Origin of the sequence: Pleurocapsa sp. CCALA 161, from assembly GCF_003003995.1 — a bacterium.
Classification (GTDB): Bacteria; Cyanobacteriota; Cyanobacteriia; order Cyanobacteriales; family Xenococcaceae; genus Waterburya.
On record NZ_PVWF01000022.1, the window covers coordinates 1 to 54,272 of the forward strand.

Below are 54,272 nucleotides of genomic sequence, written 5' to 3' on the forward strand. Positions count from 1 at the left end.
CGATCGCGCTTGAGCCAGTCATCTACGGCATCAAAGATGCCGCGCTGGGCTGGTGCGCGTCCTACTGCTATTGTCATATTTTTTTAATCCTCTTGCTTAGATATATATTGTTATGTTAGGCTGCAAGATTTGTCAAAACGTACTTTTCTATTATGCCTTTAAGTAGCTGTCTCAAAATATTGTCTTGAGAAGCACTTAGTTTTATAAAACTTTACCAGATTATCAGGTCGTATTTCCTGTCATCAGATGAAATTTTTCTTAAAATACGGTTACAAAATAAAATTAGTGACTGTATTCAAGTGATTATTCTAAAGTAGCACAAAACTCTTAGTAGGAGAGAAACAAAGGCTTATTTTCAGCAAATATTTTTAGCTCTCTTCTGGTTTATAGTGCATAAACAATTATTAGCAAAAAGTTTACAAAACGACATATTTCAGCTTTAGGTCGAGCCAAAATGTAAATTTAAGGAGGACCGCGCAAAGTCTTTAGATTGGTTATGTTTTTACTGAATCACCTGAGTGAGAAAATATAAGTAAAGTACTCGATTCCCTAACATAAAATTTAACCAAGATATTAATTTAATTTTAAGACAATCATGATGACCACAGACAAGACGCAACAACAAATTCTTCGCCAGGATATTCTTGGTTCTCGCAGATTTAGCAATTTACTGTGGGCAGCGATCGTTACTATCGGAGGAGTGGGATTTCTGCTGGCTGGTTTATCCAGCTATCTCAAAACTAACTTATTAATTGTTTCCGATACCAGTCAATTACAGTTTATTCCTCAAGGAATTGCTCTAACTTTTTATGGTGTTGCTGGTTCACTATTGGCTACATATCTCTGGCTATTGCTGGTTTGGAATGTTGGCGGAGGTTACAACGAATTTAATAAAGAGACAGGGAAAGTAACCATCGCTCGTCAAGGATATCCAGGTAAAAATCGCCAGGTAGAAGTTGAGTTTCCTATCTCCGAAGTACAGTCTGTAAGAGCCGAGATTAGAGAAGGATTAAGTCCTAAACGCGCTTTATATTTACGCTCGAAAAAAAGAAGGGATGTTCCTTTGACTCGCGTTGGCGAACCTATCGCACTTTCTACTCTAGAAAACCAAGGAGCAGAATTAGCTAGATTTTTACAAGTTCCCCTCGAAGGACTGTAATATTAAATACTTAAAATTTGCTACAGATGAAAAGTAGAGGAGGTAAAGGGGTAGAAGAGCAATTTGTAGCATTCATTTTTGGATTTCATATAAGCTGTAAAAGAAGCAATGTTTGACGATCGCTCTACAAGCGATCGCTTTTTTTTAGGCTACTATATTTGTAATGATTAGCCTTTGACGCATATTACTTGCTTAATTGTAGCGACAACTTCAACCAAATCTGATTGATTTGCCATCACTTGTTCAATCGGCTTATATGCACCAGGAATTTCATCAATAATCTTGCTATCTTTACGACATTCAACTCCTTGGGTTTGCTCAATCACATCTTCAACCGTAAACTCCTTTTTCGCTTTGGTACGAGACATTAGGCGTCCTGCGCCGTGAGAACAAGAGCAATAGCTATCATGGTTTCCTTTCCCTCTGACGATATAAGATTTAGTCCCCATTGAACCAGGAATAATGCCATAGTCTTCTTGCTGGGCGCGTACTGCCCCCTTACGAGTTACATAAACATCTTCGCCGAAGTGAATTTCTTTTTCGGCATAGTTATGATGGCAATTCACAGACAATAGAGGCTTAAGTTCTTTACCTCCTGTGACAAATTCTTCGACGATTCGTTTAAAACGCTCCATCATGACGTCTCGGTTAAAACGAGCATAATCTTGCGCCCACTGTAAATCTCGCCAATAAGCCTCGAATTCGGGGGTACCTGCGACAAAATAAGCCAAGTCAGGATCGGGCAAACTCAGATCGGCTAACTCTGCCAACTTTTTGCCTGTAGAAATATGACATTGAGCTAACTTGTTGCCAATATGTCGTGAACCAGAATGCAGCATCAACCAGACATAGTTTTCTGTATCTAAACAAAGCTCGATAAAGTGATTGCCACCACCTAAAGAACCCATTTGCTTTTGCGCCTTATTATCTAGATCCTGAACCCCTGGGTGTAATTCCTTAAAATCTCGCCATCCTTGCCAATTGGTAACTTTCTTCTCGATGCTCTTATTTTCCCATCTGCCAACGGGAATTGATCGCTCTATTTGATGACGAATATTTTTTAACTTTCCTTCCAGGCGATCTCCTGTCAAGGGCATTTTCAGCGCAGCCATCCCGCAACCAATATCTACCCCGACAGCAGCAGGAATAACCGCATCTTTCGTGGCAATAACGGAACCGACTAATGCCCCTTTGCCCAAATGAACATCAGGCATCAATGCCACATGTTTAAAAACAAAAGGAAGAGATGCGACATTCTTTGCCATCTGGGCTTCTCGACTATCAAGCTGATGATTAGCCCAAGACAAGACTGGTTTGTTACTTGATAAATCTAATTGTTCGTGTGGCATGACCTTATTAGTTAATTACGTATATAGTACAAAATTCGTAATAGTTTTGCCGAAAAACTTGTAAAGATATACTAATTGAACAGAAATTAAGCTACAACGGTCAATGTTATCAGCAGTAATTCAGTCAAAATTTTATAACATGACTCAAAAATCTAATGTGTGGTTAATCAAAATCTTTTCGTTACTGCTAATCAGCAGTTTGGTATTGGGAGGATGCACAACATCGGCGACGGATATTTCACAATCATCCTCATCATCTGATAATCTGACAACTAATCAATCACAAGTGGCGAACGCCGAAAACAGTAATAAAATGAGTAATAATTTGCCCCAGTTAGAAGGGATGGCAAAGGTAGAATTGCAGGTTAATGGTTCTCCTATCTTGATTGAAATCAATGGCACAGATGCCCCAACAACTGCGGGAAATTTTGTCGATCTAATCAATCAGGGTGTTTACGATGGACTAGTGTTTCACCGCGTGATTCCTGGATTTGTCGCTCAAGGTGGAGATCCGCAAGGAAAAGATCCTCAATTTAGTGGGCAATTAGGGACAGGTGGATTTACCGATCCAGAAACGGGCATGGAGCGTCGTATTCCCTTAGAGATTAAATTAGATGGCGATGATCAACCTACTTACAGTAAAGCCAAACTACCTGGTTCTGCTGTAGTTCTCAAGCACGATCGCGGTGTCATTGCCATGGCTCGTTCAGCAATGCCTGATTCCGCTTCTTCTCAGTTTTATATTGCCTTAGAAGACTTGCCTTCACTAGATGGAGACTATGCTGTCTTTGGTCAAGTCGTAGAAGGCATGGACATAGTTGATAAAATTAAGCAAGGCGATCGCATTACTACAGCTAAAGTAGTTGAAGGCTTAGAAAATCTAAAAAAACAGTAGTTATATTTTCAACTATAACTATCTAAATCTCATGCATAATTTGCTTATGCATGAGATTTTTTGTGATGTAATTACAAATCCCAATTCTTTGACAAAAAAACTCGATCATTTGCATTAATGATTCTCAAAATATTGGCAATTGTAGCTTTTTTTTAAGAGCAAGGTTATTATTGTTAATGATTAACTATATAACATGTCAAACTGCACTTAAAATGTCTTTAAAAGTTAAGTTATTAGAAGAAAGTTTTGAGAAAATAAAGCCTCAAGCTAATGAATTTGTCGATAGTTTTTACGAAAATCTTTTCACTGCTAGCCCTAAAGCAAAACCTTTATTTGCCAATACTAGTATGACAGCTCAAAAACAAAAACTCTTGGCTTCTCTTGTTCTAATTGTGGAAAATCTACAAACCCCAGACTTTCTTGATGATAGCTTAAAAGGATTAGGGGCAAGGCACGTTAAATATGGAGCATTGCCAGAACATTATCCTCTGGTTGGTGCTGCTCTTTTAGCAACATTTGAACAATATTTGAAAAGCGAATGGACTCCTGAAGTTAAAAAAGCTTGGGTGGATGCTTATGGTATTATTACAGAAATTATGTTAGATGGAGCAGATTACTCTAAAGAAGATATAATACTACAAACGCCAACTGATATTGAGGAAACATCACATCCTAAAACTAATTCTCTGTTTTTTTTGGGTGCCGGAGTGGTAAGTGTTGGCCTGATACTTTCTATTATGTTTAGCATTGCCCAATTAAGACCTGAATCGACAAAGGACAGGTCTGTTCCAGAATCTAAGATAGTAAACTAGCAAGTGAATTGAATCCTTTTATGCTGACGTTTTTTTCATTCTTTCTGGGTTATTTAACACTTCTTATAGATAAAAGCACGTGAGCTTCTAACCCAATCTTACTTTCTTTTTATGATTTTTTTGAAAATTGAAGAACTAGAACAGAAAAACATTCATCTCAAAGGAAAAACAAAAATCGTTTTTCAAAATAAATCGTATGAGATAAAAACTGCAATATCTAAGAAGTTTCAAAATCAAATAACTGAAATTGCTGAAAAATATAAACTTGATGGATTAGACATTATGATTGTAGAATATAAGTCATATTTTGCTATTTGGAGAGAAATAAATCCTTTGCAAGATACTAAAGAAGATCTTAATAACTTTATTAATCAAAAGCTAAAGGATCTCGGAATTTAAGACATATTTATAAATCATGTAATCATATTAATTTCTTCTATGTATTAGGAATATATGGAATCATAAATGTGAGATTTAAATAAATCAAGCCTCAAATTTATGGAGTGGAATATGCAGAACAATATATGCAGAATATTAGACATGACGTTGTTGTTACTGGGATAGGATTAAGTTCCTGTCTCGGTTCACTTCAAACAACCTGGTCAAGTATTTTACAAGACAAGTCAGGAATTAAGTTGCACCAGCTTTTTCCTCAGCTGCCTGCTTATCCTCTAGGAATGATTGATTCCCAGCCAAGTCTAATCGACGATTTAACTCAGAAAATTCTTAGTGATGCGCTACAGGACGCTAAGTTACAAGTTCCCCTAACTCAGACAGGTGTAGTGATTGGCTCAAGCCGTGGTTGTCAGGCGACTTGGGAACAAATAGCTAGCCAAATCCATAATCATCAATCAAATAATTTAAACTTTGACTGGTTACAAACTTTCCCTCATCAGCCAGCAATCATTACGGGTAATTATCTGCAAACTACTGCTCCAGTATTAGCGCCTATGGCTGCCTGCGCCACAGGGATTTGGGCATTGGCTAGAGGTTATCAATTAATCAGAACTGGTCGGTGTGCCAGGGTTATTGCGGGGGCGGTGGAAACTCCGATTAGTCCGCTGACTTTAGCTGCTTTTGAGCAAATGAATGCTTTAGCTAATAAGGGTTGTTATCCTTTTGATCGATTCCGAGAAGGTTTAGTCCTAGGAGAAGGTGGAGCAATGTTTGTCTTAGAAACAGCAGAATTAGCTGCTCGTCGACAGACAAAAATCTATGGCAAAATTAATGGCTTTGGTTTGACCTGTGATGCTCATCATGTCAGCGCTCCTCAAGTAGTCAACGGCAGTGCAGCAAGAGCAATTAAACAGTCATTAGAACGGAGTAATTTAGAACCTAGGGAGATTGATTATGTTCATGCCCATGGTACTAGTACAGTTTTAAACGATCGCCATGAAGCACAGTTAATCCAGCAGATATTTCCCCAAGTAGCGGTGAGTTCGTCTAAAGGAGCTACAGGGCATACTTTGGGAGCATCTGGGGCAATAAACACCGCCTTGACGCTGATGGCAATGAAGCACAATTGTCTGCCTCCTTGTGTTGGGTTAAAAAATTTAGAATTTGATTTAAATGTGGTGACTCAGCCAAGGTCAGCGCAAATCAACCATGCCATGTGTTTCAGCTTTGGCTTCGGGGGGCAAAATGCGGTAATTATTGTCAGCCAATGAACTGTTACAGCGCTAAAAATTTTGCATTTGAGGAATGAGCAAAGACTTAAGCTGATGCTTGATTATTTTTAGAACCCCATACCAAAAAAGCGGTGATCTTGAGCTTGAAAACTTAGAGCTATAAATCTGTTTGCAGGGATTTATGTTCAAAAATGGATAAAATTTGATAGCCTAAGTTAATAAGCTTTGGGAACGAATCAAGAGCGTGGAAATATCAATTGGTCGCGGAAAAAAGGCTCGTAGAGCCTATGGATTTGATGAAATCGCATTATCCCCTGGAGTACGTACTCTAGACCCTAGTCTAGCTGATACTACCTGGGAAATTGGCGGAATCAGCCGCGAAATACCGATCCTAGCTAGTGCAATGGATGGGGTGGTTGATGTAAAAATGGCAGTTTTACTTTCAAAGTTGGGGGCAATTGGGGTTTTAAACCTGGAAGGGATACAAACTCGGTATGAAAATCCTGAACCAATTTTGCAGAAGATTGAGTCTGTTGGGAAAGATGGGTTTGTGGGTTTAATGCAGCAGCTTTATGCCGAACCGATCAAACCAGAATTAATTACTCAAAGGATTCAAGAAATTAAGAGCCAAGGTGCGATCGCTGCTGTTAGCTTAACTCCCGCAGGAGCAAGTAAATATGGCAAAATTGTCGCCGAGGCAGGAGCAGATCTGGTCTTTATTCAGGCGACAGTAGTATCAACCGATCATTTATCCCCAGAAGCGATCGCTTCCCTAGATTTAGCCGCTTTTTGTCAGTCAATGCCCATGCCCGTAGTCTTGGGTAATTGTGTTACCTATGAAGTTGCGCTTAAGTTAATGAAGGCTGGTGCTGCGGGAGTTTTAGTGGGCATTGGCCCTGGGGCAGCTTGTACCTCTCGTGGTGTATTAGGGGTTGGTGTTCCTCAAGCCACAGCAACGGCTGACTGTGCGGCAGCGCGAGATGATTATTATGTACAAACAGGTAGATATGTACCAGTAATTTCTGATGGTGGTATCGTCACTGGAGGCGATATTTGTAAATGCCTCGCTTGTGGCGCGGATGCGGTTATGATCGGCTCTCCCATCGCGCGGGCGGAGGAAGCTCCTGGAGGCGATTTTCACTGGGGAATGGCAACTCCTAGCCCCGTATTACCTCGTGGAACTCGAATTAAGGTGGGAACGACAGGAACGATTAAAGAAATTATGGTAGGACCAGCTAAACTCGATGATGGTACGCACAATTTACTTGGGGCAATTAAAACCAGCATGGGGACTTTGGGTGCTAAAAACCTCAAGGAAATGCAGCAGGTAGATGTGGTTATTGCGCCGTCTCTTTTAACCGAAGGAAAAGTATACCAAAAAGCACAACAGCTTGGTATGGGTAAATAAACTGCTGGGGATTCAGGGAGATTAGGGAGATGGGGTTAGTAAACCAACTTTACTTTCCCTAAGTCTCCCAGTTCCGTAAGTTTCCCAAATCCAGTCAGCGCTTGTACTTACGCTTCTTCTTAAAGACTAAAAACTAAATAGAAGCTATTTAGAATGGCGTAACTGGTAATTTAAACTCATTAGCTTAAGCCAAAGAGCAGGATTATGCTTTTCTAACCAGGGCTGAGAGTGTTTTAATAAACCAGGAAACCAACTTGCCAACAGCAAGTTTCTTAAGGCATCAAGGTTGAAAGACCAATATGAACCGAGCCAGCGCAAGAGATCTTTGCTTCCAGCCATTTCCCAAATCCAAATTAACAGGGCAGGATTTTTGCGAGCAGCAATTAGGGCTAATCGAGTAAAAGTAACCCAGTCAGTACGATCCTTAATAAAGGTGTCGGCGACTTCGGGTGGTTCGTCTGCCAACAAGCCAAAGAAGGTATTTAACATCGAATTAATTCTTTGAGGAGGCAGAGTTTTACCTGTAGGCACCATCATACCTTTAGAAAATAGCCAGGTTACAGAAATGTTGCTTTGATAGGCTCTAATTTGGTTGAGATGTTTAGCACAGAGCAAATCGTGTTGCAAAGCAGTGTTAAGTAGGGTTGTTAAACGCTCTAGGTTACGCACCAAAGAACCAAAGCCAGTGAAGATTAAAGGAGACTGGAGAGAAGCTGCATCACCAATCCCTACTAAACGATCAAATGCCACGGTGCGATCGCGATCGCTAGTACTAAAATGTCCTGGGATATAGCCGAAAGTTGGCTTTTTCCAAACTAGTTTTTCCAGATCGCAACGACGATACTCTGGCAGGATAGTAAAAAAGTCTTCGTACATTTCCAGTAACGAACCAGGATTAGCTGGATGCACCTGATGATAATGGAAGAGATAAAAGGTTAATTCGCCCTTGCCAGCGGGAAATAATTCCCAAATCAACTGTCTACCCCTAGATATATCACCGTGGGAATTTAAAACATCTCCGTAATTTTTATCCCATACTTCAGGGGCAAAACCACTCTCAATTACTGCTCCTACTGTGGGACAGACACTATCAAATGCACGTCCGCCATTTAACTGCCAGGCGATTGGCGAGGCAGTACCCATGGCATCGATCAGTAGTCTAGCGCTTGCTTGTTGACTAGTTTTGGTAGGTAAATGGGTAAGTTTAACCGTTACCTCCGTATCCGAAACGTCGGCGCGAATAAATTCTGTCTCATCCCAGATTTGCCCCCCCGATTGACGCAGTTTATCTCCACAAAAGCGCAAAAGCTTTTCCGCATCGATCGCCACATTCAGCACTTTAGGAGTGTGTAAAACGGCTGCTTTAAGATGAGGTGGGTTATAAGCATCAAAAAACTTACTAAAACCGTCTATATATTCCGCAGCAATAACCGACTCAAATTCTTCAGGAGTAAACAAGCCTAAATTAATCAAACTTTGAAACTCATCACGAGAAATATTCCACTCTCGATTCATTCTGCCAAAGGGAAGTCTTTCTACCAGCAGCACTTTGTAGCCTTTGAGCGCCATTACCGCAGCGTGAATGACTCCTAGCGCTCCACCAATATAAATTAAATCAAAATTCTGCTCGCTTGAGCCTGCATCACCTTGAAAAATGACTTTCTGAGGTTGTTGAGGATGCTGCACACTTTCGCGCCAGCGTTTTTCCCACCAATAGACTCGATTGAGATCGTATTCCCCATGAGGCATTTTCCGAAAAAAATGGACTGTCTTGGGGTAGTCTGCCTCCAAAGCCTCAAAAATTGACTGTTGTGACAAATCGACTTCAGGTGGGACAGGATAATGTGGTGGATATGCTGCTTGAATTGCTTCTATTAGCTGCTGCTTAATTTGCTGTGCCTGATTGCCTTCTCCCCACTGAAATACCTTTAAATACGTTGTGCGCTGTAACTGCCAGACAAATATTGATGCTTCACTATTAGGCGCGTCAAATTTCACCCGAATTCCGTCAGGAGTCTTAACTTTATTGCCCGATAATGGTTGCCATGTGTCCTGTAACCAGTCTTTGACCCTGACGATATTAGAAGTGGGTATTTCCAAATAGGCTAACTCTTTCATATATAAATAATCTTAATATATCCTTAAAAAGTTGGAAACCGTAGGCAAATACAATAGCATTGAGTTAAGCTGGCGTGACTACTAATTTTACATCCTCTGCTTGAGGGCAAAATAGCAGAATCAATATATTTAGTTACTATAGTTAGTTGCCACCATTTTCTAAAATCTGCTAACTCCACTATGGATTATTCTATTCCCGCCAACATGGAAGAAATGCTGGCATTAAAAAATAGTGCTGTAAATGAAGAAGTTATCGCCACAGCGATCGCAGGCGTAGTTCAGATGGCTCGCCAGCAAGGACAGTCTATAGAGCAGTTAACCGAGAGCATACTACGGGATGATCGGGTTCTCGATCTAGAACGTCGCAAGTGGTTGAGTCAAATAATTATTCAAGCTTGGAATATATTACCCTTGCCCAAAAATGATAGCGCGTAATGTTCGCTCCAAAATATTTATTTTACTATTTTGATTCAGTAAAAACTTGAACTTTTCCATCAGGATTTAACAGAAGACGAATTATATCTGGTTGCGATTTGGTTAGAGGAGAAATAAATGCTTCACCGTTGACTGGAATATTAGTTTGATTTAAATAGAGTTGAGCAGCTTTGCCTAACGGTACTATCCGTATGATTGAACCGTTGCGATCTAGAACCAAGCGATATTCTAGACTTTGCTTTAGCTCTACGGGTGGTTGCCATTTATTCTCAAAATAAGCGGTAATTTGTTCTGCTTGACTTGGTTGATTGGATGAGCTTTTAACGGCTAAATCCTGAGCTGGTTTAACCAAGTTAGTTTTTGCTGGGGAAGAAGTTGTGACAGTGGGTATTTGCTCTACAACGTCAGTTTTTGGTGCTGTTTGAGGATTTATACTGGCTGATTTTGTCTCGCGATTATTAATGTTTTTATTCTTAACTGGGTTGTCTAATCCTGATTGACGGGCAACATCAGACAATGGGTAATCGGCAGGATCTGGTATGTTTGGCTTGGGTTTGGGGGTTTCTACTGCTGGAGGCGGAGGTAGTCTTGTGATCGAAGCAATGGGTTCTCTCAGTTTTGGTGTAGCAGTTTTTTGATGAGGATCTGGGAGAGAAGGTGGAGTAATTTCGTTTAGTTCGGGAATTTTAATCGAAGATTGAGGCTGAGTATTTGTCGCCCTCTCTGGCTGCATCTGGGGTTTTAAAACAGTAATTATGGCGATCGCTGTGAGCGTCACGGCAGCAATTCCTCCTCCAAAAGCAATAATTTTGGGTAAAGCTTGCGGTTTGCTCCCAGACACGATTGTTTCAGTTTGATATGCTGCTAATGCCGTAGCTAGATCGAATAGCTGTATTGTACTCAGTTTGAGACTATGAAGCTGGCTATCATGAGTTAATCTGCCAAAAAATAGTTCATGATGCATTAACCCTTGGGGTGTTAAATATGGCTTCCCGTTAATACCATCTCGTTTAGAAGTCGTCTTGATCCCTTTTGCTTGAAAAGAACTCTGTAGCTGCATTTGGACATAGCAATTAATTACTGTCTGAAGCTGGAGTAAATCTTGTCGATCTCCCTGAATTGTTATTTGTTTAAAGGTTGTTTGGCGTGGATCGTCAAATTTCAATTTAAACTGGCAATTGGGTAAGATATCTGAACTGAGCCAGCCCGATAAAGGTAATTTTTTTTCGGTAATTTCTAAAGTGCAAGTAGGTGGTGTGAAACGATGGATTATGGAGGACATGGTACTGAAGCTAGTTTAAATCTGATGATTATTTGGTAGCCCGACAATAATAGCAATCTTTAAATTAATTAAATTAAGGGCAATTAATCTGAGTCGCGTCAAAAATTGCTATCCAGAGTAAACGATGACCATTTTGACCACTATAGAACAACAGATCGCTTAATAATTTCCAGGCTAAATCAGATAAAGATTCTGCTGAGATCTTTTGAGGATGGGCAATTCTTTTCTGATAAGAATTGATAAATCGGTCTAAATAATTACTTAGTAAAGCAGTTTGATAAGGCGATTCATTCTGTTCTGTAACTTGTTCTAATAAACTCACTCCCCGACGAAGTAATTCTTGATGCTGGTTAGCCAAATGACAAATAATTAATACGAGCGATCGCGCTTCTTCAACGTCTAGTTTTTTTTCCTCTCCCGTAATTTTTAGTTTGGGGTGAGAAGATGTTAGTCCCCAGAGAGTCAGGCGATCGCCAATTACTGCGTCTAAGTGTAAATCTTGGGCTGCTTGAATGATCACTTCTGAATTAATATTGGCGATCGCTTCTAATGCCAACAGAACTAAATCTAAATGGCATTTTATCTCTTCTAATTCTTTATCCTGAACGACCCTCAAATTGGCTAATTCTTGCCCTTGAGGATGGTTGTATTCAGTTTCTGGATGGATTGCCATAATTACCAGTCGCAGATATGAAATCCAGCGAAATAATATATTTATTAATTTACATGATGCTTATCTATACATAAATATCAATGTAATTTAATCGAGTTCTTGAAAACTTCATTAAATATTTTTTAATCAATACCGTTTCTTGATAAAAATTAGCTCGGCATAATCAATAATATTAAGTATCTAACCTAAGAACGATTTAAAATTTAAGATGACATTTTATTTATTGGGAGCAGGTACATATTGCACTTTTTTATTATTGAGTAAATTCAAAGATCGAGAATGTTCTAAGACCGAACTCAAATCGTGGGGCGTAATTGCTATAGCATCCACATTATGGATAGTTGTCATACCAATTTGTCTAATCGAAATCAAAACTCAAGCTAATGCCAAACAGCACTCGAAAAACAAATCGGCAATTGCTAAAACAACTAATCAACTCAAAGAAATAACTAGTTCAATCCAATAAAATATTTTTAAACGTTGCTGATTTTATACTCAATCAAATCAATAAAACGGATTAAATAAATATTTAATTACAAAAGCCGAGCATAACTGTTAATTGCTTACAGATTTGTTTTAATATATCGTTTAACTTGCGCTGCTTTGTTTCAATTATCATTTAATCCGTCGAACTACAGGCGAACTGACCATTTGTAACTATTGAGGATTTGCCTCGACAGGAGATACCATGCCAGGAGACACCATGCCAGGAGTAATTTCTGCTGCTAAACAACTCTTCATTGCTTCTTCAGGAGATATTTTGGCTACAGTAGACAGATCTAGGGTGCATTCGGCATGCCGTTCTGGCAATAAACTACGACGACAGCTATCTAGAACTAGATCTGACTTTCCTTTTCCTGCTGCTAAATCGCTGCTGATGGTAGTGACACAGCTTGCCAATTCGTCAGTTCTACGAACGCGATAACAAGCCTGTAAAGCATCATCGCCTTTAATATCGGTCGCGGTAATATCGATGACGCAACTCGCCAAATCGCTAGGATCTAAAGCATCAGAACAGGCAGATGCTGCCGATAATTTAGCTACGCCACTAGAGATCATATCTTCAGCACAGATGCCAACGCTGCCAGCTAAGGCAGGAGAATTAGGGGTAGCTAATAAAAATAGGGGAAAAGAAACTAAACTAGTCCAACCAAACGCTTTTAGGAAAATTTGCATGGCAATTAAATTATATTTTTCACTCACAACCATACTAAAGCTAGCTCACCAAAATCGGAAGTAATAAAAACCTTAACAAGATCAAGGAGCGACAACAGTAATAAATTTATTAAGCTCTTCGGGCTTAAGTCAAAAGTAAGGTAAAGCCCGAAGTTATTAAGGCAGCTTTGATGTATACCATTTGCCCTAAAGGATTCTTTACGATCTCGAAGCTACATTGAGTTCAAGCCTTTGTCCTTTAGGACAAGGTCACAACGTGAATCTTCTTTAAGAAGAGAACTAATATTGGGGAATACTAGAATCAATTTCTTGACTCCAAGCAATTATTCCCCCTTTGACGTTAGTGCCTTCGATTCCAGCTTCTTTAAGAATATTTAAGGCTTTGGCAGAACGACCTCCTAACTTACAGTGAGCAATTAGGCGATGACCATTCACTAGTTCCTTAACTTTCTCAACTGCGCTACCGTCTTCTAATTCTGGTAAGGGAATTAAAACTGACCCGTCAATCTTGGCAATTTCGTATTCATTAGGGTTGCGGACGTCCAACAGTACAAAGTCATCTTTACCGCTGTCCATTAGCTGTTTAAGATCCTGAACAGTCATTTCGGCGATCGCCTTACTCGCTGCTTGTTCCGCCGCCGCAGCTTGAGGAATACCACAGAATTCTTGGTAATCAATCAATTTTTCAATTACTGGTCGTTCAGGGTTGGGACGGAGCTTCAGCTCACGAAACTTCATATCCCAGGCATTGTAAAGCAATAATCTACCGCTGAGGGTATTTTCTGCACCCAGAATGATCTTAATTGTTTCGGTTGCCTGAATTGTGCCAATAATCCCACACAGAACACCTAAAACTCCTCCTTCAGCACAAGAGGGAACCATTCCTGGTGGTGGTGGTTCAGGATAAAGATCGCGATAGTTGGGCCCTCCTTGATAGTTAAAGACCGTTGCTTGTCCTTCAAAGCGGAAGATCGAACCATAGACATTAGGTTTATCTAGTAAGACACAAGCATCGTTAGTCAAATAACGGGTGGGAAAATTATCCGTACCGTCAACTACCACGTCATAGGGTTCAAGAATTGACAAAGCGTTGGCTGAACTAATCGCCGTTTCGTATAAATCTACCTGGCAATGAGGATTGATACTGAGAATACGGTCTTTTGCTGACTGAATCTTTGGTTTACCTACCCAGGATTCACTGTGAATAATTTGACGCTGTAAATTAGAACTATCGACAATATCGAAGTCTACCAAGCCAATTCTGCCGATACCTGCTGCTGCTAAATAAAGTAATAGTGGCGAACCAAGACCACCGCTACCAATACAAAGAACGCTAGCTGCTTTAAGGCGTTTTTGACCGTCCAATCCCACCTCAGGCAGAATGATATGACGCGAATATCGCTGATATTCTTCTTGATTGAGTTCTATTGCTTCCAAGTTTGGATTAAGCATGATGATTTGCAAAAAACGCGATCGCAGACCCTGGGGTTGAGGTCAGCTTGTACTATTAAGCTTCTTATTATATAGAACCCCACGAGCATTAAACAATTTTTTTACTCCTAGCGGCATAGTGCAGCATAGAAACTAATCTTAGTTATTGTGTATTAACCAGAAACTTAAATATTGATTTTAGAGACTACTTGTGTTAGAAATTTATCAATTAGATTGAGTTAATAACTTTGCAAAAAAGCAGTAAGTGCTTCAACAAAAATACACACTTTACTTGCTCTTTTGCGATCTCAACTAGAAAATTAATAATCAATTTTGCACGACTATTCAAAACCTTTAGGTAACAATAACTCAATCTTAAATTTTCCTTTACCTAGGTAGTATATTCTTTAATCTTGAGAAAAACAACCTCAAAAAAACTCTAGATTAAATGACATTTAAAATTACTCGAAGATTCTGTTTGACAACAGTTTCCGCTTTATCTTTAACATTACTTGCCCAAAGTATCGATTTAACTAATAACTCACAATTCAATATTTCTACTGCTAATGCTCAGGATTCTGGTCTTGAAGCCAGCTTAACTGGTGCGGGGGCATCTTTTCCTGCACCTCTTTATCAACGTTGGTTTTCTGAATATAATAAGCAAAATCCTGGAGTTGAAATTAGCTATCAGTCTGTAGGTAGTGGTGCTGGCGTAGAGCAATATCTCCAAGGTACAGTAGACTTTGGAGCCTCGGATAAACCCTTGTCTGACGAAGAGCGGGCCACTTTTGAAGCAACTTATGGTAAAGCGCCAATTCAAGTCCCGATGACGGCTGGGAGTGTGGTCTTTGCCTATAACTTGCCAGGGGTAGATAGTCTGGAGTTGCCGCGTCAAACTTATTGTGGCATTGCTAACGGCGAAATTACCCAATGGAACGACCCGGCGATCGCTCAAGCGAATCCCAATGCCACTTTGCCAGATACTCCTATTTCTTGGATTCATCGTTCTGACGGTAGCGGTACAACTTTCTTGTTTACCAGTCACCTCCAAGCAGCCTGCCCTAATTGGCAAGGTGGTGCAGATAAAACGGTAGAATGGACTACTGGCGTTGGCGCTAAAGGTAACGAAGGAGTTGCTGCTCAAATAGCTCAAACTGAAGGCGGAATCGGTTATGTAGAGTATGCCTATGCTAAGGAAAATGGCATGACCGCTGCGGCAATCGAAAACAAAGCTGGGAACATAATCTTACCTTCCCCTGAATCAGCGTCATTAGTATTTGAAGGAGAAACAATTCCTGAAAATTTTGCGCTGACAGTTGCCGATCCTGCTAATCCTCAAGCTTATCCTATTGCTGGCATGACTTGGTTACTGCTATATCCAGAATACCAAGATCCTAATACTGCTCAGACATTACAAGGATTTATTGATTGGGCTTTGAATAGTGGCGATCAATATTCTACAGAGCTAGGTTACATTCCATTGCCTAAAGAATTAGAAGCGCGGGTCTTACAGACCGTTCAACAAGAAGTTGTGGCTGAAAAGTAATGTTAGCTGCTGGTTGATCTTCTTGAATGTGACTACACCGAGCAAGACTTTCCAGTTGTGCGATCGCTAAATCCTGAAAGAGGGAAATTTGCTGTGTTAGATAGTAAATCCAATTAAGCTTAGACTTACTATCTAAACAGGCAAAGATTAATTATTTGATCTCGTCGGGAAGAGTTCTTTCCGCCACATCTGGATAAAGTTTGCCCAAATCCTTTAATGCTTCTCCTGTTTCTTTTCCAATCTCCTTAGCTCTTTCTAGAGGAGCATCTTCGGTTCGGCGAGCTTCTTGTCTCCACTCGCGAGTTGTTGTCGGTCTTTCAGGATTACTGTCAACAACGTCGCTGCCAAGGAGGTCAGCAGCAGTCTTGCCTTTTGTGGCAGAACTGCTAACACCATTAGTTAATAAAATTGCTCCTAATAATACAGCAGTCAAAAGACTTTTGACTTGAATTTTTTTCAGAATAGAACTGATGCGATTTATGGCTTGCGAAATTAAACGGCTCATAGTTAGGTTAATGGATAAACATGTGTGTTTTTTATTGTCAATAGCTTAAAACCAAAGTAAATTTCTGCACAATTAATTCAATTCTGGTCAAATAAACTGAATAACAAATTTATTTAGCTACTTATCTAGACAAATTTAGATTAACTAACTTATAAACATTAATTCCTCCAACTAAAGTTAGAATTTATTGTGAATATGCCATGACTGAAAGACTGACGGATGATATAGCCTTTTTCTTACTTGCGAAGTACACATAGGCTGTGTTTAGGAAAAAGGAAAAATATCGAGTCGTGCTAAAGATATAATTTTAGGTGTAACATACAAGTTAAAAACAGATTAATTTTAAATGATGTTCACTAAAACCAGGGAAGTTTTATTTTTGTTGGAGATAAAAATTATAGCGATCGCGCAACTGTTCTGAAGTAAGATTTTTTGTCCAATATTCGACTAGAGCATGACCAAAAGCCCAGGCGCTGTTGTTGCCTACCTGATTATTTTCTAAGAGTAATGACCAGATTGAGCGCAAATTGAAATTGCTGATACTAGAGTTGGGATTGAGCAAGGTGTATAGATCATAAGCCATCTGGAGTTTGCCCATGACTAGAGGAGCTTGTTCGACGGGGATTTGTTCGGCTAAGACGTAGGCGAGGGTTGGATTTCCTGTAGTCATGGTGGCAATAAATTTCAGGATCGGGCTTTTCAACAATGAAGTTAAACCTTGAGTAGTAGCCATCTGACGAGTATAGCGATCAATAATCTTTGCCGTTGCATTGCTGCGGGCTTCGAGATTTCTCAAGAAGCGCGCCAGACGTAACTGTTTACTAGGAGCGATCGCTTGAACTAACTCTAACGATAATGCTTCTATATTCCATGCAGCCCGATTACTACCCAGATCTTCAGTAACAATTGGCAGAATCAGATTGCAGATATCTCCTAGTTGTTCTACACGATAGCTAGTGGCTTCGCGAATAGACTTTTCTTTAGGCTGTGTACCTTCTTGCCAATCATAGGGGGGATTCCACTCGCGAATTGGGCGCAAGCGATCTACTTGAGTCACAATGCCGATCGCGCTTAAGTCTGGCAGATCTTGTTTGAGCGTCTGCAAAAAATCTAAATCCATTTGAAGAGCGGGATCTAAAGCAGGAGTAACTAGTAATAATAAGTCGGCGGTGGCTGCATAGTCTAATACTTGCGATCGCAATTCGGGGCGGTTTACCTGTTCGTAACCAGGAGTATCTAATAAGTTCAAAACTTCATTAGTTGGCGTTTTCCAGGTATAATTTTTGATTTGATCGGTACTGGGTAAAACATCAACCTCAGCTAAATCGGTTTGGAAAAGGGTATTAATCAGACTACTTTTTCCTGCCCCAGTACGCCCTACTAGAATTATATTCACAGGTTTTTGAGCAACTGCTGCCTCAGGTTCAACTGATTCCAAAATAGCCTTAAGGGTTTTGGTTTGGGCTTTTGGTAAAGCAGGATCGGGAGTAACGTTAGGGATAGGAATAGTAATAGCTTCATCCCCGTAGAGAGCGATCGCCTGTTGGGCTAGATTTCTTAAGGCTACTTCTCGCATTAATTGACCAAGATTAACCAATAACTCTTGATTCGCCTGATTATTAAATTTCCTGGTAGCCTGTTTAGCGACAGCGGCAGACGGATTAATTAACCATTGTGACCAATTAAATACCTGACCTAATTTGCGTGCTGATGGTTCTAGCTTTCGATAAACCTCAAATGCTTCTACTGCCTGTCCAATCGAAACCCGATTTAAAACAGGAGATAGCTTTTGCATGGCGCGATCCGTATCGTCTACTGTACCGCGAATTAAACCATAAGCTTGGGGCAGATAAATATTAAGTAAAGGGCGTTTTACTTCAGGATGATAAGTTTGAGCGATCGCACTAACCAATTCTAGACATCGTTGCCAGAAAGTCTGCCAATCTAACCAGATTGGCTCATCTGTCTTGGTTTTGGCGATTACCTGTTGCAGAGCAATATTAATCTGCTGTTCTTGATTTGCTGATACATTTAGCTTCGAATCTGCCGATAACTCCTCTTGAATTTCGGCGATCGCCTCTTCCATTTCTGCCAAGGGTGATTTTGCCCACTTAACCAATAACCACCGCCACAGGGTGAAAATTACTACCACCACTCCCCAAATCCAGTTCAAACCCCAGTCGTGAATTTGCGAACCTGCTGCCACCAATAAAAAAATAACGATTGTTGCGATCGGCAACACTAGAACTACTATTTGCCAGGGTTTGATACTTACCATGATGAATTTGCTTTTGCACTACTTTTATCCTAGCGATATTTGACTACTGCAACATCAAAGCTACTTGTTTGGCAAAATAAGTCAAAATCAAATCTGCCCCTGCCCGTTTCATACTGGTCAGAGTTTCTAAAATTACTTGCTTCTCATCAATCCAGCCTTGCTGTGCGGCAGCTTTAATCATGGCATATTCCCCACTCACGTTATAAGCAGCAACGGGTAAGTTGGTATATTCTTTAAGGCGATAAATTATATCTAAATAAGCTAAGGCTGGTTTGACCATTACCATGTCTGCACCTTCAGCAATATCCAAAGCTACTTCTTTAATTGCCTCTCGGCTATTAGCAGGATTCATTTGATAGGTTTGTTTGTCGCCAAATTGGGGGGCAGATTCTAAAGCATCGCGAAAAGGGCCATAATAGGCTGAGGCGTATTTAGCCGAATAAGCTAGAATGCCCACATCAAAGTAACCAGCAGCATCTAAACCCTGGCGAATTGCTCCTACTCTACCATCCATCATATCGGAAGGGGCGACCAGATCTGCACCTGCTTCTGCTTGAGAGACTGCTTGTTTAACCAGTACTTCTACCGTGTCATCGTTAAGGATTTTGCCGTCTTTGACGATGCCATCATGACCATAGGTAGAAAAAGGGTCGAGTGCCACATCGGTAATAACGGTAATTTGAGGAATTTCTTGTTTAATTGCCCTTACAGTACGTTGAACTAAACCATCAGGATTATAGCTTTCTGTACCTTGGTTATCTTTTTTGTCTGTAGCGATTAGAGGAAATAAAGCGATCGCATTTATTCCCAAATTAGCAGCATCAGCTATTTCTTTGAGGAGTAAATCGAGAGAATAGCGATAAATTCCAGGCATCGAAGGGATTTCTGCTTGTTGGCTTTCTCCTTCGGTGACAAAGACGGGATAAATCAAATCGTTAACCGTTAACTGGTTTTCCTGTACCATACGGCGCAAAGATTCGGTACGACGGAGGCGACGAGGGCGGTGGAGTAAAGAGAGATGTTTAGCGTTTTGCTGGTTAGAAGTCATAAAGCCTCATTACTATCTGGCTAATTAGAATGATAATCATTATTATATAGAGGCATGGATAATCATTATCATTATTTTTAGCGAGTGAAATTACCCAACTATATAGACATAGCGATTATTGGGGCAGGAGTTCAGGCACTTACTTTAACGACTCACTTGTTACAAAAAAGCGCGAAGCACTATTGTAAATTCCTGGTTTTCGATCCCAGTCAAACTTGGATGAGTCAATGGCAAGAGCAATTTGCAGCCCAACAGATTTCTTATCTTCGTTCTCCTGCCGTCCATCATCCCGATCCCAATCCTTATGAATTAAGAAGATTTGCCGAACATAGAGATCGGGAATTGTTTCCACCTTACGACAGACCAGGAACAGAATTATTTAACGATTTTTGTAGTGAAGTAATTCGTCGCTGGAAGTTATCAGATAAGGTTTATCGAGCAAAAGTCAGTCAGATTCTACCAATTAAACACGCTTCCCGTTCTCGTTTTCAATTAGTTCTAAATACGGGAGAAACTATAATTGCCCGTAGAGTGATACTGGCTACAGGAAGTGGTGAAATTCAACTTCCCGATTGGGTAGATAGAATTGCATCAGATTATCCCTTGGATAAATTATGTCATTCCCAACAGGTAAATTTACAACGGCTTAATTTAACAGGGGAACGTATTTTAATTATTGGTGGTGGCTTAACTAGCGGACATTTAGCTAAAGGTGCGATAAATCTGGGTGCAACTGTTACCTTGATGACCAGAAAGCAATTACAATCGAAAATCTTTGATGCCGATCCTGGTTGGTTAGGTCCTAAATATCTTAAAGACTTTCACGCCGAAAGCGATTGGTATGAGCGTTATCAGCGAATTCAACAAGCCCGTAATGGAGGTTCAATGACTCCTGAGATGATGTTGCAATTAAGCTTATCTGCTAATGAAGGCAAAATTATGATTGATGAATGCTGTCAAGTCAGCGACGCACATTGGCAAGATAATCTTTGGCAGGTTCGTTGTCATGATGGTAACAAACATCAATTCAACCGTATCTGGTTGGCGACTGGTACGAGATTTAATGTTATGGAGCATCCCTTGTTACAAGACGTACTAGAAACTTATCCCACAGAAATAGTTAACGGCTTACCCGTACTAGATGATTATTTGCGTCTACCCAAGTCGAATTTTTTTATTATGGGTGGTTTAGCTGCCTTACAAATTGGCCCTGTAGCCAGAAATATCGGTGGTGGGAAAATGGCTTGCGATCGCATTGTACCAGCAATTGTTAAACCTAGTTTGGCGATCGGGTGATTTTTTCGTTGTACATTTTGTTTTTTCGGCTAAAAGCTTATTGACACTTAGGAAATATGTCTCTAATAATTGATTTGGCGTATTGTGAAGTCAACTAAAACTTAATGCACATTGAACCCACCTACACTTCAGTCGGTAGTCTTTTCCAGTATAGACCCATGTTTTTTATTCCTAAATATCAAAGGGCATACGCATGGGATTCTGAATCTCTCTCAGATTTTATAAAAGATTTAAAAAACTGTTTTGATAAAAGACAATCGGATTCACCTATTAATCACTTTTTTGGTGGTGTTCTCAGCGTAAAACATTATGTATCTGGTGCAGTTAACCAACATGAGTATGAAATCATAGATGGTCAACAAAGAATTGCTACTTTTATTTTATTAGTTAATCGTATTATCAAAAATTATGAAGACCTATTATCGTATGTTCAAGATTCAGGTAATTCAGAGAATACATCAATAATTGAAGGAAGGATCAAATTATTAAAGCCAAGATTTATTGTATTTGATTTAATTTGCAATAGTGAATCAAATTAGTTCAATCACCTTTTCGATAGTGATAGCGAGCTTGCAGAAAATAAACGCGATCGCCTTTCACTTTATAAACTAAGTAATGTTCCAAGTCGATACGACGCGACCAAGTCTCAGAAGCTGTATATTCCAAAGGCGATGTTGGTAAGATTTATTCTCGATCGCATAATATTTCGTGATGCAAGATCCCACAGATAAGCGAAGTAACTCGTATCTTGTACCATTGAACTAAATAAAATAGAATAACCAGCTACTCTCTCCACTAATAACTATGACTACAGCAACCAATCAAACTCAACTCAACTCTAGTATTGGCGGAACAAAGAATGTTTACCACTGGAATTTTTTAGACAAACAATATCAAGTCGTCTATGAAACTATCGGACAGGGAAACCCTGTTTTGTTACTTCCTGCATTTAGTACGGTTTCCAGTCGCACAGAAATGAAAGGTATTGCTAGTATACTGGCTACACAATATGAAGTGACGGTTTTAGATTGGTTGGGGTTTGGCGAGTCTCAATGTCCACCTGTGGATTATAATCCCGTATTATTTCAGCAGTTGTTGGGAGATTTTAGTAAATCAGTTTTTAATAGCCCAATTATCTTTATTGCTGCGGGTCATGCTGCTGGATACGCCTTAAAATTTGCACAGGATAACCTAGATATAGTTTCTAAACTAATTTTAATTGCTCCCACTTGGCAAGGGCCTTTAAGAGTTATGGGTTTACCAGATAGCATGAGAAATGGCGTTAAAAACCTGGTGCGATCGCCTGTTATCGGACAAGGGTTATACTATCTCAACACTACCCCTTCCTTTCTCCGCTTCATGTACAAACGTCACGTCTATGTGGATGAAAGTAAACTAACCCCTGAGTTTATCGCCCAAAAACACCAAATAACTTCCAAAGAGGGTGCGAGATATGCCCCTGCTGCCTTTGTTACTGGTGCGATCGATCCTGTGAATAATAGAGAGGAGTTTTTGCAGCTTCTAGAATCTGTATCAACACCCGTATCAATCATTCTTGCAGAAAATGCACCACCCAAATCGAAAGCCGAAATGTTAGCAATGGCAGAATTAGAACAAGTGCAAACAGTCAGATTACCTGGAACTTTAGGTATTTATGAAGAGTATCCTCAAGCGGTAACAGAAGCGATTCATAAGTTTCTTTAAGCGATTGCCTTTTATCCCCCTGCTGTTATTGATAGAGTATATTTATTAATCATTTAGATCATGAGCGATTGATTATCATTAAAGCAGAGCCATGAAACTTTCTGAAATTGATGTTAACAACTTATCACCAAGTCAAATAACTCAAATATTATTTGGCTTTGTTGAAGATGATAAAAAACAAGGAGATTGTATTTTTACATTGGGTGGAAGAGGTATTGAAAGAGTACATAAAGCTGTAGAATTATTCAATTTAAAACGTGCAGATTATATTCTATTTTCTGGTGGTTCGGGATATGGTAAATACACTTACCCTTTGTCATGGACAATGCGAGATAATGCTGTAAAGCTTAACGTTCCAGAAGACAAAATTTTAGTTGAAGATCGTTCAAATCATTCCAAAGATGGCGTGATCGCATCTTTATTTACATTAGAAGATAAATTTGGGATTCATCGGATTAAAAATATTTTGGTTATTAGCACTCCTTGGAACTACAGAAGAGCAATGTTGACTCTCAAGACATATTATCCTAAATGGATAAAATATACCTGGTGTCCAGCCAACTATAAACAACATCAACCTGATAATTGGTGGAAATATCCTGAAGCTCACGGCTATGTAATGAAAGAGATAACCAATCTAGTAAAATATGTTCGTGAGGGACAGTTGATGGATGTCGAAGTTGAAATTTAATTATCGCAAAAAATTTATTACGAGACTTTATAAATCATTTGAATACAGCAATATTTTATGTTTGGTAATTATTGATTACACTTAATTGACAATAGTTTTCTAGATAAAATTTGTGTTAAAAGTTCATACCCCTGTTCGTTAAAATGTACACCATCTCTTGTTTTGAGAAACCTGGAGTAATCTAAATCTGCTCGCATTAAGGACCACAAATTACAAAAATGGCAACTTGTCAAATATGCAACATTGGTGGCAACTTGAACATATTTTTCTAGTTTTTCCATTGTCACAAAATTAGAATTAGGAAAAACTTTTTTACGTGCTGACAAAAGAGCTTGATTAATTGGTGGTGAACTAATAAGCAGTGTTTTTTCAGGTGTAATTTGCTTGATAATTGAAGACAAGTTATGTTCGTATTCTTTAATGTCAATTCCTTTGTTCTCACTAGCATCAGCCGTACCAAGCAGTACTGTAACTAAATCTGGAGAATAATCCAAAACATCACTTCTTAGTCTACCTAGTGCGCCTCTAGTATTATCTCCTGGAACACCTGAATTAATAATAGTCCAATTGGGTAAAGCTTGTTTTAGTCTGGGAACGAGTTTCAATATTCCATTAGGATCTTTTTCTTTGGCTGTAATGCTGTCTCCTAGACAAATAAGCTTGGGCATCGTTAATAAACTCGTACAACTAACTACATAGTAATAAATTTTAAAGCCATAACTATTTTTAACCAATGAGATCGATTATCATTATCTAAAAGAGCTTAGGAATTACATTATGGTAGCGACAACCAACAACACCGTACCCGTCACTGTACTAACTGGATATCTAGGTGCAGGAAAAACGACTCTCCTCAATCGCATACTGACTCATGAACACGGTAAGAAAGTAGCAGTAATCGTTAACGAGTTTGGAGAAGTGGGCATTGATAATCAACTGGTAATTGATGCCGATGAAGAAATCTTTGAGATGAATAATGGCTGTATTTGCTGTACAGTGCGTGGAGATTTAATTCGGATTATCAGTAACTTAATGAAACGTCGTCATAAGTTCGATCATTTGGTCATCGAAACGACTGGTTTAGCCGATCCTGCCCCTGTAATTCAAACCTTTTTTGTCGATGAGGATATGAAAGATAAGATTGCTTTAGATGCAGTGGTTACGGTAGTTGATGCCAAACATATCCAACAACATTGGGATGCCGATGAAGCCCAAGAACAAATTGCCTTTGCCGATGTGATTCTCCTCAATAAAACCGATCTGGTTAGTCCTGAAGAATTAGCAGATTTAGAAAGCAAAATTCAAGGGATGAATAAGATGGCAAAAATCTATCGGACTCAAAATTCTGAATTATCGATGGATGCCTTATTAGGAGTACAAGCATTCGATCTAGATCGCGCTTTGGAAATCGATCCTGAATTTTTAAACGAAGATGCCCACGAACACGATGAGACAGTAAAATCTTTTGCCATAGTGGAATCTGGAGAACTAGACGGACAAAAACTAAATAATTGGTTGAGTAACCTACTACAAACTAAAGGGGTAGATATCTTTCGCATGAAAGGCATTTTAAATATTGCTGGAGAAGATGAGCGATTTGTATTCCAGGGAGTACATATGCTACTTGATGGGAAACCAGACCGCCCTTGGAAAAAAGGTGAAACCCGTAAGAATGAATTAGTATTTATCGGTCGCAATCTAGATGAGGCACAACTGCGAGAGGACTTTAAGCAATGTTTGGTGTAGGCACAAAGGGGAAAGTCTTATTTCAACAGCAGTGGCAGGGTAGTCTCTCAGAATATGTTACAGCAGTAGCCTGGTCGCCTGATGGTCTATTAGCTGCTAGTTCGGCTGCGGGAGAAGTAGTTTTATGGCAAGATGGCAACCTGCTTAATTTATTACCTGCGGGATTAGCATCAATCGACTGCCTGGCTTTTTCCGCCGATGGCAAGTTTCTCGCTGCTGGTGGACAAAATGGTCAAGTTAGAGTCTGGGAGGTGTTATCTAATAATCTTGTAGAAGATCGAGCAAATTTAATCGTCACATTAGATAATGCAGCGAAATGGATAGATAAACTAAGTTGGCATCCTACTTGTAATCAATTAGCTTTTAGTTTAGGGCGTTACGTACAAATATGGGATGCGAATATACAAACAGTAATTACAACTCTACCGTTTGCCAATTCCTCTGTCTTAGATTTAGCTTGGCAACCGAATGGAACAAATATTGCGATCGCCGGTGACGGTGGAATCAAAGTATGGTCTACTCAAGATTGGGATGATGATCCCTATTTAATTGAAATGCCATCGGCTAGCATTGTTACTGCTTGGTCTGGGGATAGTAAATATATTGCTTCTGGTAATTTAGACAATACCATCACTGTTTTAGAATACGGTAGTTCTCATCCTTGGGTGATGCGGGGTTTTCCTGGTAAGATTTCCAATTTAACTTGGTCGCAACCATTGTTAAATAACACGCCTTTACTAGCAGCATCAAGTGTAGAGGGAATTGCTGTCTGGAAAAAAGCAGTGAAGGATGAGGATGGCTGGAATGCCAATATTTTAACTGTACACGACGGTAGAATTAAGGCTTTAGAGTTTCACCCTCGTAGTTTATTACTCGCTTCAGCTGCTGATGATGGCTGGTTGGTTTTGTGGACAACAGCTAAACAAGTAGGGCAAATATTAGAAGGTGCTAGGGATGGTTTTGCTTGTCTGGCTTGGGATCAAGAGGGGAAGCAGTTAGCTGCTGGCGGACAGGATGGGGAGTTGATTATTTGGTCGGAGTCTAAGCGCGGTAAAGGTTTTGGATGATTTGAATTAGAGATTTGCGATCGCGGAGGATGGACGGAGTCCAATCGCCTTATAACAAAACAATTAGCCATACAATAATTGATTATTAATTTCTTCAACTGTCAACGCACTGACTAAAATACCGAGCGTTGGTAAATGAAGGTATGATAAATAAGAAGCGATTAGGCTGCGCCTACCCTGCGGATCGCTCTTTAAGGAAAATTATTTTCTACATAAGTAACATAATGGTTCGGACATTTTTAATTACATTCAGAATGTAAGGCATTCTCAACTTACCATGTAAATTTAGTATTAGTATGATGTTGAACTGTGACAAATGCATATTCTGGAAACTTCTCGACTAACATTGCGGTATATTACTTCCCGTGACGCCGAAGCTTTAATGACAATCTTAGGGGATGCAGAAGTAATGCGATTTTCGATTATTGGCATCCATAGTTCCAAACAAATTAAACAGTTTATTGAACAGAGATTAATATCTTACTTAGAATATGGTTTTGGTTTATATGCCTTGGTACATAAACAAAATCAAGAACTAATCGGCTACTGTGGTTTTTTTATTCAATCTATTGAGCAGCAAAAAGAAGTTGAAGTAGGCTATCGTTTAGCTAAAAAATATTGGGGACAGGGACTGGCAACCGAAGCAGCTAAGGCGGTTGTGGAGTATGGACAGCAGAGATTTAACTTTCGGCGTTTTGTTTGTTTGATTGAAATAAAAAATAATCGTTCAATTCGTGTTGCTCAAAAACTAGGTATGAAACTAGAGAAAAAGATCATTTATCATGGCTTAAATGTCGCAATGTATAGCTTGGATTGTTAATCAGAGCGATCGCCTTTAGTTTAAGCAACGTTCTGATGTTTATTTAACCATAAGGATTGAATCTTAGATTCTTCAGCATTTTTATCAATTGCCTGTAACAAGAGATAATTTAAAATCGTCCGCAGAGCAATGATTGCCGCTAGTTGACCAAGCTCGTTCCAAGATGGTGTAATCGTTGTCTTTAAGATACTTCCTCCTAGTAAGAAACTTAAGCCCAGAGAAAAACCATAACCTAATTCTAGGCGACTTCCTTGAAAGGCGATCGCTGAACTATAACTAGTAAAAATATGTTTGCTATAAATAATTAAAGCTTTAGCTATGCCAATAACGATGACAAATAGTGCTAACAACTGACACAAACTAACTACCCAGTCATTAAGAGTGCTGACGATCTGGACAAACATTGATTTTACCTTGCTACAAATCTTACCAATCTAAACTAAATTGCGATCTGTGAGAATTTCATAGCCCTCTTTGGTGACTAAAACTGTATGTTCAAACTGTGCCGAGAGGTTATTATCTACCGTAACTACCGTCCAGCGATCGCGTAACACTCTGGTATGCTTAGAACCTGCGTTGAGTATGGGTTCAATTGCTAGGGTCATTCCTTCTTGTAGCTTGACGTTGGGTATCCATTTCGTACGGTGGTTAAATACTGAAGGTGCTTCATGGAGATTCTTACCCACACCATGACCAGTATACTGTTCTACTACACTGTAACCATGAGCTTTTACGTGGTCTTCTACTGCTCCAGCGATATCTAATAGATGATTACCTGCTTTTACCTGTTCAATCCCTTTATATAATGCTTCTTCAGCAACCTTAATTAATTTGGCAGCATCTGATGCTACTTTATCCCCAACGGCAATAGTAATACAAGAATCACCATGAAAGCCATCGCAATAAGCACCCGTGTCTACTTTTAATACATCCCCACGACGAAGTACTTTCTTAGCATTAGGAATACCATGTACTACCTCATTATTGACGCTAGCACAGATGGAAGCAGGAAAACCGTAATATCCTTTGAAACTGGGTGTTGCGCCCATTTCTCGTATCCGCCGCTCGGCATATTCGTCTAGATCTGCGGTGGTCATGCCTGGCTTGGTTAGTGCCTCAATCTCTTTTAATACTGTGGCAACAATTTTGCCAGAGCGACGCATCTTCTCTATTTCAGGTGCAGATTTAGTCTTGATGCCGCGAGGCTTGCGATTGAGTGAGGGCAGTCCATTTGCTGTGTCGGAGTCTGATTTATTTTTTGACTTGGGAAAGAGAAGATTGGTAAGTATGTTCATTAAAGATGTTTAATCTGACTGAGATTGCTGTTAAATTTCTTGCACGATCAAAGGTTGAATGCCTTTATAATTATAGCCTTGTGCTACACCACCAGAGTGTTGAGGAAATTCGCTGCCAACCGTTGTTGAGCAAAGTTTTAGCCAGCAAGGATTTGCAGTATTCATCTTTCTTCATTTACCAAGACAGCTACTTCCTGATTCAGGCGCTCCCCTACTTCATCATTAGCTACATCTAAATCGTAATCCATTTGTAATCCCAGCCAAAATCGTGGCGACATATTAAAATAACGTGCTAGGCGAAGAGCTGTATCTGCTGTAACTCGCCGCTTAGCGTGAACGATTTCGTTAATACGCCGTGCTGGAACTCGTAGAGCTAGAGCGATTTGATTTTGACTAAGATTCATTGGTTTTAGAAATTCTTCTAAAAGAATCTCACCAGGATGAACTGGCATTAGCTTGTTTTTATTCATTCTTCTACCTCAATGATAATCAACGATCTCTACGTCTGAAGCTTCGCCGTCTTGCCATTTAAAGCAAATCCGCCATCGATCGTTAACTCGAATACTGTATTGGCCTTTTTTTTGAATTCACTTACGCTCATTATAAGCAGCGTAGACCCCTTGGACGTTATACCAGTTAAGAAAGATCCTCGCTACTTGTTCGGCTAATTGAGGTTTACCTTGTTTAATTAACCAGCTTAATACTGGTTGTAAAGTACGTTCATTGAGCGTACCACCGATAGATAATATACCCCAAAGAAGACGATGTAAAACTGTCATTTGGATCATCATTTTGACATCAAGGGTGGGATGTTTGTTGTAGAAGATTACTCCCATTTTTCCTCTTTGGATTTCTTGGTCGATCATCTTGGGAATCTGCTCTAAACTAAAGGCAGGATGCCAATGATATCCAACCGCTTGGGGACATTTAATTAGTTTTAAATCGAGTTTTTTTAGCCGTACTCCTAACTCTAAATCTTCCCAGCCATAAAGTTGAAAACCTGTATCAAATAATCCTACTTGTTCTAACCATTTACGTGAGATAGCAACATTACCAGTCGCAAAGTAAGCTGCGGAAAAATCTGTGATTTTATAAGGCTCAGAAGTTGGATTGTCGAAGTTATTGGTATTAATTACTGCCCCATAAGTAAACAGGCGATCGCTGTTTAAATCTTGTTTTCCTTGAAGCAAAGCATCGGCATGAGATTGCAGAAAAGTTGCGGTAACCACTAAATCGCTATCGATAAAAATTATGGTATCACCAACGGCATTTTCTACCCCTAAATTTCTGGCTGCAGCAGCACCTTGATGATTCTGTTCAATAACTTTTACATGAGGCAAATTAGCCTGGTTTTCTGCTACCCAAATGACTGTGCGATCGCTTGAACCATCATCCACCAAAATGACTTCATAACCTTTAATTTTACTATCAGTTAATTCCTGTTTTTCTAGAGCAACAAGACATTTTTGCAGTATTGGTAACCGATTGTAGGTAGGAATGATGACACTAATATACATTTGAACAAAAGCTAAAAGCAAAAGACAGTATAACCATAGATGCTCTGCTTTTAATCAGCAATGACAATTCCTTAAACACGATTCATTTTTTCCAGCAAAACCTCAATTATTGGCGCGTCGTCACTACTAGGATTAAGTTTAAGATAGTATTCTAGGTCAAGAATTGCTTCAGACCAACGATTGAGTTGATAATATAGTAAACCGCGATCGCGAATTTCGGCTGTCTTTTCGGGATTTATTTTGAGAATGGCGCTCATCGTTGATAAAGCCTTGTCTATTTCTCGGCGATGAAGATAGATCAATTTGAGATTATTGAGCATTCTCGCTAAGATCTCTTTATTACTAACAGGCGCTAACCAAGCAGGATCGAGCTTAAACTTTTGGGGATAAGCTTCATTTAATCTTTGCTGACAGTCGGCTTCAAACAGAATTTCACCACGATTATAAGGATCGACAAAAATGCCCGCATGTTCAAATTCGGGGCGAATTAAAAAGTGTCCTGGTAAACCTACTCCCTGCATGGGAAAGTTTAAACGTTCAGCGATCGCTAAATAAACTATCGATAGGCTAATGGGAATTCCTAGTTTACGGTCGAGTACTAGATGCAAGAAGCTATTATCAGGATCGTAATAGTTTTTTTGATTTCCTTTTAAGCCCAAGGTATCGAATAAATATCGACTAATCGTTTGAATGACTTTTAAAGGATAACGTTCAATGGGAAGCCGTGCTTCAATTTCGGCAGCAATAGTATCTAAAGCTGCTAAATATACTTGAGGCTCTAAATCAGGGTATTCTGCTTGAGCCAAATATAGAGACGCTTTAGCTAAATCTATCTCTGGCTGGTTTAATTCCTGATAGAAATTATGCCATTGTAATTGGTTATCCATCGGGGTAATAAATAGTTTCTATATTCCGCTCTAGTCATCATAGTATTTTTTCCGTAAATATACCGAGTAGCAATTAACAATTATTGCCTCACAAAAATGTCCAGCAGGATATCCGAAGAGGTATACTTTAGCGCAATGTGACTTTCCCGTAGCGTTACTAGGCTTGCTTAATCGACAAACCAACCCGCTTTAATTTCTCATTGACTTCTAATACTCTAACTTTAATCACCTGACCAACTTTTACTACTTCATTGGGATCGCTAACAAAGCGATCGCACAGTTGAGAAATATGTACCAAACCATCTTGATGTACTCCCACATCAACAAATGCTCCAAAGTTAACTACATTGGTCACAACGCCTTCTAACACCATTCCTACCCGTAAATCACTAATTTCGGCAATATCTGCTTGAAAAGTGGCGTATTGAAATTGCTCTCTGGGATCTCGTCCTGGCTTTTTCAATTCGGCGATCGCATCTCGTAGAGTAGGCAAACCCACACTGTCCGTAACAAATTCTTGGAGATCGAGGCTGTTTAGGCGATCGCTAGCTTGGGTAAGACGATCTAAAGATACCCCCAGGGTATCGGCTATTTGCTCAATTACAGGATAACTTTCAGGATGGACGGCTGTATTATCCAAGGGATTATTACCGTTACGAATGCGGAGAAAGCCCGCAGCTTGTTCATAAGTTTTTTTGCCCAATTTGGTTACTTTCAGCAGTTCCTGACGATTATTAAAAGCTCCATTATGATTACGATATTCGACAATATTGTTAGCAATCGTTCGGGAAATTCCTGATACAAAAGTCAGCAATTCTTTGGATGCTGTATTGAGATCTACCCCTACATAATTCACGCAGCTTTCTACAGTTGCTTCTAACTTTTGTTTGAGCAGCTTTTGATCTACATCATGTTGATACTGCCCCACTCCAATAGATTTGGGATCTATTTTGACTAATTCAGCTAAGGGATCTTGTAATCTTCGACCAATACTAACTGCACCCCTGACAGTTAGATCGAGATCGGGAAATTCTTCTCTTGCCACATCACTAGCAGAATAGATCGATGCGCCAGATTCATTAACAATTACTTTGATTGGTTGTGATTTGATTTCCCGCAAAACTTCCCCAACAAACTGATCTGTTTCTCGCGAGGCTGTACCGTTGCCGATCGCAATTAATTCAATCTGATATTGACTAATTAAATCCTTAATCGTTTGCGCCGCCTGTTTTCTTTTACCTTCTCCCGTATGGGGAAAAATGGCTTGATATTGCAAAAACTTACCTGTATCTGACAACACCACCACCTTACACCCTGTACGAAAGCCTGGGTCGATCGCCAGAGTCGGTTTTCTGCCCGCAGGAGATGTTAACAGCAGGTTACGGAGATTAGCTTCAAAGGTTTGAATTGATTCTAAGTCGGCATACTTTTGGCGATCGCTTCTTACTTCTCGAATTAACGAAGGTTTTAACAAACGATTAAATGCATCTTTGAGCATTGTTTGGTAAAATCTTTTTATACTCGGACTTTGTGTGCAAATTTCTTTTCTTTCTAAATAAGACAGCACCTCAGCCTCATCAAAGGTAATATCGACAGTCAAAATCCCTTCAGATTCACCCCGATACAGAGCCAAGACATTATGAGGGGGAATCTTGCTGACGCCATAGCTATAGTTGCGATACATTTCATATTTGGTAGTCCCTTCAGGATAATCGCCTTTAATTTGCGAGGTAAATAGCCCCTTTTGAAAGAGATATTCGCGCAAATAAGCTCGAAAATCCGCATGATCGGCTACCTGCTCGGCTAAGATATCTGCTGCTCCTGCTAAAACCTGTTCTGCTGTCTCTAATTCTTGTTCTGCCGATATATACTTGCTTGCTTCGGCATCTAAAGATATTTGGGATACTTGAGGCTTATTATTGAGAGCAATCCAGTCTGCCAGAGGTTCTAATCCTCTTTCCTTAGCAATAGTAGCCCTGGTGCGTCGCTTAGGCTTATAGGGCAGATACAGATCCTCTAATTCCGTGCGATTGAAACATACTGCTATTTTTGCCTTGAGTTCGATGGTTAATTTGCCTTGAGACTCAATCTCCTCAATTACTTTTACTTTACGCTTAATTAGCTCATCCAGATAGGTATATCGTTCAAAAATATTCCTTAGCTCTACTTCGTCCAGTGAACCAGTTTGTTCCTTACGATAGCGGGCAATAAATGGTACTGTCCCCCCTTCAAGCCAGAGGTCTAGAGCATTATTAATGTTGCGGGGAGATAAAGCAAACTCTTGAGCGATCAGTTGTCGAATGTCAGTCATAAAAGATTAGAATACATCGCACGAAACAAGTTTGATTATATATATTTCTCCTCTAAGAGTGGGGAATATCTGGAAGTCAGAAGTAACATTGCGCTAAAGTATACACCTTCGGACGGATATCCTGCTGGACAAGAAGAGCATAATACAAGACCAAAGTTTAGGTAAGGTAGGCATTGCCTACTCTACCTAAAAAGCAACTATAGTCATTTTAATTAATTTCCCTATGGTTACTTTGTATTAATGATGATGGTGAATTTTACTTGTTACTTGTTACTTGCTACTTCGTTATAAGATCCACTGGTTGCTATTTGAAATGACTATATATTATATCCAAGGGAAAAACGATGTCGAGCGAGAATGTCACTGAGTGAGGTGATGACCAGATTAGACCTAAGTATTAAACGTGAATTATAAAACTGCTCGTTTTAAATAAGGCTGAAGCACATCAGGAACTTTAACAGTACCATCTGCCTGCTGGTAGTTCTCCAAAACTGCTGCCATAGTCCGACCAATCGCTAATCCCGAACCGTTTAAAGTATGAACATATTGTGTCCCTTTTTGTCCTGCCTGTTTAAAGCGAATATTTGCTCGACGCGCCTGAAAATCGCGAAAGTTAGAACAGCTAGAAATCTCTCGATACATTCCCGCAGCAGGTAACCAAACTTCTAGGTCATAGCATTTTGCAGCCCCAAAACCAATATCTCCAGTACATAGTTCTAAAACACGATAGGGGAGTTTTAAAGCTTGCAGGATTGCTTCAGCGTTGGCGACTAAAGCCTGATGTTCGGCATCGGAGGTTTCAGGCGCAACTATTTTCACCAATTCCACTTTATTAAACTGGTGTAGTCTAATTAAGCCTCTACTATCTCTGCCTGCACTACCCGCTTCTCTTCTAAAACAAGGAGTATAAGCACAGTGGCGGATTGGTAATTCTGTCTCTTCAATAATTTCATCTCGATATAGATTAGTTACAGGTACTTCAGCCGTGGGGGTTAGCCACAAATCATCGTTGCTGCATAGAAAACTATCTTCCGCAAACTTGGGTAGCTGACTCGTACCCTGAAGAGAAACGCTGTTAACCAAGACAGGAGGCATTACCTCCAGATATCCCGCTGCGATTTGTGTATCTAGCATAAAGCTAATCAAGGCTCGTTCTAAAGCTGCCCCCGCACCGACTAAATTAACAAAGCGACTTTGAGCTACTTTTACCGCGCGTTTAAAATCGAGGATGCCAAGTTGTTCGCCAATTTCCCAATGAGGCAATACCTTCTGGTTACCAGTAATATATTCATCTCCCCAACGTTTGATTTCTACGTTTTCTTCCTCTCCTTTTCCTAGTGGAGTAGACTCATCAGGTAGGTTAGGTAATTCTAAAAGCAGCGCTTCAATCTTGGCTTTTAATTCCTTTTCTTGGGGTTCTAATTCACCCAATTTTGTTTTAATCTCATTTCCTTCTGTCTTAAGCTGGGCAATCTCTTCTCCCTGGGGGTTGCCACCCTGAGCAATTTTTTGACCAATCAGTTTGCCGATTTCGTTGCCTCTGGCGCTGAGTTGACTACGGCTGGTTTCCAATTCCCGTGAAGCTTGGTCTAATGAGACAATGGGTTGAATATCATAATTACCGTGGCGACGATTAATCAATTCTTGAACTTGCTTGGGATTGTTTCTGATTAGTTTGAGGTCTAACACCGCTTTAATTTCTAATTCGTTGGCTTCTTTTTCTTTATGTTAGGATATCTCGTTTCCGTTTTTTTTGGCTGATTAATAGGAATTGCTGCCTACCCAATCAAGAAATATCAATGTTTAATGATAGATGATAAATATTTTCACCCCATAGACTCAGATTATGTCCGCAGGGTCATTCAAACAAGATGGTTTAAACTGGCGCATCAATTTAATTAAGCAAAGGTTTGGTGAATGGATGGAATATCAAACCTCTCAATTAAATCCTAATTGGGACTTAGAATCTTTTCAATCGACGCTACTATGGCAAATTATCAAATTTTGCCTCTGGTCAATGATCGCCGTCTTGCTGGTTTGGATTACGTGGCAACTGTGGTTATTATTGCGTGTCTATTGGAAGCGCTGGCAAAAAACAAACGATCGCCATCCAGTAATTATCCCGACTCATACAACTCAACTATCCGCAGCAGATTGGGTAGAGCGATCGCAATCTGCCAGAATAGACGGCAACTATCGTCAGGCAATCTTTTGTCTTTATCAGGCAATGTTAGAGCGATTGAACGAACGGGGAATAGTTCCCACTCAGTTAAGTCTCACGGATGAAGAATATCGGCGATCGCTCTTGAAAATTCCTGTTGCTCCTTTGAATCCCTACGAATTATTATTATCAACTCACCAAAGACTCTGTTTTAGCCAAGCAGAAGCAGATCGCGCTTTATTTGAAGAGTGTCAGCAAGCTTACCAACAAATTGAGAATTAGTAGTCAAACAGTCATGCCAAATTTTCGTCAACGCAAATGGTTATGGATAGGAATTGCGATCGCGGTAATTATTATTTTAACTTTAGTTGCTGCACCTAATAGTAGTGGTCGCAAAAACGACAGTGGTTCGACTTATGGGAGGGGTCCTGATGGTTATGGCGCTTGGTATGAATATATGACCAAAAAAGAAATTCCCATTGAGCGTTGGCGTAAACCTTTTGCGCAGTTAATTGAAGAGAATGTTCAAGATGCTACCTATCTCAAGATTTTGAGCAAGAGCGATTATTTATTAGGTTTTATCGACGTATCTTCAATGGAATTAGACTGGATCAGTCAAGGGAATACTCTAGTCGTGATCGGTAAGTATGAAGCGGTTACGGCTGCACCCTTTATCAGTTCAATTCCCTATCGCCAGGAAACTTTATCGAATAATCAAATTAAAATAGCCACTACTCGTCGTTTCCAACAGGGGAATCAAGACCAAAGTATTCTCCAAGATCGTTATGGTGCAGTAGTTTGGCAAGAAACAATCGGCAAAGGAAAAATTATTTACTGTACGACTCCCTATTTAGCTGCTAACGCTTATCAAGACAATCTCGACAATTATCAATTTTTGGCAGATTTAGTTGATGATCATCAAGCTATCTGGGTAGATGAATATATTCATGGTTATAAAGACAAAGAAACCATTGCTGAAGAACAACAGACTGATATTCTCAGTTATTTGGCTCAAACTCCTTGGTTTTTCTTTTTGATTCAAACAGTCTTGATCGGCATAGTTGCTGCTATAAGTGCCTTTCGCCGTTTTGGACTGCCCAATAACTCTAAAATGGCGATCGCCGATAATAGTACTGCCTATATTGATGCTTTAGCAGGAGTCTTAGAGAAAGCCAATAGTACTGATTTTGTCGTAGAAGCGATCACCAAAGATGAACAGCGCAAGTTGCAACAAGCTTTAGGGTTGGGTAAGTCTTTAGTAGACGAGGAAACTTTACTAGCAGCCTATAAACAGCAGCGAGGAGAAACAGAAGTAGATTTAAGTCAGTTATTACGGGTTAGTGATGCTAGTAAAAAAATTAGTGATGCTCAATTGATTACCTGGATTCAAAAGTGGCAGAAATTAAATCAAAGTAATTAAGCTTTAAGCTTGCTGCCATAGCGCACGTATCTCATTATCAGCAATACATTTTGCCACATTCTCTATTTGCTCAGGAGATATTTCGTCTTTGGTTGCCCTAAATACTCTTTTAGGCTAAAACTATTTAGCAGCAAAAAACTCGTCTGAAAGTCATACTTATAGATATTTGAGCGCCATACCACATATATCATTCTGGCTCTAACTTCTGATAGATCTAGAAAGCGATCGCATTTTGTCTCACCCTAAGATACGGAGAAATTTTTGGTTAGAGAATAGAGCGATCGTCATACGTTAATTTTTAAGAAAATATTTATGTTTTTCCCTTTGCAGCACATAATCTAAATGCTATTTTCATTTTCAGTACATTTTTGTACTGCAATATAGTTGACATTGCAATTTAAATTCTATATTATTTACTCATATCAAACTGCAATAGTAAAATACTAATCAAACTAGTAAGATTGCAAACGCCTTCACAAACTAGAGGCATTTGGTATTGGACTCAATTTAATTTCTAGACTAAATAAATTTTATGCTTCAATCATTATCTAGCATTGAAACTAACAACAACGGTAAGAGAGCTATTACCAATATTGTACTGATGGAAACTCAGCAAGAAGCATTAACTCAATCTTATGCAGATGCTTCAACCTCTGGAGCGCGTGTGTTTTTATGTCATATTTATGAGCAAGGAGGAAGAAACCATTTAGTATTTTCGTTACCTTGTAATCTGCTTTTAGAGTTAGGTAAATTACAAAGCGCTGAAACAAAAAAAAATAAATCTAATGCGGAAGAAAAGATTAACCGCCCTTTGATGATTCCTCATGTAAATGAGATTGCCAAGTATTTAATTAATACAGAAAATTATGTACTTCCCCCTTTTATATTTAATTGCAGCACTCCCGTTAAAGTTTTTGCCTATGGCACAGGGGCAGTAAAGTTTGGTTATGCAGTTATTTCTAATGATGTAGAGCTTTATGTTACTGATGGACAGCACAGATTAAAAGCAATTGAAAAGGCGATCAAAGAAAGACCACTATTAAAGAATGATAGTGTTACTGTACTAATCATTGAAGAAGATGATATCGATCAAATTCATCAAGACTTTGCTGACTGTGCCAAAACTAAACCTATACCTCCAGCGTTATTAGCTGCATTTGATGTTAGTAATATTTTATCGAAATTAACTCGTCAAGTCTCCAAAGAATTAGTTGTCTTTGACAGACGTATTGATAAAATTTCTCGAACAGTAGGGAAAGATCCTAACTACATGTTTACAATGAGTCAGCTTCGTATTGGTGTGGCAGAGTTTTTATTTGGCTCATCACGTAAACAAGTTATTGAATCTCGCTCTAATCAAGAAGATTGCGACTGGAATGGTTTATTAAATGATACAAAAGTTTTTTATCGTCTCTTTTCAGAAAATAATCAAACTTGGCAGCAATTGCTTCAACCTGCTTCCCAAACAGTTAATCTAGATTTATACAGCTTAAGACAAGAAAGGGTTGATTTTAGCAGTGTTGGTTTTCAAGTAATCAATCGCGTTGGACATCATATTTTCTTTGGCAAAGATTTTACCGAGTCGGAAATAAGTAATTTAGTAAAAGCTCTTGCAAGTCTTGATTATAGGCGCGATGCTCAACTTTGGGAAAATAATCTTGTTATCGATGATGGCAAAGGAGGAAAAAAGATTATTGCTCAGATGGCAGCCATCAATAAAGGATTTGAAGTTGCTGTAAGGGAAGTGCAGAATCTCACTAATATTTCACTTGGCTGCTTAAAAGAGTAACATCTTACCTTGATATAGCGGGAGCTAACGAATTAGCTCCCGCCTTGAGAAAATATGAATTCGATAGAGATCGAGCAATAACACGTTAAAATTCTTTCGCTGGCTATTGCTAACTACTCAAAAGCAAATTGTTGTAATAATGACACAAACTCAGGAAGATTCAATATCAACTTCTTCACAACTTACTATTACTGAATTAATAAAGGAGGTAGATAAACTAACTCTTGAAATTCAAGAATTATATTCTCAAGATGAGATTCCCTGGATTATAGGAATATCTTGGGGAAAAGATAGTAGTTGTGTCTTACAACTAATTTGGAATGCCATCGCAGCACTATCAGTAGAAAAAAGAAAAAAATTAGTTTATGTAATTACTACAGATACTTTAGTTGAAAATCCTATAGTTGCTGCTTGGGTAAAAACCTGTATTAGTCAACTTCAGATAGCAGCTAAAAATCAGCAAATGCCTTTTAAGCCAAATTTGCTTCAGCCCTTAGATAAACAAACTTTTTGGGTTTGTTTAATGGGAAAAGGCTATCCCTCACCAAGACGAGGATTTCGTTGGTGTACAGATCGAATGAAAATTCAACCCGTTAATAATTTTATTCGTAACAAAATAAGAGTTAAAGGTGAAGCTGTTGTTGTTTTAGGCACTCGTAAAGCTGAAAGCTCTGCAAGAGCAGCTACTATGAAAAGACATGAAGTAGGAAGATTTCGCGATCGCCTTAGCCCTCATGCTAACTTTCCTAACTCTTTCGTTTATACTCCTATTGAAGACTGGACTACTAATGAAGTTTGGATATATTTGATGCAGTGGGATAATCCTTGGGGAGGAAATAATCAAGATTTATTTACTATGTATCGTGGGGCAACTGAAGATAACGAATGTCCTTTAGTAGTCGATACTACTACTTCTAGCTGTGGCGATTCTCGCTTTGGCTGTTGGGTATGCACTATGGTAAGTAAAGATAAATCAATGGAGGCAATGATCCAAAATGATGAAGAGAAAGAATGGTTGCAGCCTCTATTAGATATCCGTAACGATCTAGAAGTTAAAAGCGATCGCAATCGGCGAGATTTTCGTCGTCTCCATGGTAATGTACAGTTGTTTGAACGTAACAAGGATGGCGAAACTTCCATTGAACCTATCCCTGGGCCTTATACTAAGAAGTGGCGCGAGACTTGGTTAAGGCGGGTATTATCGGCGCAAGTTGAAGTTAGGCAAAATGCCCCAGAAGAGTTTAAGGATATTAGTTTAATTACTCCTGAAGAATTGAGCGAAATTCGTCGTATTTGGTTGGAAGAAAAGCACGAGTTTGATGATAGTTTGCCCCGCATATATCAAGAAGTAACGAAAGAAGTATTTAAAGATATTAGAATTGGTGCTGATGAGAAGTTATTAGGTAATGATGAATGGGAAACTTTAGCAGAAATATGTGATGATGAAATGCAGTTGGAATTGATGTCGAAGCTGTTAGATACTGAGCGACAATTTTATACTAAAAACCGTCGTTTAGGCATCTATGATAGTTTAGCTAAATGTTTTGATACTAGTTCGAGAAGTAAGGAAGAAGCGATCGCAACTGCACATCAAAAATACGATTTAAAAAGTGCTGCTGAACAAGGTAATATTGCAGCAGTGAAAGAACAAGTGGAACAGTTGCATCAGCCAAATGATCTAGAAGAAGATCAGGCTGGTTGGGCGAATATAAAGTTTGCTCCTAAATCTTGATAGTTAATTGCTCGTTTAGATAAAATAACAAATGATTTTTACCGAGTTAGTTATTGAGAATTTTGGGGCGTATGCAGGTAAGCATACTATTAACTTACGTCCAGAAGCGGACGGGCGCGGCCCTGGGGGTCTCCCCCATGAGCGACCCGTTCAAGAAAGTAAAGGTATTATTCAGCCGATTATTTTATTAGGAGGAATGAATGGTGGTGGAAAAACCACCCTGATGGATGCAATTCGTTTGGCTTTGTATGGGCAAAGAGCAAGGTGTTCAACCAGGGGAAATTTAGGCTATGGAGATTTTTTAACTCAGTCGGTAAATAGTCAAGCAAAGCAAGTAGATTTGACTCAGATACAGTTATCTTTTGAACATATTTTTGAGGGACATTGGCAACAGTTTAAAATTATTCGTGCTTGGCAAAAAAATCCTCAAGATGGTAAAGATAGTCTGAGTATTGAGAGGGAATCACGGTTTGATAGTAATTTAGAACAGTATTGGGATGAATATGTCGAAAATATTCTTCCGTTGGGTATTTCTAATTTATTTTTATTTGATGGTGAACAGGTTAAAGAGTTAGCTGAATTAGATACTCCCCCCGCTGCGGTAGTGGAGGCGATTAATAATTTGTTGGGTTTAGAGTTAGCGGAAAAATTATCTTTAGATCTCGAAGTATTGGTTAATCGTAAACGAAAAGCATTAGCCAATAAAACTCAGTTGTTAACAATAGAAGAAACTGAGAATAAACTAGCAGCTAAACAAGCAGAAAAAACTAAGATAAATGATAAATTAACTGAATTACAGCTTCAATTAGAGCAAGCTAATAAAAAATGCGATCGCGCTCGGCATAAGTTTAATCAGCAAGGGGGAAAAATTGCCAGTAAACGAGAACAAGTTGAAGCTAAACTAAAAGATTTTAATTCTCAGTTAGAAGCTAAGAGACAAGAGTTAATTACCCTAGCTAGTGGGTATTTACCTTTGAAGCTAATCACACCTTTATTATCCGCAGCAGTTAATCAAGCTAAGGAAGAGCTGAAAATTCAGCAGTTCAAACAGGCTCAAGGTGTTTTAGCAGCTAGAGATCGCAAATTATTAAATTATTTAACTAGTATTAGTTTGCCCGATGAATCTATTAGTAAGGTAGAATTTTTTATCGATCAAGAAAATAAGCAGATCGCTAACTCAATAGAAAATGAAGCAGCTAGTTTTTTGCATTTAACAGAACTAGAATTACAGCAGCTAATTATCAAGACTCAAGACATTCTACCTCTACAAACTAAATCTACTGAGAATGTTATTCAGCAATTACAACAATTAGAAGCGGAAAAAGAACGTACAGAAAGTCAACTAGCGATCGCTGCCTCTCCAGAAGACTATCAACAGCTACTGCAAGCCGTGGAAAATACTCAACAAGAGGTAAGTAACTGTAAAGCCTTATATCAAATTGAGCAAGAAAAATCGGCACAATTAGACAGAGAAATAGAACGTATTCAACAAGAATTAAATCGTAAACTAAAAAACTATAGTGACGAGGCGATTGATAATATTAACGATGAACATATTATTAAAACCTCAGCTAAAGTTCAAAAAACTCTGAAACTATTTAAAGAAAAATTAACCCTAAAAAAACTCAATAAATTAGAAACAGAAGTTAAAGATTGTTTTCTCTATCTGCTACACAAATCAAACCTAATTAATCGCGTTACCATTGATAGCGATCGCTTTAAATTAGAACTATACGATCATCAAGGTCAACTATTCCCCAAACAGCGTCTATCCGCAGGAGAAAAACAACTACTGGCGATCGCATTTCTCTGGGGACTTGCTAGAGTATCAGGACGTAACTTACCCATTGCGATCGATACTCCTTTAGGTAGATTAGATTCATCCCATCGACATAATTTAGTTGAGCGATATTTCCCCAGCGCATCCCATCAGGTAATTCTACTTTCTACTGATACAGAAATAGGAGAAAAGGAAGTAAAACTATTAAGAGAACAAGATGCGATCGCTCATGAATATCTACTTAAATATAATCCAGAAAAACGTCAGACAACTGTAGAAAAGGGATATTTTTGGTAAGTAAAAAAAGTCCTTCTTTTATAAGTTATAGCTATACATAAAAACGTTAGGATATTTTTGAAATATTACTTTCTACTCCCTACTACCTACTACCTACTACCCACTACCTACTACCCACTACCTACTACCTACTACCTACTACCTACTACCTACTACCTTCGAGCCGATCACCCTAATTGTTCTAATCTAACTTTGTACGGCTATATAACATCCATTGAAGATTATTAGGCTGAGCAATAAATCCTAGCTGGTGATAAAAATCCGTAACATGGGGACTGGCAAGCAAGATAATATCTGTAATCTGTGCTGCATGAAGTTGTTTAGTTAGAGTTTTAACTAGGGTTTTACCCACGCCTCTACCTTGAAAGTTTGGATGTACCATGATGTCGAGTAAAGTTGCCTGATATACACCATCAGAAACGGCTCTAGCAAAGCCAATTAGCTGCTGTTGTTCTTGATCGACGTGCCATGCTGCAACATGCCTAAAACTACCCTGTATAGCTTTTTCCAGCTTACTTAAAGTACGACTTGACCAACCCACAGCTTGACATAAATCATTTAATTGATCAGGAGAAATTTGACCATTGCTTTGCAGTAAAACACGACCTGAAATTGATTTAACCTGATTTGCTTGGGGATTTGTGGCAGGCTGTTTTAACAATAAACTATCTGTATTGTGTTTAAGCTGTTGCTGATTAACTGCGATCGCCTGCTCTAATGTACCTTGTTGTTTTAATAATTGAGATAAGGATTGTAAAACATCAATATTAGTCGGTTGAATTTCTAGTACCAGATAGTGAACCACGATCGCGGCATAAGTCTGATGTTGCTTAAGCAAATTATTGGCAAGATCGATTAATCTTTGGGGTTGGTTATGCAATAACTCAAAAATTGAATTTGGCGCTGGAGTCTGTATTAACTGACGATAATCTTGAATCGTTTGAGCCAGATCTCCCTTTTGCTTAAAGACAATTCCTAACTTTTGACAAGCAAGCTGATGTTCGGGTTGCAAATAGATTCCCTGAAGATAACTAGCGATCGCCCGATCCCACTGCTGAAGCCGACTGAAAACATCGCCTAAATTGTGCCAAGACCAAAAAAACTGCGGGTCAAGTTTGACCGCCTCACTATAAGCCTGGGCTGCTGACTGCCAATGCTGAAGCTTACTCAAAACATCGCCTAAATTGTGCCAAGACCAAAAAAACTGTGGGTCAAGTTTGACCGCCTCACTATAAGCCTGGGCTGCTGCTTGCCATTGCTGGAGTTTGCTAAAAACATCACCTAAATGATGATGTGACCAGAAAAAATTAGGTCTTAGCTCAATTGCCTGCTGTAAGGCGATCGCGGCTGATTGCCATTGCTCCTGCTGGCGGTAAGTGTTAGCCAAATCATAAATCTCCGACCAATCCTGCCCTTGAGCGATCGCTTTTAATTCTGATGCCATTTATAAGTCTGATAGAAAAATATTTTCCCAAATCTTAAACCAGAAAATTCGCGATCGCATAGCGGAGGCTTCGCTTCATCGCCATTTAATCCCTTAACGCACTTTAAGTAAATTTTTCGCTAAATAAGCCCAAAACAGGAACTTATTGTCCTTAAATCAACTCGATGTAGATAGCAATATTCTAATATTCCTAATTATTATTGATGATGTTAAAAGTTAATTTCACTTCACCTAAATTAAATCAACTATATATTCGTCTGATCGGCAGCAGCATTTTAGCCTCTCTCGGCATTATGCTGGGTTTGATTCCACAAATATCCCTAAAGTCTGCTGAGATAGACCCTCTCATGACCATTTCCCTGTCTGCTAATGCCTATGGACAGCAATTTACCCCCGCAGAAACCGAAAGCTATGCTAAAGCAGGTTATGAATTAGAGCTACTCAGAAGAGAAGTCTACCAAGAAATTAAAAACTTGATTGACGAGCCTCTACCAAATATTGCCTGCGATCAACGCTCAACCTTAGATAATCTCAAGCCCGAAGTAAAAAATATTGCTAATCGCTACTGCACCGAGTCACGACAAATCGTCCAGCGACATAATTTGAGCATTAATCGTTTTAACCAGCTAAAAACCCAATACGATCGCCAAGATCGCTTTTATCAACAGGTACAACAAGTCTTACTCAAATTACAAAATTAATCATATTGTTAAAGAGCTCAAAATGGAAAGCAAGAACATAGAGATCCCAATAAATCAGAATATTCGACCTGTCACACTTAATGACATACCTGCTGTAAAAAAAGTGATTGACGCTAATGGCTTGTTTCCATCAGATATGCTAGACGATATGATATCTGACTACTTTGAGCATAATAACTCTAGTGATTTCTGGCTTACCTATGCAGACCATGAGCCAGTGGCGATCGCTTACTGCGCTCCCGAAAAAATGACTGAAGGAACTTGGAACTTATACCTGATTGCTGTTCATCCTGACTGTCAAGGAAAAGGACTCGGTACTTCTATGGTGCGCTATATCGAACAAATGTTGACAAAGCGACGAGAAAGATTGCTGCTGGTGGAAACTTCAGGTCTGGCAGAATTCGAGCGTACACGAGCATTTTATCGTCAGTGTGGTTATGACGAAGAAGCGCGAATTCGTGAATTCTACCAAGCAGGGGAAGACAAAATTGTGTTTCGTAAATCTCTGACAGATAAAAATATAACCAATTGAACAACATTAAACACTATGGTTCAAGAATTAATCGATCTTAGGCAAAGTATTGAGGAAAATAATATTTACTCTATTCTAGAGTGTTAGCGATCGCTCAATAATAGCTTGGTTTTTTTAAAAAATATTTTAAAAAGATAATTCTTGTTAATTCTCTATGTTTCTGAATCTGAGGCAGAAGTGTTCATAAAAGAAGGAGACAAGAAGGCAACCACTGCACCCAGCATAAACCCGATAATATTGCGGAACAAAGGTAGAAACTCAGGAGTGCGAATCACCACAGGACCCATGCCAAAAGCAATAAACAAGATTCCCCACAAGGGAGACATAATTAGACCCCACTGCCAAGCAATCACCTGATCTTTATTACGCGGAATCACCGCCACTCCTAAGATAACTCCGCCAACAATCGAACTAATTAAGGTTAAAATCCACTGCTCTTGGGGTAAGCCTGGTACAGCATTGCAGCCGTTTTTGAGTAAACATCCTTTAACTGACTCTAAAGCCTCAACGATCGCGTTATTTTCGCCATGCTCGCGAATATAATACATATTGCCAAAACGAGTTTGCAGCTCAATCCAGAAGTTACGCGGCAGTAATTCATACACATCGTCACCAATGCTAAAAGCCAGTAAATTACCACCTCTACTATCAGCCACTAGCAAAATACTTTTATCGTCCAAACCCCAAAATTTCTTGACTGCACGACCAGGAGAGCGATCGTATTGAGTTAGAACACGCATTTTCCAGCCAGTTTCCGCCTCAAACTCTTCTAGGTTCTCAATTAAAGATTTCTCCTGCAACTCTGGCAATAAGTTAGCTAAATCAACTACTGGAGTAACTTCACTAGGCAATAATTCTGGATTGTTAACTGCTAAAGCGGAGGGAGTTAAGCAAGTGAATAAAACCAGTAAACAAGCTCCTAAGATTAGTAAGGAACGCTGTATAAACCTATTGGTCATGATTGTTTGATTAAAAAGATTGTTAGTATACAAGTTCGTATTTATAAAAATGCTCTTATTTTTTGTTACATTTATTTACCTTACTTTAAGATTATCAGCTATTAGTAGGGGTAGACGCAATAAAACCGAAAAATGTTAAACAATACTTTTTTTATCTAAGCTAGTCAATTTGGCGATCGCGATTTGACTTCAATTCTTCTGCGGAGTAATTTTTTGGTGGAGAATAATTCAAAATATCCGCTCTGGGAGCGCGCCAAACTTTCCAGGCAGCTTTTGCGCCAGCAACCAGACCGAAACTGCTTTGCTGTACCTGCTGTACTTGCTGTTTCGCTATTACCAGTCCTCGATCCACCTGCTGCACTACTCCTGTAGCGTTACTGATACCTTGATTAAGATCGTCGGTTAATTCACCAACTTCTTTTCCTGTCAGACGAATTGCTTCGAGGGTGGGAGGAAATTCTCGATTGAGGGTATCAAAGAGTTTTTCGGCGCTACGAGCAGCTCTGCCAACCTCTTGGAGAGTCGGGATAGTTACTAGTAAAACAGCAAACAGGCTAAAAGAAACCAAAAGCAAAGAAAGTCCTAGCCAAAATAAAGGATCTATCATAAAAGTTGAGCAGTCAGCATCCTTTTATTTTAGAGGCGATCGGTCACGGTCGAGTTTAAATCTCGATTTGTATCTAATTTAGTAGCTCTGGTAGTTGCTCGACTGGTTTCGATTCCTGTGGCGATCGCTAATTTTAATCGTTCTAAAGTGTCTTCCCAATTTTCCCAGGTACTCTCTGAAAGCCGATCTGCCTGTAGCTGAATGCTAGTAGTTAAATCTTCAGCTAATTCTGGTAAAGCATTAGCCGATTTTTTGATTACTTTTCTAGTTTCCTTCCCCGTACGTGGTGCAACCAATAATCCTACTACCGTACCGATCGCTCCACCAATCATCAAACCACTGAAAAACGCTCCTGGTGAACTTTTCTTGGACATATTATTATCTACATTTTAATTTGATTAAATTTAAGCATATCAAGAGAGATTTCCTTTATGTTAAGTTAATCTGTCTTCCTCAAAGCTCTTCAGCTTGGATAATAGTTTTAGCTGGTTGGCTTTTGAGAAGATACAGAACATTTGATGTTTAATTAAATAAAGCTACTCACAACAATATTCTTCATTTTAGCAATCAATAATGCCTCAAACAGTTTGGATCGCCAGACATGGCAATCGTCTCGATTTTATTAATCCTGAATGGTTCAATACTGCCACCAGGCGTTACGATCCTCCTTTGTCAGAGGATGGTTTCATCCAGGCAGCAGAGTTGGGGCAAAGACTTAAATCAGAGAAGATTAAGCATCTTTTTGTTTCCCCTTTTTTGCGTACCATTCAAACTGCTAATGAGGTAGCTCAAATTATGAATCTAGAGATGAAGCTAGAAGCAGGATTGAGTGAATGGCATAATAGCCAATGGATGACTCAATCACCTGAAATTCATCCTCAAGAATTTCTGGCAACAGCATATCCAGCGATAGATTGGAGTTATCAATCTCAGATTTATCCTCAATATCCTGAAACAAAAGCTGATGTTAATCGACGTACAGCAGCAACTATCAAGCAGCTATTATCTCAATACGATGAAGATATTCTCATTGTGGGACATGGCGCATCTGTGTTTGGTGTAACTCAAGGTTTAGTGGCAAATATTCCCGATGCGAAAATTGCTTTGTGTTCCCTAACTAAGGTGGTGGGAAATGTTGACAATTGGAATTTAGAGTTTTACGCTGACACTTCTCATTTAAGTCAGACTGAATCTCAAGTTAGGCTAAATTAATTGTTCTTTTAGGCAGTGATTATAATTAATTATGTTATTGAGTTCAGTTGAATTAGCGTTTTAATGCAGCATTTCTTCACGATTATTGGCTTTAATATATGCAGAACCTTCAGCAAAGCCTCGACGGTAATATAGTAAAATATTAAATACTGAATGCTCGATTGGATCGAGATTTTGATGTATGGCATTTTGCCAGCCTAAACGGTAAAACCTATAGCCTACATGACCAATGCGTTTAGTATTCATTCGAAACCTCCATATTCTAAGTAATCTTAAGTATTGAGTTAATTGACGGATTAGGCTATGTTGAGCGATCTCACTTGAGCAAGGCGATCGCCTGAACTAAATTAGTTGGTTACAAATTGGAACATATCTATTGGTAGATGCACTTTTAAATATCAAGCTGTTTGAGAAACAGATACTAGACACTTACGCCTCAGACAAGTGTATCAGCTCAACAGTGATCACTACAGGACAATGCGATCGCCATTCAACCTATCTATTTTAGTTAGCTTTTTAACTGTCTTTATCTTTAATCTTAAAAAATAACTTAATCAAATACATCTGAAAAAAGTCTCAAGTTTAAATTGATTTAAATAAACTTTTGGGTTACTATTTTAGTCATTATTTAAACACGTATGTATTGTACATAAAACATAAAAAATACCCTGGTTGACAGCTGGTGTAAAATATGATGGTGCGATCGCCAATATTTTTTGATTTTTGATATTTAAACTTAAAGCTCTGATTAAACAAGTCATAACCCTCAAGCTTTACAATAGAAATTGAACTAATTAAATAAATTTTTAAGAGAGCAATACTTTCAGTCATTATGCAAACTCTGGATAATCTTAACCTGAGCAACAAGACAGCTTTTGATACCACCATCCATAGACGGAAAACGCGAGGGGTAAAAGTTGGGGATATCACTATTGGTGGGGGAAATCCAGTGGTGGTGCAGTCAATGATTAACGAAGATACTTTAGATATTGAGGGCTCAGTTGCCGCAATCCGCCGTCTTCATGAAATTGGCTGCGAAATTGTCAGAGTAACCGTCCCCAGCATGGCTCATGCCAAAGCCTTGGGGGTCATTAAGGAAAAATTAGCCCAGACTTATCAGCCAGTTCCCCTCGTTGCAGATGTTCACCACAACGGCATGAAAATTGCCTTAGAAGTAGCCAAGCATGTGGACAAGGTACGGATTAATCCAGGTTTATATGTCTTCGAAAAACCCAAAAGCGATCGCACTGAATATACCTCTACGGAATTTAAGGAAATTGGTGACAAAATTCGCGCAACTTTAGAACCCTTAGTTGTCTCACTGCGAGATCAAGGTAAAGCAATGCGCATTGGGGTTAATCATGGTTCTTTGTCGGAAAGAATGCTCTTTACCTATGGCGATACTCCTGAAGGGATGGTAGAGTCGGCGCTAGAGTTTATTAAAATCTGCGAATCACTAGAGTTTTACAATATTATCCTGTCTCTCAAAGCTTCCCGTGTTCCTGTAATGTTGGCAGCCTATCGCTTAATGGTACAGCGGATGAATGAGTTAGGAATGGAATACCCTTTGCATTTGGGGGTTACAGAAGCAGGTGATGGCGAGTACGGCAGAATTAAATCTACTGCGGGTATTGGTACTCTTTTGGCTCAAGGCATCGGTGATACAATTCGGGTATCCTTAACCGAAGCGCCAGAAAAAGAAATCCCTGTTTGCTATAGTATCCTGCAAGCTTTGGGACTAAGAAAAACCATGGTAGAGTATGTTGCTTGTCCTTCCTGTGGTCGAACTCTATTTAACCTCGAAGAGGTGCTGCATAAAGTACGCGAAGCAACCAAACATCTGACAGGTTTAGATATTGCCGTAATGGGCTGTATTGTTAATGGGCCAGGGGAAATGGCCGATGCCGATTATGGCTATGTTGGTAAACAGCCTGGCTATATCTCTCTCTATCGTGGCCGAGATGAAATTAAAAAAGTTCCTGAAGACCAAGGGGTAGCGGAATTAATTAATTTAATCAAGTCTGATGATCGTTGGGTTGAGCCAGATTAAACCGCTTCGCGTTTAGCCTTAAGTTTATCCGCAGGTGTCCCTCAAGGGATATGTTATGCCCTTATCCTCAAAGACTAAGCCAAGCTCATAGCTACCAACGAAGTTTGTTAAATTGAAGACTGGCAATGCTTTGATAATTAAATTCAAGGCTTTTTAAGAAATAATGCTTTGAATGAAGAAATAATATTTCGGTTCTCAGCAGAAATTGAAACGAGTAAATAGTGTTAGAATTCCCATGTAGCTAGGGGTGCCTAAAGATTGGCTGAGATATACCCTAAGAACCTGAGACTGGTTAGCACCAGCGGAGGGAAGCTGTTTATTAAGGGAAATAAATATGAGAAGCGAATGGATTGCCAAGCGTAGAGGACAGGGCAATGTGTCTCAGATGCATTATGCACGTCAGGGAATTATTACTGAAGAGATGCATTACATTGCTAAGAGAGAGCGGTTGCCAGCAGACTTAATTCGGGATGAAGTGGCTAGGGGCAGAATGATTATTCCTGCCAATATTAATCACCCAAACCTAGAGCCAATGTGTATTGGAATTGCTTCTAGCTGTAAAGTGAATGCTAATATCGGTGCTTCTCCTAATTCTTCTGATATCAATGAAGAAGTAGATAAGCTCAAGCTGGCGGTCAAGTACGGTGCTGATACTCTGATGGATCTGTCCACAGGTGGCGGTAACTTAGATGAAATTCGCACTGCCATTATTAATGCTTCGCCAATTCCCATTGGGACAGTGCCAATTTATCAGGCACTAGAAAGCGTTCACGGCGATATCGAAAAACTTTGTGCTGATGACTTTCTCCGCATTATTGAAAAACATGCCCAGCAGGGTGTGGACTACATGACTATTCATGCAGGGATCTTAATTGAGCATCTGCCTTTAGTTAAAAACCGTTTAACAGGAATTGTCTCTCGTGGTGGGGGAATTATTGCTCGTTGGATGCTCCACCATCACAAACAAAATCCTCTCTATACTCATTTCGATCAGATCATCGAGATTTTTAAAAAATATGATGTTTCCTTTAGTCTAGGGGATTCATTACGCCCTGGATGCGCCCATGATGCTAGTGATGCAGCTCAGTTAGCAGAATTAAAAACTCTGGGGCAACTAACTCGTCGTGCTTGGGAACATGATGTTCAGGTGATGGTTGAAGGCCCTGGTCATGTGCCAATGGATCAGATTGAGTTTAACGTTAAAAAGCAAATGGAAGAGTGTAGCGAAGCGCCTTTCTATGTTTTAGGCCCATTAGTCACAGATATTGCTCCTGGTTATGACCATATCACTAGTGCGATCGGTGCTGCTATGGCAGGCTGGTACGGTACAGCAATGCTCTGTTATGTAACACCTAAAGAACACTTGGGCTTACCCAACGCTGAAGATGTGCGCAATGGTTTAATTGCCTACAAAATTGCGGCTCATGCTGCGGATATTGCCCGTCATCGTCCAGGTGCAAGAGATCGAGATGATGAACTTTCTAAAGCGCGTTACAATTTTGACTGGGAGAAACAGTTTGAACTGTCTCTAGATCCAGATAGAGCTAGAGAATATCATGATGAAACTCTTCCCGCAGATATTTATAAAACTGCTGAGTTTTGTTCCATGTGTGGGCCTAAATTCTGTCCTATGCAGACTAAAGTTGATGCGGAGGCGTTAACTGAGTTAGAAAAATTTTTGGCATTGGAAGAAGAGCAAAAAGCTGTCGCTCAAAGCTAACTAAACAAGTTAAATAAAAGTTTAATTACAAAGAGATGGATCTCGTAATTCTTAGGGGTAAGCTAACTATGGCTTGCTCCTTTTTTGTCGATTGATTACCTTATATTTACCTACTGTTAAATCTTCTTTTGTGTTTGTAGGATAAGTAAAGCGAATTTTAATTGAACCATTTCTAACTGATAGGCTGATGCGCCCAATTTTAACTTTTCTCTCTTCGTTGTTGATATACATCGTGTTTCACCCATCAGGTGCTAACACACGATTTAAAAAGAAAACAGAAAAAATAGCTTTATTTGACCAGCCAAATTGAAGCTGTAGCTACAGTCTTTAAATAAATCCACGATAGCTACAAGTCTTGACATCATTTGTTTTCAAAACATTTATCAAAAAACGCAAATCAATGATATGATTAATGATTGTGAAAACGGGGCGTAGCGCAGCTTGGTAGCGTACCACTTTGGGGTAGTGGGGGTCATGGGTTCAAATCCCGTCGCTCCGATACATATACAGTAAGGGTTTCGGTTATTTCTTGAAAAGGGATTAATTGGATTATTTCTATAATATCCCCAATTAATCCCCACTTTGAATGATTTACGAAACCTTCACCTAATTGAAAACATTAGGCTACAGTCTTGTTAGGCAAGATTCTTGCCTCCTTCCATCTTCTACCATTTTTAATACTGCTGATAGTTTCTCTCGAAATATCAAACTGATACCATAGGACGTTTATTTTGCCTTCCTTCTACTCCCCTACCGACTTGAGATAAGGCTAAGACTGGAACTGACAATTCTCCAGCTAGTTGATATAGTCCTCGACCCACATCACCCAATTCATAACTGCGATTTCCACCATTGTCTAATGCCATCATTTGCAAATAATCGACAATTACCAAGCCTAGTTTGCCTTCTCTTGCTTTGAGCCGACGGGCTTCCGAAGCAATTCCCGCTACACTAATTCCTCTATTCTCATTCATGTTTCGCTATGGGTTTAGATTGATTTTTTAGTTGGTCGATTCTTTTAATTTGGTTGTCAGGATTATCCAGTAGCCGATTGAATTCTGATGTGAATACTTCAGCTTCATTACCAGTTTTTGTATGATCTATTTTTTCTTGGTTTAACTGCTTCTGATGGTTAGCGATCGCTCTTTGTTTTGCTGAATCAGGAACTGAGGTTGAATCAGAGTTAGGTTTACGAACTTTATTTTCTTTCTGGTATTCCAGGTAATAAACTTCCCAGCGATTTTGCCCAGCTTTAGTTTGACTGGCTAACCAAGCTTCTAAATCTTGTACTGGTTGTTGGAAGTTTTTAATTGCCTCTTTGACAAACCCAAAAAAATTAGGTCAATAAATAATTTGACCCAGGGTAAGTTTGGTAAAATTTTTGAGCCTTCAGTTACTCAGTCAACAGTAGCTCGTTGGGAAAAAGGCGAGCAGAATCCTGATAGAATACATTTTCCAAAAATCGCCTCATTGCTTAATTTATCTTTTGAAGAATTTATTGAATTTATTGAGCAACCGATATCTAAAATCGAAGATTTAAATATAGAAAATAAAACGCTCACATACAACGAACGGCATTTATCAATGCTAAAAAAAGGAGCTAGAGCTTGGAATAGTTGGCGAAAGAAGAATCCAGATGTTATTCCTCAGTTATCTGGTATTTATTTGAAAAATGGAGACTTTGATAATTTAGATGGGTATAATTTAGACTATGCTAATTTAGCTGGTTTTAGGGGGGTATTTATATCAATACAACATGCGAGCCTTATTGAAGCCAACATGGAAAAAGCAGAGCTTACAGGAGGTTCTTGTATTGGCTCAAATTTTTCAAGAGCTAATTTAAAGAAGATTAATATTCAATCTACTCGTTTTAATCGAGCAATTTTTAGAGAAACCAATTTATATAAAGCTTGCATTTTAGATTCAGATTTCAAAGAAGTAAGTTTTGAAAAAGCTTGCATGGAGCAAATTGTATTTGATCGAGTTGATCTTTCTGGAGCTAATTTAAAGCAAGTAGATTTAGAATCTGCAAAATTTACTAAAGTACAATTGAGAGAAGCCAATTTAAACCAAGCCTCTTTGAAAAAAGCTTTTCTTGATACCTGTTCTGTTTATGGCTCTACTTTTTTAGAAACTAATTTAGAAGACATAATAACTGAAAAAGTATTTATTTCACCTCAAGGATTTGAAGGAATTACCGTACAAGATCTCGCCTTGGCACAATTTACTTGTTTAAAACTTTATCATCCTCTTTTGACACAAAAGTTTGTTAATTCTTATAATATTGAGCATGATTTTGTAAAATATGCTCAACTTTTAGCAAATAGATATGGAAGATATAAGTACAAGAAAAAGAGTGGTTCTTTTGCTTTTTTCAAATACAATAAAATCAACTTTATTGATATATTTGTCGACATAGAAAAAATTGACAATAATTTGTATAAAATTTATATTTTAAAAATTCTGTTTTAGCTTTTCTAGAACCTTTGCTAGCTCTTCAAGTTTTTGATGCTTATCATCTGAAATTTTTAAATGTAACGAACTCATGCTAAATAATCTTCTTTGGTTGCTTAATCTGTAATTAGGGGAACTTTAACCGCAATGTATGCGGAAAATAAAGTGTAACTGATTAAATGCTTGAACTTTCTTGTCAAACATAATTCTAATAATTTTCTGTTGGCACTACCCTCTTGTTCTATTTCATTATTCAAGCTAGTCGGCGAAGCGAATCGGGCATGGGAAGAGATCTAGAATTTCAACATTCCCTGAGCGAGCCATCGTAGCCCGACGA

General features: G+C 39.1%; 50 protein-coding genes, 1 tRNA gene, 3 pseudogenes and 1 riboswitch. Of the genes and pseudogenes, 28 read left to right on the plus strand and 26 right to left on the minus strand.

The window, feature by feature from the left end:
- The first annotated feature begins 598 nt into the window (after window positions 1–598).
- Window positions 599–1,159, plus strand: coding sequence for a photosystem I assembly protein Ycf4 (locus tag C7B62_RS07325; protein ID WP_106234169.1), 561 nt, complete (start codon window positions 599–601; stop codon window positions 1,157–1,159).
- Between the two features lie 167 nt (window positions 1,160–1,326).
- On the opposite strand, the gene C7B62_RS07330 is transcribed toward C7B62_RS07325, so the two are convergent.
- A complete protein-coding gene (locus tag C7B62_RS07330) occupies window positions 1,327–2,508 on the minus strand; it encodes an RtcB family protein (protein ID WP_106234172.1) in 1,182 nt (393 codons plus the stop codon).
- Window positions 2,509–2,647: 139 nt separating this feature from the next.
- Between C7B62_RS07330 and C7B62_RS07335 the strand changes: the two genes are divergently transcribed.
- The 5 genes from C7B62_RS07335 to C7B62_RS07355 all read left to right on the plus strand — a co-directional run bounded on the left by C7B62_RS07335 (window position 2,648) and on the right by C7B62_RS07355 (window position 7,251).
- Window positions 2,648–3,403, plus strand: a complete 756-nt coding sequence (locus tag C7B62_RS07335) for a peptidylprolyl isomerase (RefSeq protein ID WP_106234291.1) — start codon at window positions 2,648–2,650, stop codon at window positions 3,401–3,403.
- Window positions 3,404–3,615: 212 nt separating this feature from the next.
- Complete coding sequence (locus tag C7B62_RS07340) at window positions 3,616–4,215, plus strand: globin family protein (protein WP_106234175.1); 600 nt, start codon at window positions 3,616–3,618, stop codon at window positions 4,213–4,215.
- 120 nt (window positions 4,216–4,335) lie between these two features.
- Window positions 4,336–4,614, plus strand: coding sequence for a hypothetical protein (locus C7B62_RS07345; protein WP_146132062.1), 279 nt, complete (start codon window positions 4,336–4,338; stop codon window positions 4,612–4,614).
- Window positions 4,615–4,739: 125 nt separating this feature from the next.
- Entirely contained in the window at window positions 4,740–5,882 is a 1,143-nt protein-coding gene (locus C7B62_RS07350; protein ID WP_106234294.1) for a beta-ketoacyl-ACP synthase, read from the plus strand.
- A gap of 205 nt (window positions 5,883–6,087) precedes the next feature.
- Complete coding sequence (locus C7B62_RS07355; RefSeq protein WP_106234179.1) at window positions 6,088–7,251, plus strand: GuaB3 family IMP dehydrogenase-related protein; 1,164 nt, start codon at window positions 6,088–6,090, stop codon at window positions 7,249–7,251.
- 144 nt (window positions 7,252–7,395) lie between these two features.
- Here C7B62_RS07355 and C7B62_RS07360 read toward each other — a convergent pair whose 3' ends face one another.
- Complete coding sequence (locus C7B62_RS07360; RefSeq protein ID WP_106234181.1) at window positions 7,396–9,369, minus strand: NAD(P)/FAD-dependent oxidoreductase; 1,974 nt, start codon at window positions 9,367–9,369, stop codon at window positions 7,396–7,398.
- A 180-nt stretch (window positions 9,370–9,549) separates the two neighbouring features.
- Between C7B62_RS07360 and C7B62_RS07365 the strand changes: the two genes are divergently transcribed.
- Window positions 9,550–9,804 (plus strand): hypothetical protein, encoded by a 255-nt coding sequence (locus tag C7B62_RS07365; RefSeq protein WP_106234184.1) that lies wholly within the window; start codon window positions 9,550–9,552, stop codon window positions 9,802–9,804.
- 25 nt (window positions 9,805–9,829) lie between these two features.
- On the opposite strand, the gene C7B62_RS07370 is transcribed toward C7B62_RS07365, so the two are convergent.
- Window positions 9,830–11,086, minus strand: coding sequence for a DUF4335 domain-containing protein (locus C7B62_RS07370; protein ID WP_106234186.1), 1,257 nt, complete (start codon window positions 11,084–11,086; stop codon window positions 9,830–9,832).
- A 73-nt stretch (window positions 11,087–11,159) separates the two neighbouring features.
- Window positions 11,160–11,759, minus strand: a complete 600-nt coding sequence (locus C7B62_RS07375) for a DUF3038 domain-containing protein (RefSeq protein WP_106234189.1) — start codon at window positions 11,757–11,759, stop codon at window positions 11,160–11,162.
- A 208-nt stretch (window positions 11,760–11,967) separates the two neighbouring features.
- Between C7B62_RS07375 and C7B62_RS07380 the strand changes: the two genes are divergently transcribed.
- Entirely contained in the window at window positions 11,968–12,225 is a 258-nt protein-coding gene (locus C7B62_RS07380) for a hypothetical protein (protein WP_106234191.1), read from the plus strand.
- A gap of 191 nt (window positions 12,226–12,416) precedes the next feature.
- Here the strand turns inward: C7B62_RS07380 and C7B62_RS07385 are convergent, their stop codons facing one another.
- Window positions 12,417–12,935: a hypothetical protein gene (locus tag C7B62_RS07385; RefSeq protein ID WP_146132063.1), complete on the minus strand. Its 519-nt coding sequence runs from the start codon at window positions 12,933–12,935 to the stop codon at window positions 12,417–12,419.
- A 279-nt stretch (window positions 12,936–13,214) separates the two neighbouring features.
- On the minus strand, window positions 13,215–14,387 hold the full coding sequence (gene moeB / locus C7B62_RS07390; protein ID WP_106234196.1) for a molybdopterin-synthase adenylyltransferase MoeB: 1,173 nt from the start codon (window positions 14,385–14,387) through the stop codon (window positions 13,215–13,217).
- A 457-nt stretch (window positions 14,388–14,844) separates the two neighbouring features.
- On the opposite strand from moeB, the gene pstS reads away from it, so the two are divergent.
- Complete coding sequence (gene pstS / locus C7B62_RS07395; protein WP_233219856.1) at window positions 14,845–15,912, plus strand: phosphate ABC transporter substrate-binding protein PstS; 1,068 nt, start codon at window positions 14,845–14,847, stop codon at window positions 15,910–15,912.
- Window positions 15,913–16,063: 151 nt separating this feature from the next.
- On the opposite strand, the gene C7B62_RS07400 is transcribed toward pstS, so the two are convergent.
- The 3 genes from C7B62_RS07400 to hemB form a co-directional block, all read right to left on the minus strand.
- Window positions 16,064–16,417 carry a hypothetical protein gene (locus C7B62_RS07400; protein WP_106234202.1) on the minus strand — a complete coding sequence of 118 codons (354 nt, stop codon included), beginning with the start codon at window positions 16,415–16,417 and terminating at the stop codon, window positions 16,064–16,066.
- Window positions 16,418–16,790: 373 nt separating this feature from the next.
- Window positions 16,791–18,695, minus strand: coding sequence for a GTPase (locus C7B62_RS07405; protein WP_106234204.1), 1,905 nt, complete (start codon window positions 18,693–18,695; stop codon window positions 16,791–16,793).
- Between the two features lie 43 nt (window positions 18,696–18,738).
- The gene (gene hemB, locus C7B62_RS07410; RefSeq protein ID WP_106234206.1) at window positions 18,739–19,743 is read right to left on the minus strand and encodes a porphobilinogen synthase; all 1,005 of its coding nucleotides are present in this window, start codon (window positions 19,741–19,743) and stop codon (window positions 18,739–18,741) included.
- An 84-nt stretch (window positions 19,744–19,827) separates the two neighbouring features.
- On the opposite strand from hemB, the gene C7B62_RS07415 reads away from it, so the two are divergent.
- On the plus strand, window positions 19,828–21,039 hold the full coding sequence (locus C7B62_RS07415; protein WP_106234211.1) for an FAD/NAD(P)-binding protein: 1,212 nt from the start codon (window positions 19,828–19,830) through the stop codon (window positions 21,037–21,039).
- Window positions 21,040–21,143: 104 nt separating this feature from the next.
- Complete coding sequence (locus C7B62_RS07420; protein WP_106234213.1) at window positions 21,144–21,578, plus strand: DUF262 domain-containing protein; 435 nt, start codon at window positions 21,144–21,146, stop codon at window positions 21,576–21,578.
- 1 nt (window position 21,579) lies between these two features.
- On the opposite strand, the pseudogene C7B62_RS07425 reads toward C7B62_RS07420, so the two are convergent.
- A pseudogene (locus C7B62_RS07425) lies at window positions 21,580–21,708 on the minus strand (type II toxin-antitoxin system YoeB family toxin); the annotation flags it as partial.
- Window positions 21,709–21,843: 135 nt separating this feature from the next.
- Here C7B62_RS07425 and C7B62_RS07430 point away from each other — a divergent pair.
- Both C7B62_RS07430 and C7B62_RS07435 read left to right on the plus strand, forming a co-directional pair.
- The gene (locus C7B62_RS07430; RefSeq protein ID WP_106234218.1) at window positions 21,844–22,743 is read left to right on the plus strand and encodes an alpha/beta fold hydrolase; all 900 of its coding nucleotides are present in this window, start codon (window positions 21,844–21,846) and stop codon (window positions 22,741–22,743) included.
- Window positions 22,744–22,834: 91 nt separating this feature from the next.
- On the plus strand, window positions 22,835–23,434 hold the full coding sequence (locus C7B62_RS07435) for a YdcF family protein (RefSeq protein ID WP_106234220.1): 600 nt from the start codon (window positions 22,835–22,837) through the stop codon (window positions 23,432–23,434).
- A 68-nt stretch (window positions 23,435–23,502) separates the two neighbouring features.
- Here the strand turns inward: C7B62_RS07435 and C7B62_RS07440 are convergent, their stop codons facing one another.
- Window positions 23,503–24,102, minus strand: coding sequence for a GDSL-type esterase/lipase family protein (locus tag C7B62_RS07440; RefSeq protein WP_106234223.1), 600 nt, complete (start codon window positions 24,100–24,102; stop codon window positions 23,503–23,505).
- A gap of 109 nt (window positions 24,103–24,211) precedes the next feature.
- Here C7B62_RS07440 and C7B62_RS07445 point away from each other — a divergent pair, with 109 nt between their 5' ends.
- The 3 genes from C7B62_RS07445 (at window position 24,212) to C7B62_RS07455 (ending at window position 27,067) form a co-directional block, all read left to right on the plus strand.
- On the plus strand, window positions 24,212–25,180 hold the full coding sequence (locus C7B62_RS07445; protein ID WP_106234225.1) for a GTP-binding protein: 969 nt from the start codon (window positions 24,212–24,214) through the stop codon (window positions 25,178–25,180).
- Window positions 25,168–26,247 (plus strand): WD40 repeat domain-containing protein, encoded by a 1,080-nt coding sequence (locus C7B62_RS07450; protein WP_106234228.1) that lies wholly within the window; start codon window positions 25,168–25,170, stop codon window positions 26,245–26,247. The genes C7B62_RS07445 and C7B62_RS07450 overlap by 13 nt, the downstream gene beginning before the upstream one ends.
- Before the next feature lie 316 nt (window positions 26,248–26,563).
- Entirely contained in the window at window positions 26,564–27,067 is a 504-nt protein-coding gene (locus C7B62_RS07455; protein WP_106234230.1) for a GNAT family N-acetyltransferase, read from the plus strand.
- 20 nt (window positions 27,068–27,087) lie between these two features.
- Here the strand turns inward: C7B62_RS07455 and C7B62_RS07460 are convergent, their stop codons facing one another.
- The 9 genes and pseudogenes from C7B62_RS07460 to serS form a co-directional block, all read right to left on the minus strand.
- Window positions 27,088–27,471 (minus strand): DUF1622 domain-containing protein, encoded by a 384-nt coding sequence (locus C7B62_RS07460; RefSeq protein ID WP_106234233.1) that lies wholly within the window; start codon window positions 27,469–27,471, stop codon window positions 27,088–27,090.
- A gap of 30 nt (window positions 27,472–27,501) precedes the next feature.
- Window positions 27,502–28,362: a type I methionyl aminopeptidase gene (map, locus tag C7B62_RS07465; RefSeq protein ID WP_106234235.1), complete on the minus strand. Its 861-nt coding sequence runs from the start codon at window positions 28,360–28,362 to the stop codon at window positions 27,502–27,504.
- 30 nt (window positions 28,363–28,392) lie between these two features.
- The gene (locus tag C7B62_RS26825) at window positions 28,393–28,527 is read right to left on the minus strand and encodes a hypothetical protein (protein WP_255413990.1); all 135 of its coding nucleotides are present in this window, start codon (window positions 28,525–28,527) and stop codon (window positions 28,393–28,395) included.
- Complete coding sequence (locus C7B62_RS07470; protein WP_106234238.1) at window positions 28,524–28,832, minus strand: HigA family addiction module antitoxin; 309 nt, start codon at window positions 28,830–28,832, stop codon at window positions 28,524–28,526. The genes C7B62_RS26825 and C7B62_RS07470 overlap by 4 nt, the downstream gene beginning before the upstream one ends.
- Window positions 28,833–28,841: 9 nt before the next feature.
- Window positions 28,842–28,943: pseudogene (locus C7B62_RS27090) on the minus strand (type II toxin-antitoxin system RelE/ParE family toxin); the annotation flags it as partial.
- Window positions 28,944–28,949: 6 nt separating this feature from the next.
- Window positions 28,950–29,879, minus strand: a complete 930-nt coding sequence (locus C7B62_RS07480; protein WP_106234296.1) for a glycosyltransferase family 2 protein — start codon at window positions 29,877–29,879, stop codon at window positions 28,950–28,952.
- A 71-nt stretch (window positions 29,880–29,950) separates the two neighbouring features.
- Window positions 29,951–30,766, minus strand: a complete 816-nt coding sequence (locus C7B62_RS07485; protein WP_106234241.1) for a SirB1 family protein — start codon at window positions 30,764–30,766, stop codon at window positions 29,951–29,953.
- A 157-nt stretch (window positions 30,767–30,923) separates the two neighbouring features.
- Window positions 30,924–33,077 carry a Tex family protein gene (locus tag C7B62_RS07490; protein ID WP_106234243.1) on the minus strand — a complete coding sequence of 718 codons (2,154 nt, stop codon included), beginning with the start codon at window positions 33,075–33,077 and terminating at the stop codon, window positions 30,924–30,926.
- Window positions 33,078–33,485: 408 nt separating this feature from the next.
- Window positions 33,486–34,766, minus strand: a complete 1,281-nt coding sequence (serS, locus tag C7B62_RS07495; RefSeq protein WP_106234245.1) for a serine--tRNA ligase — start codon at window positions 34,764–34,766, stop codon at window positions 33,486–33,488.
- 157 nt (window positions 34,767–34,923) lie between these two features.
- Between serS and C7B62_RS07500 the strand changes: the two genes are divergently transcribed.
- The 5 genes from C7B62_RS07500 to dndD all read left to right on the plus strand — a co-directional run bounded on the left by C7B62_RS07500 (window position 34,924) and on the right by dndD (window position 42,256).
- Complete coding sequence (locus C7B62_RS07500; RefSeq protein WP_106234248.1) at window positions 34,924–35,520, plus strand: DUF4129 domain-containing protein; 597 nt, start codon at window positions 34,924–34,926, stop codon at window positions 35,518–35,520.
- 13 nt (window positions 35,521–35,533) lie between these two features.
- Entirely contained in the window at window positions 35,534–36,658 is a 1,125-nt protein-coding gene (locus tag C7B62_RS07505; protein ID WP_106234301.1) for a DUF4350 domain-containing protein, read from the plus strand.
- A 532-nt stretch (window positions 36,659–37,190) separates the two neighbouring features.
- Window positions 37,191–38,447: a DNA sulfur modification protein DndB gene (locus C7B62_RS07510; RefSeq protein ID WP_106234250.1), complete on the plus strand. Its 1,257-nt coding sequence runs from the start codon at window positions 37,191–37,193 to the stop codon at window positions 38,445–38,447.
- 139 nt (window positions 38,448–38,586) lie between these two features.
- The gene (gene dndC / locus C7B62_RS07515; protein WP_106234253.1) at window positions 38,587–40,179 is read left to right on the plus strand and encodes a DNA phosphorothioation system sulfurtransferase DndC; all 1,593 of its coding nucleotides are present in this window, start codon (window positions 38,587–38,589) and stop codon (window positions 40,177–40,179) included.
- A gap of 31 nt (window positions 40,180–40,210) precedes the next feature.
- Complete coding sequence (gene dndD, locus C7B62_RS07520; RefSeq protein WP_106234255.1) at window positions 40,211–42,256, plus strand: DNA sulfur modification protein DndD; 2,046 nt, start codon at window positions 40,211–40,213, stop codon at window positions 42,254–42,256.
- Window positions 42,257–42,437: 181 nt separating this feature from the next.
- Here dndD and C7B62_RS07525 read toward each other — a convergent pair whose 3' ends face one another.
- Complete coding sequence (locus tag C7B62_RS07525; protein ID WP_106234258.1) at window positions 42,438–43,700, minus strand: GNAT family N-acetyltransferase; 1,263 nt, start codon at window positions 43,698–43,700, stop codon at window positions 42,438–42,440.
- 203 nt (window positions 43,701–43,903) lie between these two features.
- Between C7B62_RS07525 and C7B62_RS07530 the strand changes: the two genes are divergently transcribed.
- Both C7B62_RS07530 and C7B62_RS07535 read left to right on the plus strand, forming a co-directional pair.
- Window positions 43,904–44,401, plus strand: a complete 498-nt coding sequence (locus C7B62_RS07530; protein WP_233219858.1) for a DUF4168 domain-containing protein — start codon at window positions 43,904–43,906, stop codon at window positions 44,399–44,401.
- A gap of 22 nt (window positions 44,402–44,423) precedes the next feature.
- The gene (locus tag C7B62_RS07535) at window positions 44,424–44,933 is read left to right on the plus strand and encodes a GNAT family N-acetyltransferase (RefSeq protein ID WP_106234264.1); all 510 of its coding nucleotides are present in this window, start codon (window positions 44,424–44,426) and stop codon (window positions 44,931–44,933) included.
- Window positions 44,934–45,085: 152 nt separating this feature from the next.
- On the opposite strand, the gene C7B62_RS07540 is transcribed toward C7B62_RS07535, so the two are convergent.
- The 3 genes from C7B62_RS07540 to C7B62_RS07550 form a co-directional block, all read right to left on the minus strand.
- Window positions 45,086–45,892, minus strand: a complete 807-nt coding sequence (locus tag C7B62_RS07540) for a TPM domain-containing protein (protein WP_106234266.1) — start codon at window positions 45,890–45,892, stop codon at window positions 45,086–45,088.
- A 160-nt stretch (window positions 45,893–46,052) separates the two neighbouring features.
- A complete protein-coding gene (locus tag C7B62_RS07545) occupies window positions 46,053–46,499 on the minus strand; it encodes a hypothetical protein (RefSeq protein WP_106234269.1) in 447 nt (148 codons plus the stop codon).
- A 29-nt stretch (window positions 46,500–46,528) separates the two neighbouring features.
- Window positions 46,529–46,873 (minus strand): YtxH domain-containing protein, encoded by a 345-nt coding sequence (locus tag C7B62_RS07550; RefSeq protein WP_106234272.1) that lies wholly within the window; start codon window positions 46,871–46,873, stop codon window positions 46,529–46,531.
- Between the two features lie 199 nt (window positions 46,874–47,072).
- Here C7B62_RS07550 and C7B62_RS07555 point away from each other — a divergent pair, with 199 nt between their 5' ends.
- Complete coding sequence (locus tag C7B62_RS07555; RefSeq protein WP_106234275.1) at window positions 47,073–47,711, plus strand: histidine phosphatase family protein; 639 nt, start codon at window positions 47,073–47,075, stop codon at window positions 47,709–47,711.
- 60 nt (window positions 47,712–47,771) lie between these two features.
- On the opposite strand, the gene C7B62_RS07560 is transcribed toward C7B62_RS07555, so the two are convergent.
- The gene (locus C7B62_RS07560; protein WP_106234278.1) at window positions 47,772–47,957 is read right to left on the minus strand and encodes a hypothetical protein; all 186 of its coding nucleotides are present in this window, start codon (window positions 47,955–47,957) and stop codon (window positions 47,772–47,774) included.
- Window positions 47,958–48,543: 586 nt separating this feature from the next.
- On the opposite strand from C7B62_RS07560, the gene ispG reads away from it, so the two are divergent.
- The 3 genes from ispG to C7B62_RS07580 all read left to right on the plus strand — a co-directional run bounded on the left by ispG (window position 48,544) and on the right by C7B62_RS07580 (window position 51,980).
- On the plus strand, window positions 48,544–49,761 hold the full coding sequence (gene ispG / locus C7B62_RS07570) for a (E)-4-hydroxy-3-methylbut-2-enyl-diphosphate synthase (protein ID WP_106234283.1): 1,218 nt from the start codon (window positions 48,544–48,546) through the stop codon (window positions 49,759–49,761).
- Window positions 49,762–49,994: 233 nt separating this feature from the next.
- A riboswitch (TPP riboswitch) is annotated at window positions 49,995–50,088 on the plus strand.
- Window positions 50,089–50,095: 7 nt separating this feature from the next.
- The gene (gene thiC / locus C7B62_RS07575; protein WP_106234285.1) at window positions 50,096–51,481 is read left to right on the plus strand and encodes a phosphomethylpyrimidine synthase; all 1,386 of its coding nucleotides are present in this window, start codon (window positions 50,096–50,098) and stop codon (window positions 51,479–51,481) included.
- 425 nt (window positions 51,482–51,906) lie between these two features.
- Window positions 51,907–51,980 (plus strand) — tRNA-Pro (locus C7B62_RS07580).
- A gap of 211 nt (window positions 51,981–52,191) precedes the next feature.
- Here C7B62_RS07580 and C7B62_RS07585 read toward each other — a convergent pair.
- Window positions 52,192–52,455: pseudogene (locus C7B62_RS07585) on the minus strand (DnaB-like helicase C-terminal domain-containing protein); the annotation flags it as partial.
- 379 nt (window positions 52,456–52,834) lie between these two features.
- Between C7B62_RS07585 and C7B62_RS07590 the strand changes: the two are divergent.
- Window positions 52,835–53,953 (plus strand): pentapeptide repeat-containing protein, encoded by a 1,119-nt coding sequence (locus C7B62_RS07590; RefSeq protein ID WP_146132064.1) that lies wholly within the window; start codon window positions 52,835–52,837, stop codon window positions 53,951–53,953.
- The last annotated feature ends 319 nt before the right edge of the window (window positions 53,954–54,272 follow it).

Excerpts from the sequence above, each read along its gene's own strand:
- C7B62_RS07325 (WP_106234169.1), top strand. The coding sequence starts at position 599 with ATGACCACAGACAAGACGCAACAACAAATTCTTCGCCAGGATATTCTT.
- C7B62_RS07330 (WP_106234172.1), bottom strand. The coding sequence starts at position 2,508 with ATGCCACACGAACAATTAGATTTATCAAGTAACAAACCAGTCTTGTCT.
- C7B62_RS07335 (WP_106234291.1), top strand. The coding sequence starts at position 2,648 with ATGACTCAAAAATCTAATGTGTGGTTAATCAAAATCTTTTCGTTACTG.
- C7B62_RS07340 (WP_106234175.1), top strand. The coding sequence starts at position 3,616 with ATGTCTTTAAAAGTTAAGTTATTAGAAGAAAGTTTTGAGAAAATAAAG.
- C7B62_RS07350 (WP_106234294.1), top strand. The coding sequence starts at position 4,740 with ATGCAGAATATTAGACATGACGTTGTTGTTACTGGGATAGGATTAAGT.
- C7B62_RS07360 (WP_106234181.1), bottom strand. The coding sequence starts at position 9,369 with ATGAAAGAGTTAGCCTATTTGGAAATACCCACTTCTAATATCGTCAGG.
- C7B62_RS07365 (WP_106234184.1), top strand. The coding sequence starts at position 9,550 with ATGGATTATTCTATTCCCGCCAACATGGAAGAAATGCTGGCATTAAAA.
- C7B62_RS07370 (WP_106234186.1), bottom strand. The coding sequence starts at position 11,086 with ATGTCCTCCATAATCCATCGTTTCACACCACCTACTTGCACTTTAGAA.
- C7B62_RS07375 (WP_106234189.1), bottom strand. The coding sequence starts at position 11,759 with ATGGCAATCCATCCAGAAACTGAATACAACCATCCTCAAGGGCAAGAA.
- C7B62_RS07380 (WP_106234191.1), top strand. The coding sequence starts at position 11,968 with ATGACATTTTATTTATTGGGAGCAGGTACATATTGCACTTTTTTATTA.
- C7B62_RS07385 (WP_146132063.1), bottom strand. The coding sequence starts at position 12,935 with ATGCAAATTTTCCTAAAAGCGTTTGGTTGGACTAGTTTAGTTTCTTTT.
- moeB (WP_106234196.1), bottom strand. The coding sequence starts at position 14,387 with ATGCTTAATCCAAACTTGGAAGCAATAGAACTCAATCAAGAAGAATAT.
- C7B62_RS07400 (WP_106234202.1), bottom strand. The coding sequence starts at position 16,417 with ATGAGCCGTTTAATTTCGCAAGCCATAAATCGCATCAGTTCTATTCTG.
- C7B62_RS07405 (WP_106234204.1), bottom strand. The coding sequence starts at position 18,695 with ATGGTAAGTATCAAACCCTGGCAAATAGTAGTTCTAGTGTTGCCGATC.
- hemB (WP_106234206.1), bottom strand. The coding sequence starts at position 19,743 with ATGACTTCTAACCAGCAAAACGCTAAACATCTCTCTTTACTCCACCGC.
- C7B62_RS07420 (WP_106234213.1), top strand. The coding sequence starts at position 21,144 with ATGCACATTGAACCCACCTACACTTCAGTCGGTAGTCTTTTCCAGTAT.
- C7B62_RS07430 (WP_106234218.1), top strand. The coding sequence starts at position 21,844 with ATGACTACAGCAACCAATCAAACTCAACTCAACTCTAGTATTGGCGGA.
- C7B62_RS07435 (WP_106234220.1), top strand. The coding sequence starts at position 22,835 with ATGAAACTTTCTGAAATTGATGTTAACAACTTATCACCAAGTCAAATA.
- C7B62_RS07440 (WP_106234223.1), bottom strand. The coding sequence starts at position 24,102 with ATGCCCAAGCTTATTTGTCTAGGAGACAGCATTACAGCCAAAGAAAAA.
- C7B62_RS07445 (WP_106234225.1), top strand. The coding sequence starts at position 24,212 with ATGGTAGCGACAACCAACAACACCGTACCCGTCACTGTACTAACTGGA.
- C7B62_RS07450 (WP_106234228.1), top strand. The coding sequence starts at position 25,168 with ATGTTTGGTGTAGGCACAAAGGGGAAAGTCTTATTTCAACAGCAGTGG.
- C7B62_RS07455 (WP_106234230.1), top strand. The coding sequence starts at position 26,564 with ATGCATATTCTGGAAACTTCTCGACTAACATTGCGGTATATTACTTCC.
- C7B62_RS07460 (WP_106234233.1), bottom strand. The coding sequence starts at position 27,471 with ATGTTTGTCCAGATCGTCAGCACTCTTAATGACTGGGTAGTTAGTTTG.
- map (WP_106234235.1), bottom strand. The coding sequence starts at position 28,362 with ATGAACATACTTACCAATCTTCTCTTTCCCAAGTCAAAAAATAAATCA.
- C7B62_RS26825 (WP_255413990.1), bottom strand. The coding sequence starts at position 28,527 with ATGAATACTGCAAATCCTTGCTGGCTAAAACTTTGCTCAACAACGGTT.
- C7B62_RS07470 (WP_106234238.1), bottom strand. The coding sequence starts at position 28,832 with ATGAATAAAAACAAGCTAATGCCAGTTCATCCTGGTGAGATTCTTTTA.
- C7B62_RS07480 (WP_106234296.1), bottom strand. The coding sequence starts at position 29,879 with ATGTATATTAGTGTCATCATTCCTACCTACAATCGGTTACCAATACTG.
- C7B62_RS07485 (WP_106234241.1), bottom strand. The coding sequence starts at position 30,766 with ATGGATAACCAATTACAATGGCATAATTTCTATCAGGAATTAAACCAG.
- C7B62_RS07490 (WP_106234243.1), bottom strand. The coding sequence starts at position 33,077 with ATGACTGACATTCGACAACTGATCGCTCAAGAGTTTGCTTTATCTCCC.
- C7B62_RS07500 (WP_106234248.1), top strand. The coding sequence starts at position 34,924 with ATGTCCGCAGGGTCATTCAAACAAGATGGTTTAAACTGGCGCATCAAT.
- C7B62_RS07505 (WP_106234301.1), top strand. The coding sequence starts at position 35,534 with ATGCCAAATTTTCGTCAACGCAAATGGTTATGGATAGGAATTGCGATC.
- C7B62_RS07510 (WP_106234250.1), top strand. The coding sequence starts at position 37,191 with ATGCTTCAATCATTATCTAGCATTGAAACTAACAACAACGGTAAGAGA.
- dndC (WP_106234253.1), top strand. The coding sequence starts at position 38,587 with ATGACACAAACTCAGGAAGATTCAATATCAACTTCTTCACAACTTACT.
- dndD (WP_106234255.1), top strand. The coding sequence starts at position 40,211 with ATGATTTTTACCGAGTTAGTTATTGAGAATTTTGGGGCGTATGCAGGT.
- C7B62_RS07525 (WP_106234258.1), bottom strand. The coding sequence starts at position 43,700 with ATGGCATCAGAATTAAAAGCGATCGCTCAAGGGCAGGATTGGTCGGAG.
- C7B62_RS07530 (WP_233219858.1), top strand. The coding sequence starts at position 43,904 with ATGATGTTAAAAGTTAATTTCACTTCACCTAAATTAAATCAACTATAT.
- C7B62_RS07535 (WP_106234264.1), top strand. The coding sequence starts at position 44,424 with ATGGAAAGCAAGAACATAGAGATCCCAATAAATCAGAATATTCGACCT.
- C7B62_RS07540 (WP_106234266.1), bottom strand. The coding sequence starts at position 45,892 with ATGACCAATAGGTTTATACAGCGTTCCTTACTAATCTTAGGAGCTTGT.
- C7B62_RS07545 (WP_106234269.1), bottom strand. The coding sequence starts at position 46,499 with ATGATAGATCCTTTATTTTGGCTAGGACTTTCTTTGCTTTTGGTTTCT.
- C7B62_RS07550 (WP_106234272.1), bottom strand. The coding sequence starts at position 46,873 with ATGTCCAAGAAAAGTTCACCAGGAGCGTTTTTCAGTGGTTTGATGATT.
- C7B62_RS07555 (WP_106234275.1), top strand. The coding sequence starts at position 47,073 with ATGCCTCAAACAGTTTGGATCGCCAGACATGGCAATCGTCTCGATTTT.
- C7B62_RS07560 (WP_106234278.1), bottom strand. The coding sequence starts at position 47,957 with ATGAATACTAAACGCATTGGTCATGTAGGCTATAGGTTTTACCGTTTA.
- ispG (WP_106234283.1), top strand. The coding sequence starts at position 48,544 with ATGCAAACTCTGGATAATCTTAACCTGAGCAACAAGACAGCTTTTGAT.
- thiC (WP_106234285.1), top strand. The coding sequence starts at position 50,096 with ATGAGAAGCGAATGGATTGCCAAGCGTAGAGGACAGGGCAATGTGTCT.